This window comes from Brevibacterium sp. Marseille-P9724, from assembly GCF_902500275.1.
Lineage (GTDB): Bacteria > Actinomycetota > Actinomycetes > Actinomycetales > Brevibacteriaceae > Brevibacterium.
Window position 1 is genome coordinate 1 of sequence record NZ_LR722992.1, and the last position, 57,671, is coordinate 57,671.

Below are 57,671 nucleotides of genomic sequence, written 5' to 3' on the forward strand. Positions count from 1 at the left end.
GATGGTCATCGGGGCGTTACGGTGTGTCATGGAAGACCTCCGGGTCAGGGTGCGTGTCGTTACCCACCTCGATACCGGGGGTCTTCTCTGACCTCAAATCCCGTTCACAACCTCCCGAGGAACTACATTTAGCAACCACTGCTAACGGGAGTTTCTGCGGCTAAAGCGTGGGCGGGGTTGAAGGACGAGGTGCCGAGCCCTTGAACGCGCCCGGCACCTCGCGCTCCTGCCTCAGACCCCGGCGGGTGCGGGCTCTTTGGTGAGTGGCGTCTCGGCGGGTTCTTCGTGATCGAGCGCCTGCCCGCGGGTCTCCCGCAGCAGCCACGCGCAGACCAGCGAAATGACCCCCGTTGCGCTCAGCAGCAGACCGATTCCCGTACCGCCGTAGGAAGCGCTGATGGCGCTGGCGAGGATCGGCACGATGCCGCCGCCCATAATGCCGCCGATGTTGTAGCCCAGGCCAGCGCCGGTGTAGCGGTAGCGCGGCTTGAACAGCTCGGGCAGATAAGAACCCAGCGGCCCGTAGGCGCAGGCGTAGAACAGCAGCGTGAGGCACTGAGCCAGGGCGAAAGCCGCACCCGTGCCGATTGATATGACGGGGAAGATGAAAAGCGCCCACACCGTGCCCGTGGCAAAGCCGAAGATCAGCAGACGACGCCGTCCGAAGCGGTCGGACAGCCAGCCGGCCAGCACAACCGTCACACCGAGCACCACCGCGGCGAGCATGTTGATCGACAGGACCACGGTGCGCGGCAAGCCGATTCCCTCGGGGTCGGACGCGTAGGACGTGAGGAATGACGTCGACGTGTGGAAGAACGCGAACAGCATGACCAGGCAGCCGCTGGCCAGAAGAACTTCGCGGGCCTGGAAGCGGAACACGTCGATGAACGGCGAGCGCTCACGCGGCCTTGCTTCGTCAGCACTGTCAGCACCTTCTACACCCTGCGCACCCTTGCCACCGCCGGGCGCTGCAGCGATCTCGGCGTCGCGTCTGCGGGCTTCTTCCGCGGCCGCCTGCGCCTGCACAAAAGCCGGGGTTTCGGCAATGCTCAAACGCACCCACAGGCCAATGGCGATCAGCAGGGCCGAGGCCACAAACGGAATTCGCCAGCCGTAGCTCAGAAACGCCTCGGACGAATCCCCGGCAACCAATGCGGAAACGAGGAACGTTGCGTTGGCCAAGAACATCCCGGCGGGTGTGCCCAGCTGCGGAAACGCCCCGTAGAGGCCGCGTTTGTCCTTCGGCGCATACTCGGCGGTCAGCAGCGCGGCACCGGCCCATTCGCCGCCGACCGCGAAGCCCTGCAGGAACCGCAGGGTCACCAGAATGATCGGCGCGGCAATGCCGATCTGGTCCGACGGCGGAATGAGGCCCATGAGCACAGTGGCCACACCCATGATCAGCAGCGTGGAGATGAGCGATTGCTTGCGCCCGATCCTGTCTCCGAAGTGGCCGAAGAAGATCGACCCCACCGGGCGGGCCACAAATCCGACGCCGAAGGTGGCGAAAGACGCCACGAGTGCCGCACCGGAGCCCAGGGCCGGGAAGAACACGGTGGGGAAAACGAGGGCAGCGGCGGTGCCGTAGATGAAGAAGTCGTAGAACTCGATGGTGGTTCCGGCAAAGCTCGCCGCGCGCACGCGGCGCAGCTCACGGGGCGTTGGCTTTCTTGTGCTCCCCACTGCCGAGGTGCCGGTTGCCGAGGCGCCGGGCGGGCTGGCAGCACCGCCGGCGGGTGTCACTGTTGTCGTCATGGTGTCTCCTCTTTTGTTTGAGCCGCGGCTGTGCGGTGATTCGAAGACGACGCTAAAGACTCAGTGCGATAGGGACTGGCGCTGTTTGACACACTGCGACGCGGTTTGTCACATGCCTGTCCCCCGCTGTCACACAGGGCCCACCGGGCGTAATAGAGCTGTCCTGGAGCGTCACAGAACTGCAGTGCCGGAGTCATTGGCTCATCACGGCCGCAGCAAATGTGATCCGGGTCGCGTTTGACAGAAATTGAACACTGTTCAATAGTTGAACGGTGTTCAATTTCAGTGAAATCGCCGATCGCGCAGTCGCGGGAACCCCGGCTTCCTCTGACGAAGCGCTGAGCATCCTGCGCTCTGACGACTCCCAGCTGCTTGACCTCGTTGCCGCCGCCGGGCGCGTGCGCCGCCACCACTTCGGCATGAAGATCAAAGTCAACTACCTGGTCAACCTCAAATCAGGTCTGTGCCCCGAAGACTGCGGCTACTGTTCGCAGCGCTTGGGCTCGGACACTGAGATCCTCAAGTATTCGTGGCTCAAGGGCGACGAAGCCCGCCGCCAGGCCGAGTTCGGACTGGCCGGAGGTGCGTCACGAGTGTGCCTCGTGGCATCCGGCCGCGGACCGTCCAACCGCGACGTTGAGCGGGTTGCCGGCATGACCGAAGACATCAAGGCCAACAACCCAGACGTCGAAATCTGCGCCTGCCTGGGCATCCTCAAAGACGGTCAGGCGCAGCGCCTGCGCGATGCCGGCGTGGACGCCTACAACCACAACCTCAACACCGCCAAGTCACACTACGAGGACATCTGCTCCACACACACGTGGGACGAGCGTGCCGAAACAGTCAGCCGCGCACACGAAGCCGGCATGTCACCCTGTTCCGGGCTGATTGTGGGCATGAGGGAAACCGACGAGCAGATTATCGAAGCGGTCGAATCGCTGCGCGAACTCGGCTCAGACTCCATTCCCGTCAACTTCCTCATCCCGTTTGAGGGAACACCACTGGAAGGCGTCAACTACCTCACACCCACCCAGTGCCTGCGAATTCTGTGCGCCGTTCGACTCATGTGTCCCGACAAGGAGCTGCGCATGGCCGGCGGACGCGAAATGCACCTGAAATCGCTGCAGCCCATGGCCCTGCACGTGGTCAATTCGCTGTTCTTGGGCGACTACCTCACCTCTGAGGGCCAGGCAGCAGAGGACGACCTCAACATGATCGTCGACGGCGGGTTCGAAATCGTCGGCCAGGACGATGCTCGGGCACTGCGCGACCAGCTGCGCGCCCACCGCAGAGCACACGCTCAGGCAATGAACAGTGCCGAAGAAGCGGCACCCGCAGTCTCAGCCCCGGCAACCCTGCCTTGCGGCAAGAGCGCACCCCCTGCCGGCACCTCGGCCGGTGACGGAAGCGTGACCGTCCCCACCATCCGCAGGCGCGGAGCAGGAACGGCCCTGGCCCCGAACGCCTAAGGGACCGACAACAGAACAACCCCGGCAAAAACCGGGGTTGTTCTGCGTAAACGGAAAGTCTGGTCAGAAGCCGAGCGCCATGGCGTCGTTCTGGATGTCGCCGAGGGTGGTGACACTGCAGCTGCCGAAGCCAATGCCCACAACGAACATGACGGCAGTCACAATCCAAGCGAGCTTCTTGTGCTGCTCATAGCCTTCAAGCGGCTGGCCGTTCTTATCGCGGCCAGCACCCACCAGGTAGATGATCAAGTCGATGAGCGACCAAATGCCGAAGCCGCCGAGCGTGATCAGCTTGAGCACGCCAGTGCCGATTTTTCCAAGGTAGAAGCGGTCGATGCCCAGGCTTCCGAGGAACCAGGCCAACAGCCATGTAACAAGGAAGCTTTTCTGCGATGTGTGTGTATTTGTAGTCACAGGACAACAGTAGGCCCACGGGGCCATATGGGCCAAAAGCACCCTGCATAGGCCCGAGGGAATCACCGGACAGACCATCGAGAAACCGCCGCCTGCGGAGTTTCCTGTGGGATGCTGATGCTATGCGCGCTCTCATCGCTGTCGATAAGTTCAAGGGCACCCTGACCGCCGCCGAAGTCACTGACCACCTGCGCCCCGTCTTGGAATCAGCTGGCGTCACCGTCGACGCCACGCCGCTAGCCGACGGGGGCGACGGCACTCTCGAAGCAGCCCAGGCCGCGGGATTTTCCCTGCGCGCGGCAGAGGTCACCGGTCCGCTGGGAGGCACCGTGAGCGCTCGGTGGGCGCTGCGGGGTACGCGGGCGATCATCGAAATGGCCGAAGCCAGCGGCCTGGCGCTCCTTCAGTGTCAAGGCGGCTCTGTTGAACCGGCAACAGCGCGGAATGCCACAAGCATGGGCACGGGAGAGCTCATCGGCCACGCGGTTGCGGCAGGTGCCCGCTCAATTGTGCTGGGGCTTGGAGGTTCGGCCAACACTGACGGCGGGATTGGAATGCTCATGGGGCTTGGCGCCGTGGTTCACGATGCACGCGGCCAGCGTGTTCACGACCCGCGCGGCGCGCTTGCCCACGCTGCGACTGTTGACCTGTCGACCCCACTGCGTCTTCTGGACGGAGTCGAGCTGACAGTGGCGTGCGACGTCGACAATCCGCTGACCGGTCCGCGCGGTGCGGCTGCGGTGTTCGGACCGCAGAAGGGAGCGGACGCACAGGCGGTTGAAGACCTGGATTCTCAGCTGCGGGAATTCGCCCACAAGCTCGGGGACGCGGATACTGCTGCGCGGGCTGGCGCCGGGGCTGCCGGCGGAACGGGGTTTGCGGCTCTGCTGCTGGGCGCGCGCATGGAATCTGGGGCGGATCTCATTCTGGACCTCACCGGCTTCGATGCCGCACTGGCGCAGGCTGATGTCGTCATCACCGGCGAGGGCCGCTTTGATGTGCAGACGCTCAGCGGAAAAGGCCCCGCGGTTGTCATTGAACGCGCCCAGCGGGCAGACCTTCCCGTCTTTGTGGTCTGCGGCTCTGCCGACTCTGAAGTTTCGCACGCGGGCCTGGCGCGACTGCTCCAGCTGACGGACAAGGCCCCGGTCGAACAGGCGATGTCCGATCCAGGGCCCGTGCTCACAGCCGTCGCAGACGACCTGGCTGAAGCCGTCCTCAGCTTTCGCTATCGTCGATGACGTTCTTCTTGCGGGTGAACATCACGAACACCGCAACGAGAGCACCGAGACCGGCAACTGCCAGCAGAATCAGCACAACCGGAGAAACGCCAGAAGCGTCCTGGCTGGCCTCTTCCTGTCCGGAAGCATCCGACTGCTTGCCGTCTTCGGCGTTTTCTTCAGTCTTGTCGTCGCTGGCGCCTTCCTCAGTCTTGTCGCCGTCCTTGACTTCGCCGCCGCTGCCGGCGGAATCAAGCAGAGTGAATTCAACCTTGCCGGAAATGGGGTGTCCGTCCTGGCTCACAACCCGCCAGGCAATCGTGTAATCGCCGGGTTTAAGATCGTCGGGCAAAGCCGCCGTGACGGTCCGGCCCTCAACGGTGATCTCTCCGGCTGAGAAGTCTTCACCGTCTTTTTCCACGCGGATTTCGCTGCCGATGTCCTGGATTTCGCCCGAGTAGTTCAGTTCGATCCATTCGGGCTGCTTGTCCAGTTTGGCTCCCTGCTTGGGGTTCGAGCCGATCAGCTGGTCGTGCGCCTGGGCGGGAACCGAACCGAGTACCAGCGCCAAACTGGCAAAAAGGGCTGCGGCAAGAAACCGCGAAAGCGAAGATCGGGTGGTCATGGCTGCTTCTCCAGTCGATATGCGGGGTGCGGGCGAAAGTCCTTCGCTCAATTGTGTCCCATGCTGTCAGCCGCTGCGATGATTCCGTCCTGTGCACGAGCAAGCTCACGGTAGGTTGTTATGAAATCGTCAGCTGTGCCGTACCAGGGGTCTGCGACATCGGCTGCTGCCGCCGCCTCGGGCTCTTCATGCGCGTTCGCTCCGGGGTCGAACTGGTGAAGCATCCGCACAGGCGGCACATTTCCACCGGCTTGGCGTTCCAACCGGCGAATGCCAGCCACGTGCCGCGACGTCATGGCGACCGCCAGATCAATGTCGTCAAGGTCCTCTGCCCGCAGCTGACGAGGGCTGTGCTCGGTGACGGGAATACCGTTCTTCTCCAATTCTGCGCGCGCCCGATAGTCAATGGGGTTGCCGACTTCTTCGTCGCTTATGCCGAAGGACTCGACTTCGATATCGGTCCGCCCGCGGCCCGCGAGTTCGTGTTTGAGCATCATTTCGGCCATGGCGGAACGGCAGATATTGCCGGTGCAGACAAAGGCAATGCGGAAGGGCTTCATAGTCACTACGATGACACAGCCGGTAGCGTGGATGCCATGACTTCAGCTGATCTGCCCTACGGAGACCCTTCCGCTTCTTTCCGGGACGACCTTTTCCGCCGTGTGAACGGCACGTGGCTGGACACCCACGTCATTCCCGATGACCGCGCCGGCGATGGAGCTATGCGCGGGCTGTTCGACGCGGCCGAAGAAAATGTGCGCACCATCATCACCGAACTGCAGCAGGCGGACTCTGATGGCGACCCCGACACGCAGATGCCAGCGGACCTCTACGCATCGTTCATGGACGTCGACACAATCGAACAGCTCGGCGTGAGCCCCCTGGGCGAACAGTTCAAGGCGATTGCCGACGCCGGCAGCAAGGAAGAACTCGCCGCGGTCATGGGCCGGCTGGAACAGGAGGGCGTCGGCGGTCTGCTGGCCGGCTTCGTGTCTGCAGATGCCAAAAACTCCGAGCGGTACGCGCTGTACTTTGAGCAGGCGGGAATCAGCCTGCCCGATGAGTCCTACTACCGGACCGAAGAGTCCGCGCCGATTCGCGAGGCCTTCCTCGCCCACCTCGAAGCGATGTCTGCCCTCGGCGGGCTGAGTGAATTCTCAGGCCTGTCGGACGCCGACTTCGCCCGCACTGTCTTCGACTTCGAAACCGCCGTTGCCAAGCACCACTGGGACAATGTGCGCACGCGTGATGCCGAAGCCACCTACAATCCGACGACACCCGAACAGCTGCGTGAACTCGCAGCCGGGTTCGACCTCAACTCGTGGCTCGAAGCCCTCGGCATCCAGCCCGAACCCGAACAGTTCATTGTGCGCGAACCCGATTTCGTCACCGGAGCAGCCCAGCTGTGGGACAGCACCGAGCTTCCCACCCTTAAGGCGTGGCTGCTGTTCAGCGTTCTCAGCCGGTACGCAAACTACCTGAGCGCAGACATCGTCGAAGAGGACTTCGGCTTCTTCGGCCGGACCCTCTCAGGCACCCCCGAACTGCGCGAAAGGTGGAAGCGCGGCATCAGCACCGTCGAGGGCCACCTGGGTGAGCTCGTGGGCAAACTCTACGTGCAGAAACACTTCCCTCCGGCATCGAAGAAGGCCATTGCCGAACTGGTCGACAATCTGCTGAAGGCCTATGAGAGCTCGATCAAAGACCTCGACTGGATGACCCAGACAACAAAAGCGCGAGCCCTGGAGAAGCTGTCGAAGTTCTCCGTCAAGGTCGGCTACCCCGATGTGTGGCGGGAGTACAGCTTCACTGTCACAGCCGACGACCTCGTGGGCAATATCCGTCGTTCTTCCCAGGCTGAACACCGCCGTCAGCTCGACCGGATCGGCGGTCCTGTTGACCACACCGAATGGTTCATGACTCCGCAGACAGTCAACGCCTACTTCCACCCGGTGCTCAATGAAATCGTGTTCCCCGCAGCAATCCTGCAGCCGCCCATGTTCGACGCCGAAGCTTCCGCAGCGGCCAACTACGGGGCGATCGGAGCGGTCATCGGCCACGAAATCGGCCACGGCTTCGACGACCAGGGATCCCGCTACGACGGTGACGGCAACCTCGTCAACTGGTGGACCGACGAAGACCGAGCGGGCTTTGAGCAGCGCACCCGCAAGCTCATCGACCAGTATTCGGCTCTGTCCCCGTGGGAAGTCACGGACGGCAGCACCGTCAACGGCGAACTGACGATCGGCGAGAACATCGGCGACCTCGGCGGTTTGGGGATCAGCTGGAAGGCCCTGCAGCTTGCTGCCCACGACAGCGGCCAGCCGCTGACCCAGGCTGACCGCGAAGCATTCTTCTGCCAGTGGGCCGCCGCGTGGCGTTCGAAGTTCCGCGAAGAAGAGCGCAAACGCCGTCTGGCAATCGACCCCCATTCGCCGGAGGAGTTCCGCTGCAACCAGGTGGTGAAGAACATGGATGCCTTTGCCGAAACCTTCGGAACACAGCCCGGCGACGGCATGTACCTGGCTCCGGAAGAGCGCGTAACCATCTGGTGACGCACTTCACCGGCACTGACGAAACTCTCAGAAACATCTTTTTAGCGTGAGGTTATGAAGAAGAGCCCTCTGGTGTCCTCTGTCCGGGCCGCTGCCGTCATCGGCGGTTCACTCGCACTCGTCCTCAGCGGCTGTGCCATCAAGGACGGCGCATCGCGCGAATCTCCCACAGCGCAGCAGGAGGCCACACCTTCCGAGGAGCCGCCCGGCGGCATCGCCACGGTCGGCGGCCAGGATTCCGCACAGTCGGCCGAAGCGGCGCGTACTGCCGTTCTCACCGCCGTTGCGGACGTCGATGACAGCGGTCAGGCCGTTGGCCTGAAAGCAGAAGATGACGGCTGGCTGATCACCGTCTACAGCGACGGGAAGAACACGCCGGTTCACGTCAGCGCTGACGGCGCAGAGGTCACCGGCAAGGACAAGGTCGAAGACCCGCCATCCGGTGCCGCGGACCAGTACTCGTCGATGCGCCAGACGGTCGATCAGGCTGTCCAGTCTGCATCGCGCACTGTGCGCGGTGAGGTGGTCGAAGTCGGCCCGGGCAGAAAAGACGGCCAACTGGGCTGGAAGGTCAGCATCGAGCCCGACGGTGCTGACAAACCCAAGGACGTGTACGTCCACCACCGCTCCGGCGACGTCCTCTGACGCGACGTCCTCCGGCGTGCCGACCTCCGACAGTCCCAAAAGCGCACGTATTCACTGACCAACACTCAGAGAAAGGACAGTGACACACCACATGACTAAGCTTTCCACCCTCCTTGCCGCATCGGCTGCCGCCGGAGCACTCGCCCTGACCGGCTGTGGAAACTCCGAAGGAGACCAGCAGTCCAACGACGCCCAGCAGCAGTCGACCACACAGGCTGAGAGCCCCAGCACCGAGTCTGCAGGCGACTCGCAGAGCGAAAAGGGCGGTTCAGTCCAGACCGCGCAGTCGGCAATTGAGCTGGCTGAAAAGGAAATCGACGGCAAGGCCACCGAACTCGACTTCGATGACAGCCGGTGGGAAATCAATGTCATCAAGGGCTCGGAAAAGCACGAAGTCGTCGTCAGCCCCGAGGGCACCGAGGTCGTCAAGAAGGAAAAGGACGACGACCCCGCCGACCAGGAAGACGTCGACGCGCTGAAGAAGGTGAAGACTCCCCTCAAGGACGCTCTCGGCACAGCCGTTGACGAAAAGGGCGGCGGCACAGTCGACGAAGCCGACCTGACGACCGGTTCCTCCCCCGCGTGGGAGGTTGAGGTGTACCCCGAAGGCGAAACCGATTCGGTTGACGTCTACGTTTCGGCCGCTGACGGCAAGGTGACCGACAAGTGACGAACTCTGCTGTCTAGAGCAAAGATTGCGGCAGCAATCGCGATTGTTGCCGCAGTCTGCCCCTCGGCAGCAGAATCCCCAAGCACCAAAGACACGAGGTGCCGCCCGGCTGGAACCGGACGGCACCTCGACTGGTTACGGGACCTGAACCCGCTCAGCTGCGCTCGGTGTGGATCATGCGGATGAAGCGGTTGACCAGGTCGTTCCAGGAGCGGATGAGTGAATCGTCTTCGACTTCCGTGCTCGCGCGCAGACGGCCCAGTGGGGCATTGGGGTTTGTGACCAGGCTGCGGAACAGGGCGTCTTGGGCAACGTCGTCGCTGAGGCTGACTTCGACCGAATCGACCGCCCCGACTACCGACTGCGGCACCGGGAGGTCACCCCCGTCGATCTGCGCACCAGCGGCCACTTCCATCAGACGGCAGGCGTCTCCGACGGCAATTGTCGGGATGTGCGAGCTGATCGCGTCGTCGAGGAACCCGATGACGTCGTCACGTGAAACCGCCCACCCCTGCTCGTCGTCGGCAAAGCCGAAGACGATGACGCCCTGGTAGCCGATGGGGCTGGGCATCAGCTCGCCTTCGTGCAGGCGCACAAAGTCGCAGCGGATGCCGCCTTCGGACAGCTGGTCGAGTGTGCGTCCGTAGAACAGGTTCGCGCTGGTCTCGACGACGACGATCGGGGTGCGCAGTCCGTTTTCGCTCAGGGTCTGCCGAGGCGCCTGCTCGCCTGCCGTGATCGGCTCGCTGATCCTGTTCTCCGGCACGGGAGCGGGGCAGGTGGCGAAAGGGGTGAAGGCCATGGGGAAGTTGACCGCGCGGTTGAAGTCGACGATGACACGCCCCGATGAATCGGGGGTGCCCACCGACAGGCGCCGCCACTGCGATGTGGTTCCGCCGTTGGTTCCGTCGTAGAAGTCCAGGTGGAGCCCGGTTTCGGGGTGTCCCGTGGCCAGTAGGGTGTGGGCTGTGCCGTGCAGGTCGAATTCGACGGTTCCCACAACATAGGTGCTGATCTGCAAGCCCGGTGCGGCCGTGTCGATCCTCCGCAGCTCCGGTTCGGCATACGGGGTGAACTGCCCCTGGACTGCGAAGCTCGGGTCGATTTCGAAGGTGGGAATGTCGATGAAGCTGCTCAGAAGCTTCGAACGGGAATCGCGAATCCGCAGTCCCATGTAGCCGTCGCGGTTGAGGGCTTCGATGACCACCGTCCCGTCGGTCAACCACATAAGCGATGCACCCTGGGGCAGCCACACGGACTGCCTGCCGGTGTCCATGCTGCGCACAACCTGCACGCGCTCGGCCCTGGGGAAGGTGATGTCGTCTGCCATGACGTCAAGCGCCGCGGCGGTGGGGCCGATCGCACTGCCCGGTTCGGCGTCGAAGTGCAGCCAGTCATTGCTGCGGGTGAACCTGCCGGGGATTTCGCACACTGTGCGTTCGTCACCTTCGGCCAACCAGATGAGGCCCGTCAGCGAGAGCCAACCGTGCTGGGTGGCCAGACTGGCAACGCGGGAGTCGTGCCACTCCTCCCAATCTGCTCTGTACTCTTCCACTGATCACCTTCTGTTGAGCAGTTCCGTGCGAATCAGGAACAACAATAGCGCTGTTGGTTCTGTGAAAACAGGGTTCTACGCCTGCAGCGTGGCCGCCGAAACGTCAATGCGTCGACGGTACATGTTGAGGCAGCTGAGTGCGAAAAGCGCAGCGCAGGCACTCGTGGTCGCAAGGAAGCCAGCACCGGTGCCAAAAGCGTCGATGAGTGAGCCGACGAGCGCGCTGATGAGCGCCTGGCCGACAACGATGCCGGTGGTCATCATCGCCATCACGGTTGTCACTCGGCCCACCGGAGCGACCTCCGCGGCAATCGAAAACAGCGTGACGAGCGCCGGGCCGATGCCCACACCGCACAGCACGAGACCTACGAGAACCGCCGGGAATACCGGCAGGACCGTGAACACAAGGGTCCCCGTGAACGCCACTGCGGCGAACACCATCCAGCGCGCGGCAAAGGTGAAGCCCCGGGGCAGAAGCACAACGGCAAATGCGCACAGCGCTGAACCCACGCCCATCACGGCGTAGTACATACCCGCGGCGGCCGCCTTGTCGAACTGTTCAAGGAAGCTGGTGAGGCTGGCAAGCGTCGAACCGAAGAACATGCCGATGCAGGCCATGCCGGCCGGCGGCAGCAGAACGGACAGCCGGAAGATCTCGGAAGCCGGAGCAACAGCGGGAGTCTCCTGCGCCTCGTCAGCTGTGGACTGTTCCATCATGTTCCGGGCGTGGCCGCGCACAAAGCGGGACGACGGGTGCAAAGCGAAGCCGCTGATCCCGATGAGAGTGGTCAGGGCCGCAACATCGAGCGGCACCACGATGCCGAAGGCCACCGCAATGGCTCCGACAACAATCGGCCCGGCAACGAAAACAGCCTCGTCGGTAAAGGACTCATAGGGCAGAACAACCGATGTGGCCTTCTCGGCCTGCGTGCCGGAATAGGAGCCGCGGATTGCCTCGAGCCAGCGTGAGCGGACCATAGATGCTGCCTGCGGGCTCGTCGCGCCGATCGCGAAGGCCGCCGCGTAGACAGTCCACGTGGCAGCGTCGGCCCGCAGCGCCCAGCCCAAGCCCCACAGCGAAGCCGCGTTCGTGACAGCAAGGCACAGAAGCAGGCCCCGCTGGCCGAAGCGGTCGGCAAACCAGCCGAAGAAAGGGCCTGAAAAGGCTGTGGCTAAGCCCACGAGAGCCGAAGCCACACCGGCTTGCGTATAGGAGCCGCGCACGCCGACGACTGATGTCATGACGGCTACAACCGACATGGCATACGGTAGTTTTGCCAGTATTGCCAGGGGGAAGAAGCCCCAGCCAACCAGCCGCGCTAGACCAGAGAACACCGTGCAAGGCTAACAGGCGGCTCTGAGTCCAGCGCTGTGACGACAAGCTCAGGAGGAGCGCATGTCCACCGCCGCTGAAAAAACAGCCGCGCAGAAGACCGCAGCGCAGAAGACCGCATTGGAACTCGGCGAGTACACCGCGGCATCACCGTCGTCCTACCACGCTGCCGCAGAAGCTGCTCGGCGACTGCAGGCGGCGGGCTTTGAGCTGCTTGACGAAGCCCAGGCGTGGAACCTGGCCCCGGGTGGCCGCTACGTGCTGGTCCGCGATGGCGCCGTAACCGCTTTTGCTCTGCCTGCTGATGTTTCCGCTGGGGATCTGCGCTACCGGGTGTTCGGTGCCCACACGGACTCGCCGGGCTTCAAGCTCAAGCCCGGCTCGGCGCACACCGCGGCAGGCTTCACCCAGGTGGGCGTCGAAGTGTACGGCGGAGTGCTGCTCAATTCGTGGCTCGACCGCGAACTGTGCTTTGCCGGCAGGCTCGCACTGCGCGACGGCACGACCGTGCTGGCGCGCACACCGGGCATCGCACGGATCCCCCAGCTGGCCATTCACTTGGACCGGCAGGTCAACGACGGGCTCAGACTGGACCGTCAGCAGCACACCGTCCCGGTGATCGGCCTGGAGGTGTGCGGCGGCGACGTCATCGAGCTGCTGGCCGAATCCGCCGGTGTTTCCGCAGACCGGCTGGTCGGCCACGATGTCATCACCGCACCCGTGCAGGAAGCCAGCCTGTTCGGAGCCTCGCAGGAGCTTCTGGCTTGTTCGCGCATGGACAACCTGTCCTCCACATTCGCTGGCCTGCGGGCAATGGAAGAACTCGACGCGAACAACCTGACGGCCGTATCGGTATTCATCTCCAACGACCACGAGGAAGTCGGTTCGGAAACCCGCACCGGTGCATCGGGCCCAATGCTTGCAGACATTCTGGAGCGCATCTCGATCAGCGTGGGGGCTGACCGGGAAGAACATCTGAGGGCTGTAGCGGGCTCCATCTGCGTCTCCGCTGACGCGGGCCACGCTGTCCACCCCAACTACCCGGAGCGCCACGACCCGCAGGTGCGGCCGACCCTCGGTGACGGGCTGCTGCTGAAGCTCAACGCGGTTCAGCGCTATGCAACGGATGCTGCGGGCACCGCCGAATGGGCACGCCTGTGTAACGCGGCAGGTGCCCAGTTTCAGCCGTTCGTGTCGAACAACGCCCAGCCCTGCGGTTCCACCATCGGCCCGCTGACGGCCACCCGCCTGGGCATGACTGTCATCGACGCGGGCATTCCGCTTCTGTCGATGCACTCGGCAAGAGAAATGGCGGCCGTCAGCGATATCGAAGCGCTCGTCAGGCTCGCCCACGCGCACCTGGGATGAGGACAGCCGGATGAATGATGCGGAAAGCGCCGAACACGTGAACCGTTTGGCTCATGCGACCTCGCCGTATCTGCGCGCCCACGCCGACCAGCCGGTCGACTGGCACCCGTGGGGCGCGGAGGCCTTTGCCGAAGCCAAACGCCGCGATGCGCCCCTCATGGTGTCCATCGGCTATTCCACGTGTCACTGGTGTCACGTCATGGCGCGGGAGTCCTTCAGCGACACGGACGTCGCAGCGCAGATCAACAAGGACTTCGTTGCCGTCAAAGTGGATCGCGAAGAGCTTCCCGCTGTCGACGAGCAGTACATGAACGCGTTGCAGGCCATGCGCGGTCACGGCGGCTGGCCGCTGACGGCCTTCGCGGACGCTGACGGGGTGCCGTTCTTCCTGGGCACCTATTTTCCACCGCAGCCGCGGATGGGCCAACCGTCGTTTTCCATGGTCCTGCAGGCGGTTGCCAACACGTGGCAAGAGCGGCGAGCGCAGGTTACCGACATCACGGCGAAGATGCGCTCAACCCTGGAGCAGCTGGCGGCTGGCCCCGCCGACCCTGCCGCGCAATCCGAACAGCGACCCCTCGACCGTCCCTTCGAAAGCGCGGTGTCTTCGGACATTCTCAACGCCCAGCACTGGGCGCTTATGGACGAAGCCGACACGACGAACGGGGGTTTCGGCTCGGCGCAGAAGTTCCCGCCGCTCATGTCGCTCATGGCTCTCATCAAGGGTCACCACCGCGGTCCCGAGCGGCTGGGTTTCATCCGCCGCACGTTCTTGTCGATGGCTTCGCGCGGTCTGCGCGACCACGTTGCCGGTGGGATCTTCCGCTACTGCGTCGATCCGCACTGGTCGGTGCCGCACTTCGAGAAGATGCTGTACGACAATGCGCTGTACCTGCGGGCGAGTGCCGCGTGGTTCGGGCTTGAAGAGTCTTTGGCCCCGGGTTCGCGCTGGGCCAGGCTTGCTCGCCGCGAAGCCTATGACACGGCAGAGTTTCTGCTGCGGGACATGCGGTTGGACTCCGGCGGCTTTGCCACCGCGCTGGACGCCGATTCTCTCGACGCGCACGGCCAGCCTGCCGAGGGCGCTTTCTATCTGAAAGATCACGAGGTGGAGCTCACCGGATCTCCCTACGAACCTGTTTTGTCGCAAGGGCTGGGCTATGTGCTTCACGCTCCGGGAATTGAGCAGTGGGCGGAGAATGATGAGACTGACCAGAACAGGGACCGCAGCCAGGTTGAACCGTGGCTGACACAGACGGCGCTGGCTGTCCGCGCGGATCTTCTGCGAGCGCGCGAAAAGCGCACTGCCCCGCTGCGCGATGACAAGCTCATCACGGCGCACACCGCCATGACGGCTTCGGCATTTGCCTTTGCTTCATGCGTTTTTGACGAGCCCGAATGGTCCACTGCCGCTGAAGAGACCTTTGCGGCTGCGGCAGCTTTGCGCACGCAGACCGGTTTGGCTCGCTCTGCTTTTCACGGGGAGCCCGGCCCGGGTGCGGCGGGGCTTGTGGACTGGGCACAGCTGGCAGGGGCCGCGGCGGCACTGGGCCGTGTCAGCACCGCCCGGGAGCTTCTGACCGAACTCAGCAAGCGCTTCTTGGACGGGACAGTGCGGGACTACGAACACGATCCTCTTCTGGCTGCCGGTGGGATGAGCGCATTTGATGACACCGAACCGTCCGGTGTGGCCGCTGCCGCCCACGCGGCCCTGTGCCTGGGACTGCTTGATGAAACAGCCGACGGCACACAGTGGCTGCAGACGGCTGAGCGTCTGGTGCTTGCCGCATCGGACGTCATGTACCGTGCCCCGCGGGCTGCCGGATGGCTGCAGGTCACCGCGGAGGGGCTGCTCAATCCCGTGCGGGTTGAAAGCGCCAACCCACGGCTGCTGAGCATTGGGGCTTGCCACCCTGTGACAACCGTGCTCAGTCGGCAGGCACCGGGAAGTGCTGTCGGCCAGCCGCAGGCGGAGGCAGCAACAGTGTGCCTCGGCCACGAATGCAGCCTGCCCACAGCGGATCCGCAGCAGGTGCGGCGGCTGCTGGACGGCGCCTCGTCATAGAGAAGCGGGCGGGACAGGTCACCCCGCCCCGCCCGCACTGCGCTCCTCGGCTGTCAGACCGCGGCGGTTTCGGCTGATTCGTCGAACACGATCACCTGGCGGATGGCCCGCCCGTCAGCCAGCTGGTCCATCGCCTCGTTGATTTCCGACAGGCGGATGCGCGAGGAGATGAGCTCGTCTACCGGCAGTTTGCCTTCCAGGTAGAGCTGCGCGTAGGTGGGGATGTCGCGGGCGGGCACGGCGGAGCCCAGGTAGGAGCCCTTGACTTCGCGAGCACCGGCGGTCAGCGCCAGCGGGGCGATGGTCGAGGTGGCTGCCGGATTGGGCAGGCCTACCGTCACCATCGACCCGCCGAAGCCGATCGCGTTATAGGCGGTTTCGAAGGCCTTGGCGTTGCCGGCGGCTTCGATCACCCGGTCTGCTGTAATGCCCTGTTCGGCGACTTCCTGCGGTGTGAAAACACGATCAGCGCCGAGTTCCTTGGCGCGGTCGAGTTTTTCTGCAAGCGCGTCGACGGCAATGACCTCTTTGACGTCTTGGGCCAGGGCCACAATGAGGGCGGCCATGCCGACCCCGCCCAGGCCGACGATCATGACGGAGTCCTCCGGGCCGGGCTGGGCGGCGTTGAGCACCGCCCCTCCCCCGGTGAGCACGGCACAGCCGAGCACTGCCGCGATGTCTGCAGGCAATTCCGGCGGCACAACGACCGCGCTGGCCGCATCGACAACCGCGTGGGTGGAAAAGCCGCTGACGCCCAGGTGGTGGTAGACGTTCTCGCCGTCTCGGCTCAGATGCGCCGAACCGTGCAGCAGAACGCCGTCATTGTTGGTCTTCGAACCCACTGAGCACGGGAGCTTGCCGTCTGTGCGGCACTCGCGGCATTCCCCGCAGCGGGGCAGGAATGACATGCTGACCCGATCGCCTACGGAAATGCCTTCGACTTCACTGCCGATCTCTTCGACAATGCCCGCCGATTCATGCCCAAGCAGCATGGGCATGGGACGGGGACGGTTGCCGTCAACCACGGACAGGTCGGAGTGGCAGACTCCCGCCGCTTCGATGCGCACACGGATCTCGGTGGGACCCGGGTCTGCCAGTTCGACCTCGGAAATTCTGATGGGCTGCGACTGCGCATAGGGCCGTTCAGCATCCATGCGCTCAAGCACTGCACCTGTGATCTTCATCGGGAACCTCCTGAAGTTTTGGCGGTGGCCGCCGCACCCGCTTTGGGTGCAGGACGCGCGGGACCGAAAGCTGCGCGAGCCAGAGCGTCACTGCCAGCGTCACCGGCGCGAACTGGACTCGCCTCGAATTTTCCTTCGTGGGCGATGACCGGGCGGCGGTCACCTCCGAGTTCCGGATACTTCTCTTCGAGCTTTTCGCGTTTGCGCATTTCTTTGTGCCACCCGCGCACGAGGTCGCGGTTGCCGTTGCCAATGCCGCGCCACGTGTTCGGCATTTCGTCGCGAGAACGTCCGGCAGAGGCTGCGTTTCCCCTGTTGACGCGAGTAATCATACGCCGAGTCGGCTCGCCACAAGTGCAGTCTGGTGTTGGCGAGTCCATGGTTTTGAGCATCGCCTCAAAACGATGACCCGCACCGCACTTCACGTCGTAAACGATCATCCTCGCCCCTTAGGAGTAGTAGCCATTTGGCGAGATCTTCATGGTTTTCCGCTGTTCGGCATCGTGGCCGAAAATCATCTTGGCCCCGGTCTGTTCCTGGATCCTGCGGAGCTTGTCGACGGATTCGAGCCACTGAACCGAGTCCCACACGATAGCCGCGCCGATCGCCGGCGGCCCCCAGGAAGCCCCGAGGTACACCGCGTCGGACGTGAAGATGTGCGTCCCATCATTGGGCAGATCAACGCGGAGGCTCATGGTTCCCCACGTGTGACCCGGCGTGTGGATGACCGAAACTCCGGGCGCGATTTCGTCGTCACCGTGGATCGCTTCGAACGGCAGTCCGGCGAAGTCCGAAACCAGGTGCCCACCGGCGCCTTCGCCCTGAATTGACTTCACACCTTCGATTTCATCGGCGTGGCACAAGATTCGCGTCTTGCCGTTGTTGAAGTCCTGGGCGTTGGCGGCGTGGTCGAAGTGGAGGTGCGACAGCACAAGGACGTCAATGTCATCGGGGGTCAGTTCGAGATCAGCGAGGGCGCTGTCAAGATAGCCGGGACCTGCTGGGTCTTCTTGCACCGGGAAAAACTCCTGCATGCCAATAGGAGCCCACCGCTGCTCCCAGTCGCGAGCAACACCGGTGTCCCACAGGATCTTCTGGCCGTCCGTTTCGATGAGGACTGCGTGCGTAGGAGCTTCGCCCCATGGTGGCGGGTCATTTTTCTGGGATCGACTCTTGATGGTGTTCCCACCTTCCAGAAGAAGCCAGGTGAGGTCGCAGTCCATGACACCAGTGGAAAGGAAATGAAGTTTCATATCGCTCATGACAGTGCTCTTTCCGTGATTCGGGCAAATGTAACTGTTGTCGTCGCTGCCAGCAGTCACATTCACGCTATGGCACAGAACACACACGGCATATAGTGATGGCTACATAATTTCAGAGCTTCAATGGAGGTTCATACATGTCGACGCCCAAAGCTCTGACAGCTGGGCATGACCCTCACGTGGTCGATCTGGAGAAGAGCATTGCTTCACTCGTCGAACGCAGCGAACTTCTCAACGAAGTCGGCGAAATCGCCCGCATGATGACCTCCACGCAGGACATTTCACTGGTCATGCACGATATCCTCACCAGAACGCGGCGCCTGACCGGTTCGGATATGGCTTACATTTCACTCAACCGAGGCCGCGAAACCTTTATCCGCTACTCCGTGGGCATACGAACGCAGGGATACCGCGACATCCGCATGCCACTGGGCACGGGTGTCCTCGGGCGAGCCGCGACCGGACGCGAGCCGGTGCGAACCATTGACTACCTCGGCGACCCAAAGCTTCTGCATCTTCCGGACATCGACAAACGCGTTCGAGGCGAAGGCGTTCGCTCGATTCTTGGGATGCCGATGACTCTGCACGGCGTCACTCACGGCGCCCTCTTGATTGCAGACCGTCATCCCGTTGAATACAGCGCCGACGTCAAAGCTGTGCTTGAGACCTTGGCGCTGCACACGGCCGTCGCTTTGGAGTACTCGACTCGTCTTGACGAGGTCGAAGCCGCTCTAGACCGCCTGAACACTCGGCATGAACTCGAGGCTGAGCGCGTGATTGACCTCCAGGAGGTCCTTCAGCTGGAAAGCAGGTTACTGGAGTCGATTATGCGCGGTGACAGTCCTGAGTCAGCGGCAGAAACGGTGCAGAAGCTTCTTGGCGCTCCAGTCACTGTCCTACCTGGGACCGAGGAGCTTCCTTCGGACCTGCACGAGGCGATTCAAACCGCACGACATTCCGCACAGCCGATAACCGTTGATGGCGTGACAGCCGCCTGCGGCCTGGGCGGCGGTGAGCACCTGGCCACACTGATTGTCGAGGCGGAACTTCCGGAGGGATTGTTTCCTCGACTGCAGCGGATCGCCACATTCCTAGGCCTGGCAGTGCTTATGGAACGGGCGCAGAAGGACGAAACAGTCAGAAAAGATCGTGTCCTCCTCGACACGCTCCTGGGCACCATTCCCCACACCCCGGAAACCACCAAGACGGTAGATGAGCTCGGCATTTCTCCTGACAGACCGTTTCGTCTGCTGAGCATTTCCGTAGACAGCAGCCATGAACTCGAAGCCGAACATTCCACCGTTCTTCTGCAAACGCTAAGAGCCGAGCTGGCCCATACTGAACGCTCCGTGGTTGCCCGTCACCACGGCCATATCTGCGCCCTCATTCCAGAAGAGGCGTGGGTGAGGGGCATCCACGAGCGCTGCGAAGAGCTTGTGCGCGGCAAAGTTCCCCATGTTCCCCAGCTTCGTGTCACTGCGGGCATCAGCAGCGCTTTCACAGGCGCGGCAGATGCCCGCGAAGCGCATCGCAACGCTGAACGCGCGCGAAGCATGCTGAAAGTACTGGGGGCCTCAGGCCAGATCGCCGTCGGCGAAGACCTGGGAACCGTAGGGCTTCTTTCTGAAGCTCTCGCAAACCGGCCGGATGCAGAATCACCACTGAAGCATATTGAGCCGCTCCAGGCCTATGACCGCACCCATGGCACGGAGCTTCTGCAGACAGCGTGGGCCGTAGCAGAAACCGGTGCTCGAGTCTCCGAATGCGCCCGACGGCTTCACGTTCACCCGAATACGATCCGTCAGCGCATGGAGCGGATTTCCTCCCTGCTCGGAGCTGACTGGCGAGAACCCGCGCGCTTTCTGGACATCCACGTTGCACTGCGAATGTGGGCACTGGCCCACAACAGCTGAAGCGTTCCCTACAGCGCTCCTCCGGATTTCTCTTTCATGCGGGCGTCCAGACGGGCCGTGTGGTCCTGATCGTGACGGCCCAAAACAAAGTGCAGGACAACGCCGATCGCCACACCCACCAGAGCCGGCACCACCCAGCCGAGCCCATCAGCACCCCACGGCAGCGCGTTGAGTATGGAATCGATCGCATCCCCGCCCAGGCCGGCTTCCTTCAGGCCGCCCAGAACACTGATGACAGCCGTGAAGATGACGGCCAGGCGGTAGACCAGACGGTCACCTCGGAAGAGCTTCTCAAAGAAGTACAGGAGCACCAGCACCAGGGTGACGGGATACACCGCCATCAGCATCGGCAGGGCCAGCGCAATGAGGGCGTCCAGGCCGACATTGGCGAACAGAAAGCCGATCAGCGAAAACACGACCGCCCACACCCGGTAGGACACCTTCGGCACAAGCTCCGAGAAGAACTCCGCCATCGACGACACCAGACCAATCGAAGTGGTCAGGCAGGCCATGATGATGACAGCTGCCAGAAGAGCACCCCCGATGTCACCGAAAAGGGCGCGCGACACCTCGGCCAGCAGCGCTCCGCCGTTGTCCTGTTCGCCCACCGCACCACGGCTTGTGGCCCCGATGTAGCCCAGCGAAATGTAGACCAGCGACAAGCCGATCGACATGACCAGAACAACCCACGGCATCTTCCTGCGGATGACGGTCGGATTGGTCACCCCAACACCGGAAAAGCCCGACACCACGAGAATGCCCAGAACCAGGGCCGCAACAGCATCCACCGTCAGATAGCCCTGGACGAAGCCGGTCTGCAGAGCCGCGTTTGAATAGTCGCCGACCGGTTCGCCGAACCCGCCCAGAGGGCTGATGAGCGCCTTGATCGCAAACACCGCGATGACCAGCACCAGAACCGGGGCGAGCATTTTCCCGATCCAGTCGACAATCTTCGTGGGGTTGGCCGCAAGCACCAGAGTGATGATGAAGAACACCAGCGCGTACAACACCAGCGGCCACTGGGCATCGCCCGCGTTCGGCAGAAGCGGGGCAACCCCCACCTCGTAGGACACGGTTGCGGTGCGCGGAATCCCGAAAGACGGCCCGATGAGCAGGTAGGCGACCACTGTGAACACAACACCGAAAGCGTGACCGACCCGGGCCGATAGGCGGGCCAGTCCGCCCACTCGGGACACCGCCACGAGCGCAAGTGCGGGCAGGCCCACACCCGTCAGAAGAAAACCGAGAATCGCCCACGGGAAGGCGGTTCCCGCCTGCTGGCCCAAAAGCGGCGGGAAGATGATGTTCCCAGCACCCATGAACACTGCGAAGAACATCAGCCCAAGCGTGGTCACTGTTCTGAACGGCACGGTCTGGGTGGTCTGCTTCTGCACGGGATCTCCGTAGTTAGGGGAATGTGAGCACTTCGGGGCAGGAGGTGGGCGCCCGCGGCAGGAATTCACATAAGATTCGAGAACAGAACACTACCCTGCCGCACCCTCAGCACAGTTCAAGACGCCGCGCGTGTTCCCCCTCTCTCCCACAGTCTTCTCATGCCTGTTCTACAGTGGAACGAGTTCTTTCGTGGCCAAGGCGAGCGCTGCAAACAGACGCTTCGTGTGACCACAGCATCCCCATCAACACCCCAGGAGTCCCCTATGGAAGCCTTCAACGAACTATTGTCAACCGTCGATGGATGGTTGGGGTGGCTCCTGCTGTTCGCCCTGCTGCCGCTGGGCCTGTACTTCACGGTGCGCACCGGCGTTGTCCAGCTGCGCCTGCTGCCGGAGATGTTCCGCGTCATCAAAGAACCAGCCGGACGTGACGCTGAGGGCAACAAGAACATCTCACCCTTCCGTGCATTCTCAATCTCAGCGGCTTCGCGCGTGGGCACCGCCAACATCGCCGGTGTGGCCCTGGCAATCTCGGTGGGCGGACCGGGTGCCCTGTTCTGGATGTGGGTGACCGCAATCGTCGGCGGTGCCACCGCGTTCGTGGAGTCCACCCTCGGACAGCTGTACAAAGTGAAAGACGGTGCGGCTTTCCGGGGCGGACCGGCCTACTACATTGCCCGCGGGCTCAAGAGCCCGTGGCTGGGCTCTGTTTTCGCCGTCATTGTGATCGTCACCTACGGCATCGTGTTCAACACCGTGCAGTCGAACTCGATCGTGGATGCCCTGTCCACCTCGTTCGACATGGACGCCCCCACCTTCGGCTTCAAGGCGATCATCGGCATCGTCCTCGGTATCGCCGGCCTGGCGATCTTCCTCGGCGGCGTGCAGCGGATCTCCAACGTCACCGCCTTCATCGTGCCGGTAATGGCAATCCTGTACCTGTTCCTCGGCATTCTGGTGGTCATCGCCAACCTTTCGGCCGTACCGCCGATGCTCGCGCTCATCGTCCAGCAGGCCTTCACCATGGAATCGATCTCCGGTGCCGCATTCGGCGTCATCATCACGCAGGGAATCAAACGCGGGCTTTTCTCCAACGAGGCCGGCATCGGCTCCGTACCGAACGCGGCTGCCACCGCATCGGCTTCCCACCCTGCCAAGCAGGGCCTCGTGCAGGCGCTCGGCGTGTACTTCGACACGATCCTCGTGTGCTCCATCACCGGGTTCATCGTCCTGCTGTCGAACCCCGAATACGATGAAGCGGTCGGCGCTCAGCTGACCCAGACCGCGCTGGCTGCACAGCTTGGCCCGTGGGCGGTGCACTTCCTGACAATCGCGATCTTCTTCTTCGCGTTCTCATCGATCATCGGCAACTACTACTACGGCGAATCGAACCTCGAATTCATCACCAAGTCCAGGGGCGCCATGCTGACCTACCGCTTGGTGGTCATGGCCTCGGTGTTCATCGGCGCAGTCATTGCACTGGAGACCGTGTGGACGGCTGCGAACATCTTCATGGCGATCATGGCCATCATCAACCTGTTCGCCGTGGTCATGCTGTCTGAGAAGGCATTCAAGCTGCTCAAGCACTACACGGAGCAGCGCCGCAGCGGCAAAGCGCCCATTTTCAACCAGAAGGACTTCCCCGAGTTCGACGGGGTGACTGCCTGGGACGGCACCGACGAAGTCACCACCAGGGAATTCTGGGAGAACCAGCGCCAGAAGAAGGCCGACAAAAAGAACAGCTGACCCGTCCAACGCACAGCCGGAAGTGAGCGGCGCCTCGGGCCCTGTCAGTCTGCAATGTAGCCGCGGGCAAACCGGCGCAGCTGCCCCGCGGCTACATCGAAGGCCGCCCGGTCGGACAGGAAGACGTCGTGCACGGCCCGCGGCACCCGGGCCAATACGGTTTCGCGGCCCAGGCTTTCGGCGCGCCTGGCAATCCGATCGACGTTGAGCACAATGTCCGAGTGCGCCATCTTCGTTGTGTACGACGTGGCGCGAAAGCTCTCCATGGCGATCTGCACGAGCACCGGTTCGCGAATGTCCAGGCCCTGTGCAACCGCTTCCTGCCCGTCGAAGATCGCCCGCAGCCACTGCCCGTAGACGGGAAAGCCGTTCGGCGGTTTGAGCACCAGATCCCACGGCGGGGCGCCGTGGTTTTCGCTGGCCGCCTGCACGTAGAAGTTCGGGATGACCAGCGGAAGCGCACGAGGTGCCCTCTCCTTGCGCTTGCTGCCGCCGAGGAACGGAGTGGTGATCCTCCTGGCCGCGGTGGAGAACTGGAACTCCAGCCACGGCGCATTGAGGGCGAGGGCCGCCAGGCGGCCCGGATTGCGGTTGGCCCACAGGGCTGCAATCAGCCCGCCGGTCGAATGGGCGGCAAGCACTGTCCGCGCACCCGGGTTCTCTTCACTGATGACGGCGAGCGCCGCCTCGACTTCTTCGTCATAGGCTGCAAGGTCGTCTATGTAGCCGGGTTTCTGTTCAGGGTCCCCCGGCCGCAGATTCCGGCCGTAGTCGCGCAGGTCCAGCGCGTAGAACTGTGCTCCGAAATCTTTCCACAGGCGCGCCAATCGGCGGTTGAAGAAATAGTCAGACCAGCCGTGCAGGTAGAGAACAGCCGTGTCGCGCAGGAAGCTCTCGCCTCCCGGAGTGCGTTGCGGTTCCGGGACCGCATCGCACCGGACAAGGGTAGCCCGCTGCCCGCCGGCAAGCGGCAGAGCGAGCTGCTGAAAGCCGGGACCGAGGATGTCCCGATGCCATTCGCCCCATTCCATAGCTCAACCTTACTGGAGGGTTTTTTAACGGTTTTTTGAGACTTCAGGGGCAGGCCCGCATCATTTGCACTAATATCTAAGCCACTGATGTGCTTCACGTCACCCCGTCAGCGGGGCGGCAGAGAACATTGGGCGCCCCCTGTGAATGTCCCCGACACCAATGAGACCAGATGATCGCCTACATCCTCCGGCGCGTTGTCAACTACGTGATCCTCACGGCGCTGGCAACCACGTGCGCGTACATGCTGACCTCCAGCTTTATGGATCCGGCAAAGCGCTACCGAGGCAAGAATCCCCCGCTTCCCGAAAGCACCATCACCGCCAGGCTCGATGAACTGGGCGTCAACCCCGACACTCCGCTCATCACCCGCACGTGGAACTGGGCAACGAACATCCTCTTCCACGCGGACTTCGGTCTGACAGTCGGCGGACAGCCCGTGCTCACCGAAATGCTCAGCCGCTCCGTTGTCAGCCTGCGCCTGCTGATCGTCGGCAGCATTCTGGGTGCGATCCTGGGAGTGGCACTCGGCGTGTGGGGCGCAGTCCGACAGTACAAAGCCTCAGACAACATCATCACCGGTCTGACATACGTCATCAACGCAACCCCGACGTTCGTCTTGGGCATCATCCTCATGATCCTCGCAACCGGGTTCAACAATGCCGTGGGCACGCAGCTCATCAGATTCGTCGGGCCCGCCACCCCGGGGGTGCACGGCTTCTGGCCGCAAGTGGCCGACACAATATCCCACATGCTCCTGCCGACGATTGCGCTCGTGCTGTTCGGTGCCGCCATCTACTCCCGCTATCAGCGCTCAATGATGCTTGATGTCCTTGGCGCCGACTACATCCGCACAGCCCGCTCAAAAGGGCTCACCCGTAAGACCGCACTGTGGAAACACGGCGTGCGCGTAGCCATCATTCCCATGTCCACGTACTTCGCATACAGCTTCGGCACGATGCTCGCCGGTTCGACGTTCTTGGAAATCATCTTCTCCTGGAACGGCATGGGGAGGATGGCCCTTGACTCCATCACAGGCTCCGACATCAACGCGGCAGCCGGCACCACCTTCTTCGCGGCCATGCTCGTTCTGATCTCCTCCACGCTGTCAGAAGTGCTCTACGCCGCACTCGACCCCCGAGTGAGGTCATGATGAACGACAAGACCGCGCACAACGCAGACCCCTCCATCAATGCAGCACCCACCGCAGACATTGAACGCCCCGCGGGCAATATCGGCGAAGACGCACTGAAAACAGTTGCCGAAGCGCAGCCGGTGTCCCGGTCCCGTCTGATCTTCCGTCGGCTGTTCTCCTCCCCGCGCTTCTGGATCGGCGGTTCGATACTTGCGTTCATGGTCCTGTTCGCCCTGTTCGGCAACGTGATCAACATCTACGGGCCGAACGACCAGGACGCCTTCAACCTCAACAAGGGGCCTTCGGCCGAACACTGGTTCGGAACCGACACCGACGGCTACGACATCTACGCACAGGTTGTCATCGGTCTGCGCAAGTCGATCATCATCGGGCTTGCCGCCGGCATCATCGGCACCCTCATCGCCGCCGTCATGGGCTCACTCGCCGGGTATCTGGGCGGCAAGGTCGAAATGGCCATCAACTGGCTCATCAACTTCATGCTGGTGCTGCCTTCGTTCTTCGTCCTGCTGCTGTTCGCCCCGGCGCTGAAGGGCTTGTCGTGGGTGGCAATCATCATCATCGTGGCGCTGTTCGCGTGGATGGTGACCGCGCAGGTCGTCAAAGCGCAGACCAAGTCGCTGCGCAACGCAGAATTCGTCCAGGCTGCCCGCTACATGGGCCTGGGAACACCTACGATTCTGGTCCGCCACATCATTCCGAACATTTCGTCACTGCTCATCGTCGATGCGACCCTTGGCGTGGTCGGCGCTGTGTTGGCTGAAACATCGCTGTCGTTCTTCGGCCTCGGCGTGCAGTCACCGGACATCTCAATCGGCACTCTGCTCTCAGCTGGAACTTCCGGTGCGGTCACCCGCCCCTGGGTGTTCCTCTTCCCCGCCGCCGCTCTTGTACTGCTGCTGACAGCGGTGTCCGTTGTTGCCGACGCGCTGCGCGATGCCATCGACCCCACATCAGGAGTGAACCGTGGCTGACACCGAACTGCCCACACAGACCACCACCTCGGGCAATACCGCTGACGAGGCTCCCGTTCTCGAAGTCGAAAACCTGTCCGTCACCTTCCCGCAGCGGAAATCGGCTCCCGTTGAGGCCGTCCGCGGAGTCAGCTACTCCGTGAAGAAAGGCGAATTCCTCGCGATTGTGGGCGAATCCGGTTCCGGAAAGTCGGTGTCGTCGACCGCGGTCATGGGGCTGCTGCCGTCGACCGCGCAGATCAGCGGCGACATCCGCTACAAGGGCGAGTCTCTCATCGGCAAAACCGACCACCAGATGTCACAGCTGCGCGGATCGAGCATCGCCATGGTCTTCCAGGACCCGCTGTCAGCACTCAACCCGGTGCACCCGGTGGGCAAGCAGATCGTGGAAGCGCTCATCATCCACAATCCCAAACTCTCCAAGGACGATGCGTGGGAGCGCGCGGTCGAACTGCTGCGGGTGGTCGGCATTCCCGACCCGGAAAACCGGGCCAATGCCTTTCCCCACGAATACTCCGGCGGTATGCGCCAGCGAGCGATGATCGCAATTGCGATTGCCAACGACCCCGACCTCATCATCGCCGACGAACCCACAACGGCCCTCGACGTGACGATTCAGGCCCAGATCATGGAGCTGCTGCGCAAGGCCCAGGAACTCACGGGTGCGGCCATCGTCCTCATCACCCACGACCTCGGGGTCGTCGCCGGCTACGCCGACAAGGTGGCCGTCATGTACGCCGGGAAGCTCATTGAGACCGGCAGCATTGACGACATCTTCTACCGGCCCCGCATGCCCTACACCATCGGCCTGCTGCGCTCTGTGCCCAACGTCGTCACCGCCGGCAAAGAGCGCCTTGTCCCCCTTGAGGGCAGGCCGCCGCAGCTGAACGCTCTGCCGAAGGGCTGCCCGTTTGCGCAGCGCTGCCCCATTGCCGTGGAGGCCTGCCTTGAAACCGAACCGCACCTCGAAGAGGTCCACGGCGAGGTGCCGGCTGAGCAGGCCGTGGTCGATTCCGAAGGGCACTTCGCCGCCTGCATCCGGGCTGACGAAATCGAATCCGGTGCGCTTGAAGCCCACGAAATCTTCCCGCGGCCCGAACCAGTGGAAATCGTCGATCGCTCCGGTTCGGAGAAAGTCCTCGAGGTGACTGACCTCGTGAAGCACTTCCCGCTGACAAAGGGCGCTGTGTTCCGCCGACGCGTGGGCACCGTACGGGCCGTCGACGGAATCTCCTTCGAGCTGCACACCGGGCAAACACTCGGCCTGGTCGGCGAATCCGGCTGCGGCAAATCGACCGCCGTCACGCAGGTGATGGAAATGAAGAAGCCCCAATCGGGCACCATCACCATCAACGGCATCAACATCGAAAGCGCAAGCACCCAGCAGCGCCGGGAGATGCGCAAGGACGTGCAGATCGTCTTCCAGAACCCCTCGGCCGCTCTCGATCCGCGCCTGCCGGTGCTCGACATCGTCGGCGAACCGCTGACGGCTCACGGCGTGGCAAAAGGCGATCGCGAAAAGCGCGTCGGCGACATGCTGGAGCTGGTCGGGCTCGACCGAAGCATGGCATCGCGCTACCCGCACGAATTCTCCGGCGGGCAGAAGCAGCGCATCGGCATTGCACGAGCGCTCATCACCGACCCGAAGGTGCTCATACTCGACGAACCGGTTTCGGCTCTCGACGTGTCGATTCAGGCCGGTGTCATCAATCTGCTGGAAGACCTGCGCGACCGCCTGGGGCTGTCCTATGTCTTCGTGGCCCACGACCTCGCCGTCATCCGCCAGATTTCCGACATCATCGCCGTTATGTACTTGGGCCGCATCATCGAATACGGACCCGTGGGCGAAGTCTATGAAAACCCCAAGCACCCCTACACGCGTGCGCTCATTTCGTCAGTGCCCGTCCCAGACCCGAAGATCGAATCGCAGCGCTCCCAGGTGCTTCTGGAAGGCGATCTTCCTGCCCCCACGCAGGAATTCACGGGGTGCGCATTCGCAGCGCGCTGCCCCCTATACAAACTGCTCGACGCCGACGCCCAGGCTCAGTGTCGAGAGGTCAGCCCCGGACTGAACAAGGTCGGGCAATCGGCAGCCGCGTGCCACCACACGGACAACAGCGGACTGTTGGAGAAAAACCACCCTGCGGTCTGAACGACCCCCGGAGAAAGGAAAGACCATGGCAATCAAGAAAACGCGCCTGAGCGCGTTAGTCGCCGCAGCGGCGGCAGCAGCGATGGTGCTGTCGGCCTGCCAAAGCGGCGAAAGCGGCTCATCCGGCGGCGGTGACGGCGGTGACCAGCCTGAACTGCCGAATGTCGACATGACAAAAGCAGCGGCCGATGAAGTCAAAGACGGCGGCGACCTGACCCTCCCCCTGACGGAATGGCCTGGCAGCTTCAACTACAGCCACGCTGACGGCACCCTCACCGACGTCAAAGATATGTACGGGCCAAGCGTCAGTACTGGCCTCAAATATGACGCTGACGGCAAGGCTGAAGCCGACCCGAACTACATCGAATCGATGGAGCTCACCGGTGACGACCCGACGACAGTCAAGCTGAAGTACAACAAGGACGCTGTTTGGGAAGACGGCAAGCCGATCGACGGTGAAGACCTCAAGGCATTCTGGGAAGCCAACAACGGCAAGGACAAGGACTACCAGGTCAGTTCCACTCAGGGTTGGGAGAGCATCAAGTCCGTCGAGATCGGCTCAGACAAAAAGGAAGTCACCATCACCTACGACGGTGTGTTCGGTGACTGGCAGAACTACGTGTTCCCGCTGCTGCCGAAAGAAGTTTCGTCTGACGCCAAGAAGTTCAACGAGGACTTCAAAGACGAATTCGTGCCGTCTTCGGGCCCGTTCAAGGCAGTCAAACTCAACAAGAGCGCCAAGACCGTCACCATGGAGCAGAACGACAAGTGGTGGGGCGACAAGCCGAAGCTGGACAAGATCACCTTCCGCGTGGTCTCACAGCCCCAGCAGGGTCAGGCCTTTGCGAACAAGGAAATCGACCTCGTGGACATCGGCACCGACGGCGATGCCTACGAAACCGCTAAGAACCGCGGCGACGCCAAGATCTACAAGTCGACCGGTCTGATGTACACGCACCTGACCATGAACGCCACCCGTCCTGGCCTGAAGGATGAGAAGGTCCGCGAGGCAATCGGCTTGGCGGTCAACCGCGACGTCATCGGCCAGGCTGCTGTCGGCCCGGTTGAAGCTCCGGTCATCAACGTCAACAACTACACGTTCATGCCCGGTCAGGACGGCTACCAGGACAACACCGACGGCTGGGCACAGCACAAGCCCGAAGACGCCGAAAAGATTCTGCAGGACGCCGGCTACGAAAAGAACGGCGACGGAGTCTACGAAAAGGACGGCGAGAAGCTCGAGTTCTCCGTCGTCGTACCCGCCGACACCGAATCGAACGAAAAGCGCGCCAAGCAGGTCATGAACGACCTCAACAAGATCGGCATGAAGGTCAAGCTGGACACCGTGCCGTCAGACAAGTACTTCACCGACTACGTGACCCCGAAGAACTTCGACATGGTGACGTTCTCCTGGCAGGGCACCGAGTTCCCGATCACCACGACCGCGAACCTGTTCTACCCGGCTGAATCGCAGCAGAACTACTTCGGCATTTCCAACGAAGACATCGGCAAGGCCGTCAAGGCTTCCCAGAACGAAGCTGACCCGGACAAGCGCCTCGAACTCGCCAACGAAATGGACAAGCAGTTCTGGGCTGAGAAGGTCATGATCCCCTTCTACGCCACCCCGACCGTCCACGGTGTTTCCGAAGATATCGTGAACCTCGGTGCCACGCAGTTCGAAAGCAAGGACTGGACCATCATCGGCCACAAGAAGTGATCAGCTGAAACGCTGACGCCGAGGCGTTGATGCAGTCGCATTGGCGCTGAAGCTCAGGCAGTCGCGGGCAGCGGGGCTCGGGTGCATGCCCGGGCCCCGCTTCTGTGTGTCCCTGCGCCGGGTTGACGGTGGCTGGGTTGGCGCGCCTGGTGGGTGCCGCATTCACACGCCAGACTCACGCGCTAATGCAGAGTCACGCTTTAATGCGGCGCATTTGCGCGTGAGAACGCATTACGCCGCAAGTCTGCAACGAAAGTTGGGCTTACAGTACCTGGGCGACGACCGCGCTCACGGCGGCCAGCCCCGCGCATACAGCCCACGGCGCCCACAGGCAGCGCACCCGCACGCCGCCGGAGTCTTCCGGGGAAGCACCAACCCCATGCGAGGCGCCGTTCCCCTGCCCTCCAGGCGCACCAACCGCGCCATCGCCACTGCGAGCTTCAGCCGCACCGCCTCGGGCGTCGGCGGCTCGGCTGCGGATGAGAGTCGATGCGTCGTGCGCGGCATCCGGGCCGGCAAACCTGCGGTTGCGCTCCGGCCCCGCCCATGCTGAATAGGTGCGTTCATCCGTCGTCACTGTCACCACGGACCGAACCTGAACATCGCGAACCGCCGCGTAGGGCACGGTGATTTCCCGAATCGGCCCGCGCAGCACCAAGTGGTCATCCCGCAGGCGCAGGCACGGCTTGTAGATAAACGCCCATGCGGCTGTACACACGGCAAGCAGCGCCGAACCGGCAATGAGCCATAGGGCAGGTGTGCCCCGAAGAAGAGCATCGATCATGAAAATGCTCGCGACGGCAATGACCACTGCAGCCGTGAAGACGCTGAGCTTCGAGCGATAGACGCCGTCGCCCACAAGACCAGCCCTGCCAGGCATAACAGTCACCTTCCCACGCCAGTCGGCACCTCGACACCAAAAATCAACACCCTATTCTGCCCCGGCACCCGAGCCAGGCAGAATCACGCGCTAATGCAACTTCACGCTTTAATGCGCTGCAGCAGCGCGCAAAGGCGCATTAAAGCGCAAATCCGCGCCTCGCCAACTGGCAACCCCGCCAACTGGCAACCCCGCCAACCGGACGCACCAGCCACCCGGCACCAACCGAAAGCCAGCTGCCACCCAACACCCATCAGCATTCAACGACGTTGACGGCGAGACCTCCCATGGCGGTTTCTTTGTACTTGTCCATCATGTCTTCGCCGGTGGCTTTCATGGTGGCGATGACCTCATCGAGGGACACGCGGTGGGTCCCGTCGCCCCACATGGCCATTTTTGCGGCGTTGATTGCCTTGCCGGATGCTATGGCGTTTCGCTCAATGCAGGGAATCTGCACGAGCCCGTTGATCGGATCGCAGGTGAGTCCCAGGTTGTGCTCCATGGCGATTTCGGCGGCGTTCTCCACTTGCATGACCCCTCCGCCGAGAACTGCGGCAAGACCTGCCGCAGCCATTGAGGAAGCTGACCCCACCTCGCCCTGGCAGCCGACTTCGGCACCGGAAATCGAGGCGCGTTCCTTGTACAGAACACCGATTGCCCCTGCGGTCAGCATAAACCGAACGACGGCCTCATCCCGGCTCATGGGTGTTTCGGATGTGATGCCGCCGTGCCGGGCTCCGCCTTCGACACCGCGCACGTAGTTGAGCGCGTAGAACATGACCGCCGGAATGATGCCCGCAGCTCCGTTGGTCGGCGCGGTGACCACTCGCCCCGCACTGGCGTTCTCTTCGTTGACGGCAAGTGCTACGAGGTTGACCCATTCCTGGTAGTACTCCGGCCTGCGTTCGGGGTCTTCCTGCAGCAACCGCTGGTACCACTTGTGGGCGCGCCGGTGCACATTGAGGCCGCCGGGCAGAATGCCGTCGCGGGCCACCGAGTTCTTTTCGCACTCCTCCATGACGGAGTAGATGTGCAGCAGTCCCGCCCGGATTTCGTCTTCGCTGCGGTGGGCTTTTTCGTTTTCCAGCATCACCTGCCACACTTCGAGCCCGGATGCGCGGCACTGTTCCAGCAGCTGCGCTCCCGAGGTGAACGGATAGGGGGCTTCTGCCCTTTCCTCTTCCGCTTCCTGTTGAAGGCCGCCGTCGAGTTCGGACTGGCTGACGACGAACCCACCGCCGACGGAGTAGTAGGTTTCTTCGGCAATGACACCGCCGTCGGCGTCTTCTGCTTTGATTGTCAGCGCGTTGGTGTGGTGGTCGAGTACGGTCAGCGGACGTTTGACCATGTCCTTTTCACTGAATTCAATGTCCCACTTGTCGCCGAAGCGCAGCACGCCGGTCTGTTCGATCCGCTCGGTGCGTTCGCCGAAGTCCTCCGGCTGAATCTTTTCGGGTTCGCAGCCTTCGAGGCCTGCCAGGATCGCGTCGAATGTCCGGTGGCCGGCTCCCGTAGCTGCGAGCGATCCGAACACGTCAACTGCAAGCGATGCGGGCTGACGGTCGCCGACCAGCTGCACAAAGCGCGCGGCTGCCCGCATGGGCCCGACTGTGTGGGATGACGATGGGCCGACGCCCACTTTGAACAGATCAAAAACGCTGACGGTCATGTTTCCTCCCGTGTGCGACGCTGCACGACCAAGGTGGTGACGAGCTGGGGATGCCCGAGGTGGGGCGAGGGGGGACGGGGATGCGAGCCCGGACCGGGAGGGGGTCCGGTCCGGGCGGCCGGGTGTGCGCATCAGACGTGGTTTGCTTCTCCGTAGGCGGCGGCGTCCATGATGTCGCCGACTTCGGTGACGGAGACTTCGATGAGCCATCCCTCACCGTAGGGGTCGGAGTTCAGCAGCGACGGGTTGTCGTCGACGTCAGCGTTGACGGCGGTCACTTCGCCTGAAACGGGACAGTAGAGGTCGGAAACCGATTTGGTGGATTCGACTTCTCCGCAGACTTCGCCAGCGGTCACGGTGTCGCCGACCTCGGGAAGGTCTGCGAAGACGACTTCGCCGAGTGCGTCAGCGGCTACTGCGGTGATGCCGATGCGGACGGTGTTTCCGACGATGTCATCGCCTGTGGCGTTGATCCATTCGTGTTCTGCCGAGTACGAAAAGTTCTCTGGCAGCGGGGGCAGTTCAGCCATTGTGGGTTCCTTTCATTCAGAAGGTCTGGGGGTTGGGAGCCAGCCTGGATTCCGACGGTTCGTCATTCTGGTGTCAGCGGGCAGCCAACGGCGTCAGGGGCGCGCCGAACGGGCGTCAGTGGGCACCGCTGCTGTAGAAGGGCGTTTCGACGACGGTGAAGTCATAGGACTTTCCGCGGATGTCGACGGTCACGGCGGTGCCGGGTTCGGCGTGTGCCGTGTCGATGTAGGCCAGGGCGATGGGGTGGCCCAGGGTGGGTGACGGCTGGCCGGAGGTGATGACCCCGACTTCCGCTCCGTCAGCGAAAACGCCCGCTCCTGCGCGTGCGGCCCGGCGGCCCTCGGAGGACAGTCCGACGAGTTTGCGCGGCGTGCCTTCGGCCTGGTCGGCGTCGCCGAGCTTCTGCAGTGTTTCGCGGCCGTAGAAGTCGCCCTTGTTCTTGAGCGCTCCGCGGACCATACCGCCGAAGCCCGCGTCAAACGGCGTGGTTTCGCGCGTCAGTTCGTTGCCGTAGAGCGGCATGCCCGCCTCCAGCCGCAGGGAATCGCGCGAAGCCAGTCCGCACGGCAGCGCGGCACCGTCGAATTCGGCTTCGTTGATGCTCATCAGCCGGTTCCACAGGGCGGCGGCATCGGCGTTTTTGACATACAGTTCAAAGCCGTCTTCGCCGGTGTAGCCGGTGCGCGCCAAGAGGACCTCAACGCCGTCGACTGCGATATTCGTCCACGCGTAGTATTCGAGGTCTTTGATCCTGGTGCAGTCTTCGCGGTCAACGCACTCGGTGCTGCCGCACACGGCGGCCAGCAGAATGTCCTCCGACTTGGGACCCTGTACGGCGATGAGCGCAGTGTCATCGGATTCGTTGCGCACTTCGAAGTCCGCAGCTGCTCCGGCGGCTTTGGCCTTGTCGGCGCGGTCTTCGAGTGCGGCAACGACGGCCGGGGTGTTCCCGGCGTTGGGCACTATGAGGAATTCGCCGTCGCCCAGGCGGTAGGTGATGACGTCATCGAGGATGCCACCGGCCTCGTCGATGATGACGCCGTATTTGGCTTTGCCGTTCTTCATGATGGAGTAGCGCGACAGGAGCGCGTAGTCCATGAAGGCGGCGGCGTCCGCACCGGTGATGCGGACCTCGCCCATGTGGGACAGGTCGAAGATGCCCGCGAATTCGCGGACGGCACGGTGTTCGGCGAGTTCGGAGCCGTATTTCAGCGGCATGTCCCAGCCGCCGAAATCGGTGAAGTTCGCGCCGAGTTCGGCGTTGATCTGGTGCAGGGGCGTCTGCTTGGTCATGGGGTCTCCTCTGTCAGGCTTCGGCGTCGGCCGATTCGATGTCGAAGGCTTCTGGCGGCGGGCATTCGCAGACCAGGTTGCGGTCGCCGTAGGCGCCGTCGATGCGGCGCACCGGCGGGAAGTACTTGGTCAGTTCGAGGCCGGGCACGGGGAACACCGCGGTCTTGCGCGAGTATTTCTGGTCCCAGTCGTCCATGACGCAGGTTGCGGTGTGCGGCGCGTTCTTCAGCGGCGATTCTTCGTAGGTGTATTCGCTGCCGATTGCGCGGATTTCTTCGCGGATGGTCTTCATCGCCTGGATGAAGCGGTCGAGTTCGCCCTTGTCTTCCGATTCGGTCGGTTCGACCATGAGGGTGCCGGCGACCGGGAAGGCCAGGGTTGGGGCGTGGAAGCCGAAGTCGATGAGCCGCTTGGCTACGTCTTCTGCGGTTACCCCGGTTTCGGCGGTGATGGCGCGCAGGTCGAGGATGCACTCGTGTGCAACGAGGCCGTTTTCACCGGTGTAGAGGGTCGGGAAGTCTTCGTGGAGTGCCTTTGCGATGTAGTTGGCTCCCAGCAGTGCCGAGTAGGTGGCTTCGCGCAGACCGTCTGGGCCCATCATCTTCAGATAGGCGTACGAGATCGGCAGGACGCCGGCGGAACCGTACTTGGCCTGGGAGATCGGCAGCGAGGTGTAGTCCTCTGCCCCGCTGACGGCACGGCTGTCGCTGGAATCACCGGGCATGAAGGGGCGCAGGTGTTCGCGGGCAGCGACCGGGCCCACGCCGGGGCCGCCGCCGCCGTGGGGGATGGTGAAGGTCTTGTGCAGGTTGAGGTGGCTGACGTCGCCGCCGAAGTGGCCGGGTTTGGCCACGCCGACGAGCGCGTTCATGTTCGCACCGTCGATGTACACCTGGCCGCCTGCGTCGTGGATGGACGAGCACACGCGGCGCACATCGGATTCGTACACGCCGTGGGTCGACGGGTAGGTGATCATGATGCCCGAAAGCACATCGCGGTACTTCTCGATTTTGGCGTCGAGGTCGTCAAGGTCGATCGAACCGTCTTCTGCGGACTTCACAACGACCACTTTGAGACCTGCGAGGATGGCCGATGCGGCGTTGGTTCCGTGAGCGGAGCTGGGCACCAGCATGACGGTGCGCTCGGGCTGGCCCTTGGACACGTGGTAGCCGCGGATGGCCAGCAGGCCTGCCAGTTCGCCCTGTGAACCGGCGTTGGGCTGAATCGACACGACATCGTAGCCGGTGACTTCGGCCAGCAGCTCTTCGATGTTGTCGATCAGCTCACGCCAGCCGGCGGTCTGGTCTTCTGGTGCCAGCGGGTGGATCGATGCGAAGCCCGGCCAGGTGATGGCTTCCATTTCGGTTGCCGCGTTGAGCTTCATGGTGCACGAGCCCAGCGGAATCATGGTGCGGTCCAGCGCGAGGTCGCGGTCGGCCAGGGTGCGCAGGTAGCGCATCATGAGGGTTTCGGAACCGTAGGTGTTGAACACCGGGTGGGTGAGGTACTGGGTGTCGCGCTGCAGGGCCTGCGGCACGCGGGGTGCGGGGACACCTGCTGGGCCGAAGGTGCCGGTGCCTGCGGCTTCGAATTCTTCCGCGTCGATGCGGCCGGTCGCTCCGAGAGCTTCCAGCAGCGTGTTGGCGTCAGCGACCGTGTGCGGTTCGCCGAAGCTCACACCCACGTGGGTGTCGTCGATCCGCAGAATGTTGATGCCTGCCTCGCAGGCGGCGGCAACTGCGGCGTCAGCGTCGGGCACGCGCACCAACACGGTGTCGAAGAAGTTCTCGGACACGGACTGGGAATCGCCGTCGAGTCTGTCTGCGAACGCTGTGGCCAGGCGATGTATGCGGCTGGCGATCTTCGCCAGGCCGACGGGGCCGTGGTACACGGCGTACATGGAGGCGACATTGGCCAGCAGCGCCTGTGCGGTGCAGATGTTCGATGTGGCCTTTTCGCGGCGGATGTGCTGTTCGCGGGTCTGCAGGGCCAGACGGTAGGCGGGTTTTCCGTCGGCGTCCTTGGACACACCCACCAGGCGGCCGGGAATCTGCCGCTTGAGCTTTTCGGTCACCGCCATGAAGCCCGCGTGGGGACCGCCGAAGAACAGCGGAACGCCGAAGCGCTGCGCTGAGCCGACGGCAATGTCCGCACCCTGCTGGGCCGGGGTGCGCAGCAGGGTCAGAGCAAGGAGGTCACACGCGAAGGTGACCATGGCAGACCGCTCCTTGGCGCCTCGTACGGCGTCGGTGAAGTCGCGCACGGCCCCCGTGGTGCCCGGCTGTGCGCAGACGATGCCGAACACATCTTCGCCGACCAGCCCCTGGGACAGGTCGGCGATCTGCACCTGGAAGTCCATGGCCTTGGCGCGAGCGCGGACGATCGCAATGGTCTGCGGGTGCAGTTCGGAGTCCAGAACCACCGCTGAGCCCTTTTTGTTGGCCCGGCGCATGAGCAGAACAGCTTCTGCGACCGCGGTGGCCTCATCCAGAAGCGAGGCATTGGCGATGTCCAGGCCGGTGAGGTCCTGGACCATCTGCTGGAAGTTGAGCAGGCCCTCCAGGCGGCCCTGCGAGATCTCCGGCTGGTAGGGCGTGTAGGCGGTGTACCAGGCGGGGTTTTCGACCAGGTTGCGGCGGATGACGGTCGGGGTGATCGTGTCGTAGTAGCCGCGGCCGATCATCTGCGTTTTCTGCACGTTCTTCGCGGCGAGTTCGCGCAGGTGGGCGAGCATGTCGACTTCCGACAGCGCCGCCGGTGTCTGCACGCCGTCGTCCTGGATGTTCTCCGGTACGGCGGCACGGGCCAGAGTTTCAAGCGAATCGAAGCCGACCGCTTCGAGCATCGCGGCGGTTTCGTGGGCACGCGGGCCGATGTGGCGGTCGGCAAAGGGGCGCGCGGAATCACCGGTGAAAGCGGTGACGTGGGACAGAGCGGCAGTGGCGGCTTCCGGGGTGGCGGTGCGGTTCTCGAAAGTCACGGGCGTTCCTTGGGTTGGAGTCTTGCTGGCCAGCTGGCTCAGCTGCGGTCTCCTCCCCGCTCTGTTGCCGTGCGGTCGGCGGCGAAGCGCGTTCCGGCAACGGTTTCAGAGTCGCCTCCGCTCTTCAGTACTGGGCCTGAGAGTTTCCCGGGGAGGGGATTGCACCTACGGCGCCGACGCGATGGCTTCGCGCGGGCTCTCCCGAAGAGCGTGATGACGGCAGTTTGTGTGACCCATGATACTTAATCTGTGCGGTTGAGTCAGCCTCGCGCGTGTGGTCTTCCACAGCCCACCAGAGTGGCGTCAGCGGCTGAACCGCACCTGCCCGCCGACGATCGTGGTCTCCACCTGAGTGTCGCGGATGGCCTCAGCCTGTTCGAACAGGGCGTCCTCATCGGGGTAGGCAGTCGCAAAGGGCAGTGCGCCGTCGGCTCCTTCGCGCGCCAGCGGGTCAGTGTCGACGGCGATGAAATCGGCCTCCATGCCCGGAGCAATGCGACCGGACACGCTTTCTCTGCCGGCGGCATAGGCAGCACCAGAGGTGTGAGCGGCGATTGCGCGGTAGGCGCTCATCCGCCGCTGGGGCTGGTAGGTGCTCGACCGGTCGCCGCTGATGTCCGCCCTGGTCATTGCCGCGTACACGGCAGCCCACGGAGTACTCGGCTCCACCGGGGCGTCGGATCCGAAGGCGAGCGCAACACCGGCGTCTTCCAGTTGCGTCCAGGCGTAGCCGGCGAGTGCCGCGTCCAGCGGAATCTGCGCCAGCAGGTGCAGGTCGGAAATGCAGTGCCGCGGCTGCATCGAGGCGATGACGCCGAGGGCGGCAAAGCGCTGAATGTCACCGGGCTGGATGAACTGCGAATGTTCGATGCGACGCCGCAGGGCACGACCCAAGCGCTTTTCTGCGGCACGGTGTTCAGCATCTGTTCGCGCGTAGGCGCTGAGCACCTGGTGGACGGCCTGGTCGCCGATGGCGTGGACGATCGGCACAATGCCTGCCCGATACACCTCGACCATGGCCTGAGTCAGGGCGTCTTCCGAAATCACCTCGGCGCCGTAGTTGGGAGCCCCTTCGCCTTCGACCCGTGGGAAGGGCGAGGACATGTGGCAGGTGTGGGACCCGAGTGCTCCGTCGGCGAATAGCTTGAGCCCGCCGTGGTGGAACCAGGCGTCGCCCCCACCGGTGATCCAGCCGGAGGACTGTGCCCAGTCGAGCTCCCGCGGGCGGAGGTATTTGACCACCCGGATGTTCTGTTCGCCGCGCGCACCGAGTTCCTGCCAGGCCAGCCGCGACAGTTCGCCTTCGATTTCGTGCAGGCCCGTGAGCCCTTCGGAAAGCCACTTACGCTGCTGGATTTTCAGGGCGTCGGCAGCCGCCGAGGCGGAAGGGTCCGGGATTACGGCTTTGATGAGGTCCGCAGCACCTTCGCGGATGATGCCGGTGAGCCGCCCTCCGGGTTCGCGCACGAATTCACCGTCGTGCGGGTCGGGGGTGTGTGGGCCGACTCCCGCTTCTGCGAGGGCGCGTCCGTTGACCCACAGGGTGTGGTAGTCGATCGACCACAGGGCAACGGGGTTGTGCGGGGCGGCTTTTTCGAGGAAAGCGCGGTCTGGCTGTGCGTCGAGACCCCATTTGGTGAAGTCCCAGCCGGCGCCGATGACCCATTCGCCGTCGGGCACCTGCCCCGCATAGTCGGCCAGTGCGGCCATTGCCTGGTCAAGTGTTTCGGTGCCGAAAAGGCTAAGCTCTTCTGCCCCGAGTGCCTGTGACAGTCCGTGGATGTGGGCGTCGACGAAGCCGGGCACTGCGACGGTCCCGCCGAGGTCGACGGTTTCAGCGCCGACAGCGTGGGCACGCAGCTCAGGCGCCTCCCCCACAGCGACAATCTTTTCGTCCTCGACGAGGACAGCTGATGCTTGCGGCAGGGAGCGGTCGAAGGTGAGGAAACGGGCACCGAGAAACAGGCGACGGCGTGATGACATAGCCGCAAGTCTAGAGCCCACGGCGGTACGACAGGGGCCAGGGCATTAGGTTAGGCTTTCCTTTCGGAAATACTTCGCCTATGCTGTTCTCGGGCCCGTTAGGTAAGCCTCGCCTAACTTTCACTCTTCCGACACGGACATGAAAGAAACATCATGAAGACTGCACGACGCTTCGCCGCACTCATCGGTGCGAGCACCCTCGCACTGACCCTTGCTGCATGCGGCTCCGGCACCGCTGAGAACAGCCAATCCGGCAGCGCTGAAACCGTCAGCATCGAAACGAACGACGGCACCGTCGAGGTTCCGAAGAACCCAAAGAAGGTTGTTGCTCTGGACAACCGCTCTTTCCAGACGCTTGAAGACTGGGGCGTCAAGCCCGTTGCAGCTCCCCGCAAGATCGTTCCGAAGTCGCTGGAGCTGCGCGAAGACGAATCGGTTGTCGACCTGGGCAACCACCGCGAACCCGACCTCGAAGCGATCGTGGCCGCTGAACCTGACGTGATCATCACCGGTCAGCGCTTCACTCAGCACGAAGACAAGATCAAGGAGCTCGCCGGGGACACCCCGATCGTCGATCTCGAACCGCGCGACGGCAAGCCCCTGGACGAAGAGTTCAAGCGCCAGACCACTGCCCTGGGCGAAGTCTTCGGCAAAGAAAAAGAGGCTGACGAACTCGTCAAGAAGTTCGAGGACGCCGAAAAGGCAGCTAAGGACAGCTACAACAAGGACCAGACCGTCATGGGGCTCATCTCCACCGGCGGCAACCTCAACTACTCCGCTCCTTCCCAGGGCCGCGGCGCCGGCCCGCTGTTCGACATGGTCGGCCTGAAGCCCGCCCTTGACGTTCCGGAAGCCTCGGAAGACCACGAGGGCGATGACGTCAGCGTTGAAGCGATCGCCAAGTCCAACCCTGACTGGATCATCGTCATGGACCGTGATGCCGCCATCACCATGAAGGACGGCGAAAAATACCACCCGGCAAAGGACGTCGTTTCGAACTCCGCTGCTCTGAAGAACGTGACCGCCATCAAGGAAGGCCACGTGCTATACATGCCGGAGGACACCTACGTCAACGAATCTATCCAGACCTACACCGAGGCTCTTGAAAACCTCGCGGAGGAATTCAACAAGCAGTGACCCGTCCTGCCCTGCTCACGTGGCGATTCGGCGCCGCAGTCGCTGTGACTGCGGCGCTGGTCGTTGCATCCCTGTTCGTCGGCGTCTTCGACATCTTCGGCGAGGGCGGTGCCGAAATGTTCAGCATCACACGCGTTCCCCGCACCCTGGCCCTCGTGCTCTCCGGTGCGGCAATGGCCATGTGCGGACTCGTCATGCAGCTCATGACCCAGAACCGCTTTGTCGAGCCGACAACCACCGGCACCACCGAATGGGCGGGGCTGGGCCTTCTGCTGACGATGATCATCGCCCCCGATTCGGGCCTGCTGGTCCACATGGCCGGGGCAATCGTCATGAGCTTCATCGGCACACTCATCTTCTTTGCCTTCCTGCGCCAGGTGACGCTGCGCTCATCCGTGATCGTGCCGATCGTCGGACTCATGCTCGGCGCTGTCGTCGGTGCAGTCTCCACCTACATAGCCTTGGCCACCGACATGCTGCAAAGCCTCGGAATCTGGTTTGCCGGATCCTTCACCTCGGTGCTCAAAGGCCAGTACGAACCGCTGTGGGTCGTCGTTGCGATAGCCATTGCCATCTTCATCGCCGCTGACCGCTTCACCGTTGTCGGGCTGGGCGAAAGCGTGGCCGTCAACGTCGGCATCAACTACAACCGGGTCATTCTGCTGGGCACCGGCCTGGTCGCCCTGGCCACCGGTGTTGTCACCGTCGTCGTCGGCAATCTGCCTTTCCTCGGCCTGGTGGTCCCGAATATCGTGTCTATGTTCCGCGGTGACGACCTGCGCTCAAACCTGCCGTGGGTGGCCCTCATGGGCATTGCCGCGGTGACTGTGTCAGACCTCATCGGGCGGATTGTCATCGCCCCGTTTGAGATCCCGGTCAGCCTGATTCTGGGTGTTGTCGGCTCAGTCGTGTTCGTTGCCCTCCTGCTGAGGAAGAAGTCTCGTGCCTGATACTCCCCGCTCCCTGCCGCCGCGGGTTTCGGCCAATGAGCGCCTTCCCGCCGGCCACCCCATCCTGTTTGAGGAGTGCCTGGTCGCCGACTCGATGCGGGCGGCCCCCGAACGCTTCTCCGGTGCTCTTCCCACAAAGGCCAAGAAGCGCCGCTACTGGATCATGATGGGCGTCCTGGGTCTGCTTGCCCTAGCGGTTACGGCCGCCACGCTGGCCTGGAAGAGCCCTGTGCCCATCAGTCACCCGGGTTTTTGGGCCATCTCACAGCTGCGGGCCTCCACCCTGCTGGTCATCGCCGTCGTCGCATTTGCACAGGCCACCGCGACTATTGCCTTCCAGACTGTGACGAACAACCGAATCCTCACCCCGTCGATCATGGGCTTTGAATCCCTGTACCGGCTTGTGCAGACCGCGGCGGTGTTCTTCCTCGGCGCCGGCGGCACAGCCGCACTGACCGGCACCGTGCCGTTCTTGGTCCAGGCGGCCGTCATGACCGGTGCGGCGGGTCTGCTCTACGGGTGGCTGCTCGGCGGATTCGGCCGGGGGCGCGATGTTTCCGGACACGACCTGCAGATCACCCTGCTCATCGGTCTTGTCCTCGGCGGCGGGCTGGGCGCCCTGTCCACTTTCATGCAGCGGCTGCTGACCCCGAGCGAATTCGATGTTCTCACCGCCCGCCTGATCGGCTCGATCGCCAACGCCGATGTGCGCTACCTGCCGATCGCCATACCGCTTGTGTTGGCAGCCGGCGGCGGACTGTGGGCCATGGGCCGCAGGCTCAACCTCATGGGGCTGGGCCGTGAGACGGCCGTGAACCTGGGACTGAACCACAAACGGCTCCTGATCGGCTCGCTGCTGCTGATCGCTGTGCTCATGGCAGTTTCCACCGCACTGGTCGGGCCGATGACCTTCTTCGGCTTCCTCACCGCGATGATCACCTACCAGCTGGCAGACACCTTCGATCACCGTCTGCTGTTCCCCATGGGCGTGCTCGTCGGCTATGTGATTCTGGCCGGTTCGCACTTTGTGCTCAAGAACCTGTTCTACGCCGAAGGCAGCGTGGGGATCATCATGGAGATTGTCGGCGGCACGTTCTTCCTCGTCTACATTCTCCGAAAGGGGCGCCTGTGATCAACCTGTCCGACGTCGCGCGGAAGTACGCTGACGACGTCTGCATCGGTCCGGTCAACCTGGAGATCCCGGCGCACGGCATTACAGCGCTGGTGGGCCCCAACGGGGCGGGCAAGTCGACTCTGCTGACGATGATCGGCCGGCTCATGGCCATGGACTCCGGACACATTACAGTTGCCGGCCATGATGTGACGACCACCAAAAGCGACGAACTGGCGAAGATCGTGTCGATCCTTCGGCAGGAGAACCACTTCGTGACCCGGCTGACGGTGCGCCAGCTGGTGGGCTTCGGCCGTTTTCCCCACTCCAAGGGCCGTCTTACCTCAAAAGACGAAACCGCGATCAGCGAAGCGATTGACTTCTTGGGGCTGAGCCGCTTTGAGGGCCGCTACCTCGATGAGCTTTCCGGCGGCCAGCGCCAGCGGGCCTATGTGGCCATGGTCCTGGCGCAGGAAACCGACTACGTCCTGTTGGACGAACCGCTGAACAACCTCGACATGCAGCACTCGGTGATCATGATGCGCCACCTGCGCCGCGTGGCCAATGAACTGGGCCGCACGGTCGTGATCGTGCTGCACGACATCAACTTCGCCGCCGCCTACGCCGACAGCATCTGCGCTGTCAAAGAAGGTCAGGTGGTCGAGTTCGGCCCGCCGGAGGACATTATGCGCAGCGAGGTCCTCACCCGCGTGTTCAACACTCCCGTCCAGGTGGTTGACGGGCCGCGCGGACCGCTGGCCGTGTACTACTGACCCGACTGCGCGCAGGCCATTTCGGCGTTCACTCGCTTCAAGCGCTCAGGCGTGGCGCCGCAGAAACTCCATGCGTTCGGCTGTGTCTGCGACTATGACCGGCTCGCTGCGGTCGGTGGGCAGCTGCACGTGCAGGCCGGCTTCGCGGGCGATGACCGCTCCCCCGGCCCAGTCGTAGATGCCCAGGCCGCGCTCAAAATAGGCGTTGACTTTCCCTTCCGCCGCCAGGCACAGGTCGATTGCGGCTGAGCCCATGCGCCGCACATCGTCGAACTCCTGCAGCACCGGGCTGAGTCTGCTGACCTGTTCAGCGCGCCTCTGTGGGGCGTAGCCGAATCCGGTCGCGGCAACCGCTCCCGGCAGTCCCGCCGGGGTTCCGCTGATCCGGTCCGCCGAGGCGCCTGTTGCCAGTTCTGCAGCCTCCGGCAGTCCTGTGCGCACCCACGCGCCGGCACCGGCGCGGGCGTACCAGACAGTGTCCAGCACCGGCGCTGCGACGAGGCCGATCTCCCACCGGCCGTGTGCCGGATGACAGTCGTCGGGGCGGCGGGCGCCGAGGGAAATGCAGTAGGCGGGCAGTCCGCGGACAAAGTTGACGGTCCCGTCAATCGGGTCGACGTGCCACTCCAGTGGTTCGATTTCACGTAGACGCGCCGCGAACTGCGGGTCTTCTGCCAGGGTGGGAAGCACGAGACCGGACAGCACAGCGGAACCGTCTTCCACCTCGTGAGCCTCAAGAAGTTCCGCGGATTCTTCGCCGACGATCGTGTCCTCGGGGCGGAACCGCGCAAAGTAGCCGCGTACGAGCCCTTCGATTTCAGCATCGGCTTCCGTGACGAGATTGTTGGGGTTGTCTTTGGCTTCAACGTGTGCGCGGGACAGCTTCGAAGCCCACAGACTCATGCGCGACCACCCGAGAAACGCGGCGTCCCGGGCGAGCGCCAACAGCGGATCGATCATGCGCTCCACGTTACAGTGGTCCTATGACAGTCATCATCGGCTATCTCCCCTCGCCGGAAGGTCAGGCTGCTCTCGATGCGGGCTTTGCCGAGGCGAAGGCACGCGGCACTCGCGCACTCGTGGTGAACTCTCCCCGGCTGGGGGCGGCCAGCGAAGTCACAACCCTCAACGCTTCCGAAACCGCCGCACTGGAAGAACAAGCCCGCAGGGCAGGTGTTGATGCTGAGGTTCTGCAGCCGGAACACGAAGACAATCTGGTGGAAACGCTCAACCGGTGCGCCGGGGAGCACGGGGCCAGCATGATCGTCATCGGTCTGCGCAAGCGCAGCGCCATCGGCAAATTCATCCTGGGCTCCCAGGCTCAGCGCATTCTGCTGGAATCCGACGTTCCCGTGCTCACCGCAACACCGTAGTGTCAACTAAGTGCTCGGCGATTGCCAAGGACGAAGTCGCACCGGGTGAGGGAGCATTGCGGACGAGAGTCGCCTCCCCGATCCTTTCGATCACAAAGTCATCGACGAGGTTCCCGCTGCGATCCATTGCCTGAGCGCGGATGCCTCGGGTGATCGGGGTCGATTCAGCACCGCGAAGGCTCGGCACATACTGTTCTGCGCCCGCCAGGAATCTGCGGCGGGAGATCACACCGCCGAACTCACGGACGGCCGCCTTGACGTTTCGGCTGGCAAACCGCCAGAAGCCCGGGTCCGAAGCCACTGCGAAGCTGTCGGAGATTCCAATGTGCCGACCACTGTAGTTTTCGCGTCCGAACGAGAGAAATGCGTTCGGACCCACCAGCATCTCACCGTCGACCCGCTTAGTCAGGTGAACTCCGAGAAACGGGTACGCGGGATCGGGCACAGGGTAGACCAGCCCGTTGAGAACGGTTCTGTACTCCGGGGACAGCCGGGAGTACTGGCCGAAGAACGGCACGATCTTGGGGTGTTCAGCACCGCCTGCCAGCTTGGCGACCCTGTCGGACTGCAGGCCAGCGCACACGACCACGTGATCGAAGGTCAAACGCAGGGTTTCTTCACCGCGGCGCGCGCCGACCGCACAGCCGCCGCCGCGGTTGGCGATGTCCGTCACCTCTGCGCCGAAGATCAGCTGACCCCCGGCATGCTCTACATCAGAAAGAAGCTCTCGTGTCACCGCGCCGTAGTCGATGATGGCCGTCTGCGGTGAGCGCAGCGCCGAACGGCCGACCGCGTTGGGCTCCGCATCCCGAATTCCGTCGGGTCCGATCATCTCGACGCCTGGAACCCCGTTTGCGACGGCCTTTTCATAGATGGCACCGAGACGAGCCTCTTCGGCCTCATTCAATGCGACGACCAGTTTGCCGCACTCTTCGTACGGCAGACCGCGGTCGAGAGCGTACTCGCGCATGAGGCTCACACCCCGCCGACACAGGCGCGCTTTCAGGCTGCCGGGCTCGTAGTACAGCCCCGCGTGCACCACACCGGAATTGTGGCCCGTCTGGTGCTGCGCCGCGCGGGGCTCCTTATCGAGCACCGTGACCGAAGCGCCCGGGAAGCGCTTGGTCAGTTCCCGCGCGACTGCAGCCCCGATGATTCCCGCACCGATCACTCCGAAGTTCTGCTTGAGCATCGTCGGCTTCCCCTCTGAAGCTCTTCTCAGATATTGCGGATGCTCAGCCGCTGCTTCTTCGCGGCCACCACCAGCTGAACGGCAAAGCCTGCGGCCAGAACCCCAAAGGCGACGAAGTCGCTTATCGAGCCGGGCACAATGAGCAGGATTGCGCCTGCGGCAAGAACGATCCGCAGCGCAAGCGGAACGGGGGCCATGAACATTCCCTCCGCGGCAACCGCGAGCACCAAAACGCCGATGGCAGCGGTGACGGTGATCCACACGGCTTCCGGAATCGGCACGTTCTGCCACAGCAGGCCGGGGTTGTACACGAAGATAAACGGGACGATGTAGCCCGCCACTGCCAATTTCATGGCCGCAAAGCCGGTCTTCATCGGATCGCCCCCGGCCAAGCCCGCTCCGGCAAAGGCCGCCAGCGCCACCGGCGGTGTGATGTTGGCAAAGAGGCCGAAGTAGAACACGAACAGGTGCGCAACCAGCGGTTCGACGCCAAGCTCGCCCAGCGCCGGAGCCGCCATGGTCGCGGTGATGATGTAGGCCGGAATAGACGGAAGTCCCATGCCGAGGATGATGCAGGCAAGAGCCGTCATGATGAGCGTGGGAAGCAGAAGGCCTCCGCCGATGGCGACAATCGCTCCGGCGAGTTTGACGCCCAGCCCCGTCAGCGTTGCGATGCCGACGATGATCCCGACGCACGCACATGCAACAGCAACCGAGACAGCGGTGATCGCCCCGTCGCGGAGAGATTCGAGAATGTCCTTGACTGACATCCGCGTGGTCTTGCGCAGCTGAGCCACGATGATGGTGACGATGACCGTTGTGACAGCGGAGAAGAGAATCGTGCGGCCCGAAAAGAACAGCATGAACAGCAGATATGCCAGCGGAATCAGCAGGTGACCGCGCTCCTTCAGCACACTCAGAACAGCCGGGATGTTGTCTTTTGAGATTCCCTTCAGCCCGTCGCGCGTGGCGCGCAGGTGCACCTGGGCGATGATGCCCAGGTAGTACAGCAGCGCGGGCATGATCGCGACCAGCGCAATCTGCTGATACGGGATGCCCAGAGTCTCAGCCATGATGAACGCCGCCGCTCCCATAATCGGGGGAAGAAGCTGACCACCCACTGAAGCGGAGGCTTCAACCGCCCCGGCGAAGTTGGGTCGGTAGCCGATGCGCTTCATGAGCGGAATCGTAAAAGCACCCGTGGTCACAACATTGGCAATCGCCGAACCGTTGATTGACCCGAGGAAGCCAGAGGCGATCACCGACACTTTGGCCGGACCGCCGCGAGTCTGGCCGGCTACGGCCATGGCGAGGTTGTTGAAGAACTCTCCCATGCCGGACTTGGCAAGCACTGCGCCGAAGAGAATGAACAGGAATATATAGGTGGACGAAACGCCGATCGCCGTGGAGAAGACGCCTTCGTTCGTCGAGAGCATGAAGTTGAGAATGCGGTCGAGATCGTAGCCGCGGTGCTTAAATGCCCCCGGCATCATCCGACCGTAGATGCCGTACACGATGAACAGCACGGCCAGGATGGGCAGCGCCCACCCCGTGAGACGGCGGGCGGCTTCCAAGACCACGAACACCAAAAGCGCGCCGAATACCACGTCAATCGTGTCGAAGCGCCCACCAGCGGAGACGATCTGGCTGTACTGCTGCGCAATATAGACCGCGATTGAGGCTGATATGGCAACCAGAATCCAGTCGTACCAGGGAACGGTTGCTTTGCCCTGTTTGCGCGTTGGGCGGTAGAGGGCAAAGCACAGCACGAGGATGGCTGAGACGTGGATGGCGCGGTGCACCAGCTGCGGCGGGCCGGAGAACAGCGCGATGTACATGTGGTAGAGCGACAGGAGCACTCCGACTATGAGAACCGGGGTCTTCAGCCACGTGTCCTGATACGGCCGGGTGCGCGACTCCCGGTCCAGGTCTTCCAACAGCTCTTGGGCGTCTTCGCTGAGTTCGTCTGTGCTGCTGAAGCCATCAGACGTCGATTTCGGTGATGCAGTCGAATTCATGAAATCTCCAAATGTGAAGGGCGATGAACGCCGAACGCGAACTGCCCCGTAAGGACGTGACGTTCAGAGAACACGCAGGGTGATCGAAGCGCGATGGGGAAGATCTGTGGTCTCGATGAAGTCCGAAGACCACTCACTGCCCCGCTGTCGACGAATTGTCACTGTGTGTGCAACATCGTGGGAATGTATCCAGTTGAGAGATTGGTACGGCCGGTCATAGCCGCACATGTGCAGCGAGCTTCCAGACCGGTACACCCGGGGTGCGTTCGACGGGGTTCCCGCCCCCATTGTCCGAAGCTCTATGCAGTCCAAGCGGAGTTCACGTCCATACACCGCGTAGTGCTCCACCCAGGGGTTGTGATCCACCGAGTGGATCCATCGGAGTGTGATCCTGTCGCCGTCGCCGATCGGCGCACGGTAGAAAGTCTGCTTCTCGGGCCGGACAGAGCTGACTACGAGGCGCCGGTCGGGGACATCGGCGGCGAGCACCAGTGCTGCCGCCGGGCCGAGCCCCGCGCCCAGCAGCGCGCGGCGCGTCAGCGATCGCGCGCTGCTGGGCAGCGGATTACGGCCTGCCATGCGGGTTCTACAGAAGTCCCTTTTCTTCAAAGTACTTCTTAGCCCCGGGGTGCAGCTCGGCAACCTTGACGTCAGCCGCTTTGTCGATGTCGATGTCCGCAACCGAGCTGTGCGACTTCTCGAGCTTGTCCAGGTTGTCGTAGAAGACCTTTGTCATCTCATAGCCCGCCTCTTCTGTGAGGTCGGGGCTGGCTATCAGAAGGTTCGGAATGGTCAGGGTCTTGGCGTCCTCGGCAGACTTGTACGTATCAGCCGGAACAGTGGCTTCGCCGAGGTAGTCATACTCATCGAGCAGAGTCTTCGCACCCTCACCATCCAGGGGAAGCACAACCACCTTTTCGGTTGTCGCAAGGTCGCTGACGGCTGAGTTCGGGATGCCCGAAGTGAAGAAAGCGGCGTCAAGCTGGCCGTTCTTCATGGCGTCAATGGCATCTGCGTAGGACAGGTAGTCGACGTTGAAGTCGTCATAGGTGTACCCGTAGGCCTTGACAACAGCGCGCGCATTGAGCTCTACACCGGAGTTCGCGTCGCCGACTGAGATTTTCTTGCCCTTGAGGTCGTCAAAGGTCTTGATCCCGGACTTTTCTGTTGTGACCACCTGGATGTACTGGTCATACAGCGCACCGATGGCCTGAATATTGTCTGCGGATTTGTCTTCGAAGGGACCCTCGCCCTTGATTGCCTGGTCGACTGCGTCAGCCTGCGTGAACGCGATTTCGGCGTTGCCGTCGTGGACCAGCGTGACGTTTTCGACCGAAGCGCCAGTGGCCTGGACCGTTGCATCAGAACCCAGTGAGTCTTTGAGCAGGTTCGCATATCCAGCGCCCACCTGATAGTAGACACCAGAAGAACCGCCGGTCGCGATCGTGACTATATCTGTGCCTTTGTCTCCACCGCCGCCAGCGCAGCCAGAAGCGACCAGGGCTATTGAGGCGACTGCTGCAACAACAGCCGTAGAGCGCAAACGTTTGAGCATGATGTTCCTTTGTCTCCGTTGACACCAACTTGGCTTTCACACAGAACTCACGAGTGCCGGAACGCATCAACCCTGACAGTTCCGTCAACCAATCAGCCGCTTAGCTGAATGAACACTGAAAACCGTGCACCTGTACTTTATCGTCCTCAAGCCACGGGTCAACTCGAGCTGCGGCACGGATGTCCGCTCTGTCAACGGTCGCGGCTACCATGAACTTATGGTCCAAGCCCAGTCGCCCGTGCGGATTTTTCTCGACGTCGACGGCGTCCTCAACTCCTATCCCGTGCCGGAGCCTCGGTTCAGGCGGGAAAAGCGCAAAGCTGTGCGCGCTTGGAACTATGAACTTCACTACCGGCCGCACATCGTGCAGCTCATGGAGCGCTTTGTGCGGCGCCGTCACGCCCAGCTGGTCTGGCTGTCCACGTGGTCGCACCTGTGCACGGAAGAGATTGAACCGAAGCTCGGCTTCACCGGCTGCTACGCGGTCGAGCCCATGCCGGACTCGTCATTCAACTACTACGCGGACGATCCGCACACGTGGTGGAAGGCCAAAGCGGTCGAAAGGTTTCTGCGCGAGCACCCGGACGAACGGGCCATCTGGATTGACGACGACCTGGTCCAGCCTGCCACCCTGGAGCACTTCGCAATGCTCTTCGGCGAGCGCCTGCTCATGATCGCCCCCGAATACAGCAAGGGGCTGACCGAGGCGCACTTCAAGCAGATGCGCCGGTTCACCCCACCCGCCCCCAGAACTCCGCACCGGACAACGCCGGCGGAGATCGCCACCTCGGAAATGTCAGCTGACCGTGCCGGACCCAGCGGTTCGGCAGGTCCCAGCGGCCCGGCGGCTGTCCCACCCACCGAGACCCGCCCTGACCCCACCGGACCGGAACAGAACAACCCGTACTCGCTGACACCTCGACCCAGAAAGCTGCGGCTATGACCACCATCGGCGTCTTCGATTCCGGACTGGGACTGACGGCGTTTGCCCACGCCATCCACCGGGCAGCCCCGCAGGCGGACCTCGTGCTTGCCATGGACCCGGACTTCGCCCCCTACGGCAGACTCTCCGGTGCCGATGTCACCAAGCGGGCGCTGTTCTCAGCCCGCACCCTGGCCCAGCACAGCCCCGATGCGATCGTCGTGGCCTGCAACACCGCCTCGGTCAATGCGCTGCCCGCTCTGCGCAAAGAGTTCAGCATTCCGATCATCGGCACCGTGCCCGCCATCAAACCCGCAGCTGAAACCGGACGGCCCTTCGCCGTGTGGGCCACTCCGGCCACAACGAACAGCGACTACCAGAATGAGCTGATCGGGAAGTTTGCCGCCGGTCTCGACGTTCACCAGACAGCGGCCTTCGGACTGGCGCAGGCCATTGACGCAGCTGACCCCGTGAGCATTCGCGCGGCAGTCGCCCAAGCAATGGCCGACACCCCCGAAGGCATCACCGACATAGTGCTGGGCTGCACCCACTACGGACTAGTGGCCGACGTCATTCGCGCCGCCAGACCGGGTATCGGGCAGCTGTACGATTCGCACGGCGCCGTTGCCCAGCAGACACTGCACCGGCTGGGGCTGAACCCCAGTTCGGAAGCACAGCCCACCGGGCGGCTGCTGCAGGTGTACCTGTCGGGACGACCGGGGAAGCTCCCGGCCGCAGTCAGCGCCTACCCAGCCGGCCAGGCGCTTTTGGACATAGCTGTATGAGGAAGGGATCTACCGTGGCAGTCCGACCGATCAACCTCTTCTTAGTCCTGCAGGGTGTCTTTGCGCTCATCGCTTCGATTCTGCTGATTGTGTGGCCCGGCCACAGCGCGGTGGTGTTCTCCTACCTGGTCGGCACGTGGCTCTTGGTTGATGCCGTTCTTGCCCTTGTCGCCTCGGTGCGCCGCAAATCAGGCCTGGCCCTGGGTCACGCGCTGCTGTCAGGTCTGCTGGGCATTCTCATTCTGGCCGCACCCACTGCACTCCTGGGATTCCTCGTTGTGGTGATGAGCGTTGTCGCCGTTCTGTTCGGCACGGGCGTCATTCTCGTGTCTGTTCTCATGCGCAGCCTGGGCGTTCGGTCGTGGTGGCTGGGCCTGGTGCTCGGCATTGCCGCTGTGATCGCCGGGTTTGTCATGCCGATTTTCCCGGCAGACACCATCACCGTCGGCATGTACCTGGCTGCTTTCCTGCTGGGCGTCTACGGTGTCTTCAGCTTGATGCTGGCCCGCCGGATCACCACCACCTTCCGCGCTTTCCGCACGCAGGACGGGCGGGCTGGGGGCTGGAACGGCCGAGGCGAAGGCCCCCAGGTGATCGAAGGCGAGATCGTCGACGACGACTGACGGGCCTTCCTCACCACCAGCGGTCGGTTTCGACTTCAAGGAGTTCCAGCAGCTCGCCGGCGAAGGACTGGGTGCCCACGGCCAGCACATCGCAGCCGTCGGTTCGGGCGTCGTGTGCTGCTTTCTGAGTTGTCGTGCCTGCCTGTGAGCGGGTGTAGTTGAGGTATTCGCGGCCTGCGCCGACGAATGTCACCGGCAGTCCGTCGAGTTCAGCTATGCAGCCTTCGACGTCTTTGACATCGGGAAATGCTGCCAGCACGCGAAAGCCCGGGCGCAGAATGCGCTCGGCCCGGCCGCGGATGTCGGCAACACCCTCCGGGCTGATTGACGTATCAATGCACCACTGTGCCCCATCCACGGCGTGCAGGGACGCTCGGCCCGGCAGAATCAGCTTGTCGGCGAGCTCCCGGGCATTCGGCAGGGCTTGGTGCGGTCTGTCCGGGAAGCTGACGGCCAACAGGCTGCGGGCGGTTTCAGCACCAACGCGGATATTGCGCTCAAGCGTCGCCCCCGTTTCAATCGGCACCGTATTTGGCGGCAGGCGGGTCTGCGCTTGGGGCGGCTGCGGAGAGAAAGCAACAACCCGCTCAGTGGCTTCGTCGATGACTCCCAGCAGATCAGCTGCAACCGCATCGAGCGAACCGCCCAGAACATCCAGGTGCTCGCTGAAGATCTGCGTGACGCCGACGGCCGGGTACGAGAACAGCGAAACATCGTCACTGAGACCGCCCAGGCCCTCTTCGACAACCAGGACATCCACCTCGGCATCCAATAGCCAACGCAGGCCGACAAGAGTGAACATGCCCGAAGGCGGAAGATAGCCCGCATGCGGTGCGGGCAGGCAGTCAAGCGCACGGGCGGCCCGCCGAGAAACAGCCTCGTAGTCACTCTGAGAAGCAGCGGCGCCGTCGACGCGGATCCGTTCGCGATTATGCCGCAGGGGCGGGCTCGTGATGGTTCCCACGCGCAGGCCTGCAGCGTGCAGGGTCGCCGTTGCTGCCGCCACCGCTGTGCCCTTGCCCTTGGATCCGACGATAAGGCAGGCAGGGACTGGAAGATCCCGCGTGAGCCCCAAATGCTGCTGAAGCAGAGCTGAACGTGCGCGGGACCGGCTGATCGTCCGCACCCGCCCGGTTTCGCGACGCCGCGCGTTGTTCCATTCGCGGAAGAAGGGTTCGTCCGCCGGGTCGTGTCGGAGGGTCACGGATCAACCCTAACCGTCAGCTCAGGCGGTCGGAAAGCCTCTTGGCAGTAAGCTTGACGGCCTTGGAAGCGCGCAGTTCGCTGTCGTTATCCCATTGCTCGGCAGGCAGGACAACCGACAGCGCTGCAACCAGCGAACCGGACCTGGGCTGCACAGCAGCGCTGATGATCCACGTGTTGTCGTTTTTGCTGCGTTCGACCGCGTAGCCGCGCAGGCGAACCGCTCGGATTTCTTCGAATACTCGCTCGACCATGCTGTCGTCAACGAGTTCAGCAACCGCGTCCCTGGGCAGGCACGACAAGATCGCCCGGCCCGGAGCTGATGTTTCCACCGGCTGCATGTCGCCGGCCCAGTCTGAGCAGACGGGTGCGCCGGTGCCGCGGTCAACCGCGAGGATCTGAGCTTTTCTGCCGCGAAGCATGGACAGGTGAACACAGCCGTCCATAGCGTCAGCAAGCGCGCGAATAGCCGGAGCTGCCGCGTTGACCAGCGGCATTGACCGCAGATACGCAGCCCCGAAACCCGATGAAGCGGGCCCGGGAAGATAGCCGATCTTGCGTTTGATGACAACGTTGAGTTCTTCGAGAACCGTGAGGATGTCGTAGACCGTCGACCGCGGGATCTCAAGTTCGCGGGACAGCTGCCCGGCACTCATGGGCTCGCTGCTGACGGATATAGCGCGCAGCATAGAAACTGCTCGCCGAAGAGCAGGGACATCCGCCATTCGTGCTCCTTTCTGCACGTGCGCCTGCTGTGGCGTTGACGGTAACAGCGAACCGAAGATGATTATTTCGATTCTCAGCCTACCGAGAAATAGGGACACGAAGCCCTGAGCGCGATTACGTGAGATGCATCTGCGCGCTTCGTGAACCAACAGACGTTTTGGGGAAATTAACCTTTACTGTTTTCGTATATTAATACATTAGCTTTCAATCAAAACACAGGGGCGCTCTCACTGGCCCGATCGTCCGGGCTACTGGAATCCGCTCATCGCAGACGTGCTGAAACCCCCTCAGCAGCCTCGATCGCCAGTGCGCTGACCTCCCTTTCACGATCCGCCACGATGCCTTCTGGCGACACCGAAACGCCGAACGCTGCAATCGGCCGCCCGGCGGCATCGACTATGGGCGCGGCAACCGTCAAGACGGCATTGCCCATTGAAGGGTGCTCAAGCGCGCAGCCGCGAGATCGAACCTCCGCCAGTTCTGCATTGAATTCCCGCAACGACGGCAGCTCCTGCCCGGCGCTTTGGGCAAAGACGGGCTCTGAGGAATAGATCACCGCAACTTCCCGCCACTCCAGCCGCGACAGAATCGCCCGGCCCGCTGCGGTGAGATAGGCGGGCTTGCGGGCTTCACACTGCGCCCCGGTGCCGGGCAGCCACGTCGCAGTTTCCCTCAGCAGGCAGTGCGCTTCTCCACCGCGCAGAACGGATACGCACACTGAACCGCCAGCTGCTTCGGCAGCTTCAGCTGCAGCGGGCTGGACGATTCGCCGCAGAGAATCGTGACGCGAATGGGCCGCATCGAGCTCGCCCACACCTGAACCGAGGAGATAGCCGTTCTCAGACCTGCGCACCATGTCGAACTCTTCAAGAACCGAAAGCAGGTCGTACAGACTGGAGCGGGGAATGCTCAGGGTTCGGGCGAGAGCGCCGGCACTGACCGGCAGCAGCGAGGACCCCAGGTGCCGGAGAATCCCAATAGACCGCCTGAGTGCGGGAACTTCTGCCACGTCATTCCTCCTTGAAGACCGAGCGCAGAGCTCGCCCAGCGGAACCTATTCGGCACACCACTGGACGAGAGCTGCGAACTCGGTCGACAACGATGTTGACGCTTGCAGCGGGTGGCCGACACAGCCGCGCGCTCCGCGTGATGGCAGTGCGCACATGTGCATGCTGGGCGGTGACAATGTCTGTTCGGCAGACTACCGCAACCTGTGGCCGCGATTCAGCGCAACCGCCTGGACCCGCACGCTTCGGCCTGGAGCCCGGTCAGGCCTTCACTGCCTCAAGCTCGATCAGAATGTCGACACGGTTGCCCACCAGAAGGTCGCCGCCGGGCATGGCGGCGTCAAATGCGATCCCAAAGTCGCGGCGATCAACCTTTGCGCTTGCGTCAAAACCGGCGATCGTCTGTCCGTAGGGATCTTCGGCGGCGCCGTTAAAGCTTGCGGCGAACTCGACGCTCTTTGTCACACCGCGTATCGTGAGGTCGCCGACGAGGGTGAACTCACCGTCAGCCCCGAGCACAGCCGAAGTTGAAGCGAATGTCAGCCGAGGGTGCTCCTCGGCCAGGAAGAAGTCCGCCTGCTGCAGGTGCGCGTCACGGTCAGCATTGCCCGTATCAACGGACGCGGTATCAGCGTGGGCGCTGACAGACAGTTCTTCCAGGGACTCCCCCACCGTGAAGCTGCCGCCGATCACATCGAAGGAACCGCGCACGCGTGAAACCCCCGCGTGACGGACCCGAAAAGCGAACTCTGAGTGGCTGGGGTCGATATTCCAAGTGCCTGCGGTCAGGCCTGCCGGCAGTGCGGCCATGATGAAACTCCTAAGCTAAGTGAACTTTCAAGGAAAACACTAACAGCGCTTTATTGAAGTTTCAACCTTAGTGCGGCTCTTCTGCTTAGCGAGCGAATCGACACGCCCCAATTGGCCAACATGCCGGTGGGCCGGATTCACCCTCTGGGCCTGAAACACAACGAGGGGACTCCGACAGTTGTCGGAGTCCCCTCGTGGGTGCTCGCCGCAGCGCTAGACGCCGCGATCAGAGTTCAAGAACGTGAAGTTCGCAGTCTGCTGGATCAGGGCTTGCCTGCAGCAGCCTTGAGCTTCGAACCAGCCGAAAGCTTCACCGAGTAGCCGGCGGGAATCTGAATTTCCTCGCCGGTCTGCGGGTTGCGGCCCTTGCGAGCAGCACGCTCGGTGCGCTCAACGGACAGCCAGCCCGGGATTGTGAGCTTTTCGCCGTTGCTGACAACATCTGCGAAGGCATCGAAGACACCGTCGAGAACGTCAGAGACCTGCTTCTGCGTCAGGCCGGACTTGTCTGCAACTTCTGCGACAAGCTCGCTGCGGTTCTTAGCCATAAAAGCGTCCTCCTCTAGGACTCAGGTTTCGGTATAACCGAGACGAACAGGAAAAACCTTACCAGCTCGACTTGGTAACGCCAGGAAGTTCGCCCTTGTGGGCCATTTCCCGGAAGCGAACGCGTGAAACACCGAACTTGCGGAGGTAGCCGCGCGGGCGCCCGTCAACCTGGTCGCGGTTGCGCAGACGGACCGGCGAAGCGTCGCGGGGCAGCTTCTGCAGACCCAGGCGTGCTTCTTCGCGCTGCTCGTCTGTGGAGTCAGGGTGAACCAGCTGACGCTTGAGTTCGGCACGGCGCTCTGCGTAGCGCTCGACGATGACCTGGCGCTGCTTTTCGCGTGCGATCTTAGACTTCTTAGCCATTGACTATCAGCGCTCCTCGCGGAATTCGACATGCTTGCGGACCACGGGGTCGTACTTCTTCATGACGATGCGGTCGGGGGTGTTGCGGCGGTTCTTCTTGGTCACGTAGGTGTAACCGGTTCCTGCCGTTGACTTCAGCTTGATGATCGGGCGTACGTCCTGTGCTTTTGCCATCAGAGCTTCACTCCCTTGGCGATGAGCTCGTTGACCACAGCGTCAATGCCGCGGGCGTCAATGACCTTGATGCCGCGGGTCGAAACCGTCAGCGTGACCTTGCGGCGCAGCGACGGCACGTAGTAGCGCTTCTTCTGAATGTTGATGTCGAACCGACGACGGGTGCGGCGGTTCGAGTGGGAGACGTTGTTCCCAAAACCAGGGGTGGCCCCGGTTACCTGGCAGACTGCTGCCATGACTCTCCTCCAGTTGACTTCTGCCGGCGGCGCTGTCCTCGCGCCGTGTGCGTGAGGGCCGCCGAGACATCTTCACAGTTCCACCGGGCACGTTCCCATGTCGACAGTCGCGTCGACGTGAACACAGCGGTGGTTATGCTCTTTGCCCGGTGCAGGGCGTGTGCGAAACCTGCGGGGTGGATAGTCCCGTGTTCCGACGATGTCTCACCAGCGTGTGTCAGGCCTGTGAGAGAAGGGCCTGTGCTCAGCATCGCTGTGTGAGCGCGTTGAGGCGCAATTCGGCCACAACAGTCAATCATTCTAAGCCGCTGCGCGCCGATGCGCCAAATCGGACTGGCTCTCCGGCGCAGCCCGCGGCGCATCGGCGCTGCCGCTTAGGCCAGCATGATCGCGGGGTCTTCGAGCGCTCGGCCCACGTCAGCCAAGAACTTCGAGATGATCTCCCCGTCTACCAGCCTGTGGTCGGCGGACACTGCCAGCGTTGTGATGTCGCGCGGCACGATCTCACCGTCGACAACCCACGGGCGCTGGCGCACTTGGCCGAAGGCGAGGATGGCGGCTTCGCCGGAGTTGATGATGGGGGTTCCGGCGTCTACGCCGAACACTCCGACGTTGGTGATCGTGATGGTT

Annotated in this window: 52 protein-coding genes and 1 riboswitch (1 of these 53 running past the window's edge); of the genes, 21 read left to right on the forward strand and 31 right to left on the reverse strand. The window is 62.9% G+C overall.

Annotation, left to right across the window (positions count from 1 at the left end; translation table 11 throughout):
• Positions 1-231 precede the first annotated feature (231 nt).
• Entirely contained in the window at positions 232-1,755 is a 1,524-nt protein-coding gene (locus GC119_RS04810; protein WP_151952583.1) for an MFS transporter, read from the reverse strand.
• 272 nt (positions 1,756-2,027) lie between these two features.
• On the opposite strand from GC119_RS04810, the gene bioB reads away from it, so the two are divergent.
• On the forward strand, positions 2,028-3,224 hold the full coding sequence (bioB, locus tag GC119_RS04815) for a biotin synthase BioB (RefSeq protein WP_151952584.1): 1,197 nt from the start codon (positions 2,028-2,030) through the stop codon (positions 3,222-3,224).
• A 63-nt stretch (positions 3,225-3,287) separates the two neighbouring features.
• Here bioB and GC119_RS04820 read toward each other — a convergent pair whose 3' ends face one another.
• Complete coding sequence (locus GC119_RS04820; RefSeq protein ID WP_070575700.1) at positions 3,288-3,638, reverse strand: TM2 domain-containing protein; 351 nt, start codon at positions 3,636-3,638, stop codon at positions 3,288-3,290.
• Between the two features lie 122 nt (positions 3,639-3,760).
• On the opposite strand from GC119_RS04820, the gene GC119_RS04825 reads away from it, so the two are divergent.
• Positions 3,761-4,879, forward strand: coding sequence for a glycerate kinase (locus GC119_RS04825; protein ID WP_151952585.1), 1,119 nt, complete (start codon positions 3,761-3,763; stop codon positions 4,877-4,879).
• Here the strand turns inward: GC119_RS04825 and GC119_RS04830 are convergent.
• Entirely contained in the window at positions 4,857-5,483 is a 627-nt protein-coding gene (locus GC119_RS04830; protein WP_226829263.1) for a copper resistance protein CopC, read from the reverse strand. The two genes, GC119_RS04825 and GC119_RS04830, sit on opposite strands and share 23 nt — an antisense overlap.
• A gap of 47 nt (positions 5,484-5,530) precedes the next feature.
• Positions 5,531-6,043: a low molecular weight protein-tyrosine-phosphatase gene (locus GC119_RS04835; RefSeq protein ID WP_151952586.1), complete on the reverse strand. Its 513-nt coding sequence runs from the start codon at positions 6,041-6,043 to the stop codon at positions 5,531-5,533.
• Between the two features lie 36 nt (positions 6,044-6,079).
• On the opposite strand from GC119_RS04835, the gene GC119_RS04840 reads away from it, so the two are divergent.
• From GC119_RS04840 to GC119_RS04850, 3 genes are all read left to right on the forward strand, one after another.
• A complete protein-coding gene (locus tag GC119_RS04840) occupies positions 6,080-8,038 on the forward strand; it encodes a M13 family metallopeptidase (protein ID WP_151952587.1) in 1,959 nt (652 codons plus the stop codon).
• A gap of 54 nt (positions 8,039-8,092) precedes the next feature.
• Entirely contained in the window at positions 8,093-8,683 is a 591-nt protein-coding gene (locus GC119_RS04845) for a PepSY domain-containing protein (protein WP_070575715.1), read from the forward strand.
• Positions 8,684-8,774: 91 nt separating this feature from the next.
• On the forward strand, positions 8,775-9,353 hold the full coding sequence (locus GC119_RS04850; RefSeq protein WP_151952588.1) for a PepSY domain-containing protein: 579 nt from the start codon (positions 8,775-8,777) through the stop codon (positions 9,351-9,353).
• A 154-nt stretch (positions 9,354-9,507) separates the two neighbouring features.
• Here GC119_RS04850 and GC119_RS04855 read toward each other — a convergent pair whose 3' ends face one another.
• Both GC119_RS04855 and GC119_RS04860 read right to left on the reverse strand, forming a co-directional pair.
• Entirely contained in the window at positions 9,508-10,908 is a 1,401-nt protein-coding gene (locus tag GC119_RS04855; protein ID WP_151952589.1) for a DUF1684 domain-containing protein, read from the reverse strand.
• A 75-nt stretch (positions 10,909-10,983) separates the two neighbouring features.
• Entirely contained in the window at positions 10,984-12,168 is a 1,185-nt protein-coding gene (locus tag GC119_RS04860; protein ID WP_141750239.1) for an MFS transporter, read from the reverse strand.
• A 136-nt stretch (positions 12,169-12,304) separates the two neighbouring features.
• Here GC119_RS04860 and GC119_RS04865 point away from each other — a divergent pair, with 136 nt between their 5' ends.
• Both GC119_RS04865 and GC119_RS04870 read left to right on the forward strand, forming a co-directional pair.
• The gene (locus GC119_RS04865; RefSeq protein WP_151952590.1) at positions 12,305-13,609 is read left to right on the forward strand and encodes a M18 family aminopeptidase; all 1,305 of its coding nucleotides are present in this window, start codon (positions 12,305-12,307) and stop codon (positions 13,607-13,609) included.
• A gap of 10 nt (positions 13,610-13,619) precedes the next feature.
• Positions 13,620-15,674, forward strand: a complete 2,055-nt coding sequence (locus GC119_RS04870) for a thioredoxin domain-containing protein (RefSeq protein WP_151952591.1) — start codon at positions 13,620-13,622, stop codon at positions 15,672-15,674.
• A 53-nt stretch (positions 15,675-15,727) separates the two neighbouring features.
• Here the strand turns inward: GC119_RS04870 and GC119_RS04875 are convergent, their stop codons facing one another.
• From GC119_RS04875 to GC119_RS04885, 3 genes are all read right to left on the reverse strand, one after another.
• Positions 15,728-16,858, reverse strand: coding sequence for an alcohol dehydrogenase catalytic domain-containing protein (locus tag GC119_RS04875; RefSeq protein ID WP_151952592.1), 1,131 nt, complete (start codon positions 16,856-16,858; stop codon positions 15,728-15,730).
• A complete protein-coding gene (locus tag GC119_RS04880) occupies positions 16,855-17,190 on the reverse strand; it encodes a zinc ribbon domain-containing protein (RefSeq protein WP_193215622.1) in 336 nt (111 codons plus the stop codon). The genes GC119_RS04875 and GC119_RS04880 overlap by 4 nt, the downstream gene beginning before the upstream one ends.
• A 117-nt stretch (positions 17,191-17,307) precedes the next feature.
• Entirely contained in the window at positions 17,308-18,120 is an 813-nt protein-coding gene (locus tag GC119_RS04885; protein ID WP_070428802.1) for an N-acyl homoserine lactonase family protein, read from the reverse strand.
• Between the two features lie 137 nt (positions 18,121-18,257).
• Here GC119_RS04885 and GC119_RS04890 point away from each other — a divergent pair, with 137 nt between their 5' ends.
• Positions 18,258-20,033, forward strand: coding sequence for a helix-turn-helix domain-containing protein (locus GC119_RS04890; RefSeq protein WP_151952593.1), 1,776 nt, complete (start codon positions 18,258-18,260; stop codon positions 20,031-20,033).
• A gap of 8 nt (positions 20,034-20,041) precedes the next feature.
• Here the strand turns inward: GC119_RS04890 and brnQ are convergent, their stop codons facing one another.
• Positions 20,042-21,427, reverse strand: a complete 1,386-nt coding sequence (gene brnQ, locus GC119_RS04895) for a branched-chain amino acid transport system II carrier protein (RefSeq protein ID WP_151952594.1) — start codon at positions 21,425-21,427, stop codon at positions 20,042-20,044.
• 264 nt (positions 21,428-21,691) lie between these two features.
• Here brnQ and GC119_RS04900 point away from each other — a divergent pair, with 264 nt between their 5' ends.
• The gene (locus GC119_RS04900) at positions 21,692-23,173 is read left to right on the forward strand and encodes an alanine/glycine:cation symporter family protein (protein WP_151952595.1); all 1,482 of its coding nucleotides are present in this window, start codon (positions 21,692-21,694) and stop codon (positions 23,171-23,173) included.
• Between the two features lie 44 nt (positions 23,174-23,217).
• Here GC119_RS04900 and GC119_RS04905 read toward each other — a convergent pair whose 3' ends face one another.
• Positions 23,218-24,204 carry an alpha/beta hydrolase gene (locus GC119_RS04905; RefSeq protein ID WP_151952596.1) on the reverse strand — a complete coding sequence of 329 codons (987 nt, stop codon included), beginning with the start codon at positions 24,202-24,204 and terminating at the stop codon, positions 23,218-23,220.
• Between the two features lie 170 nt (positions 24,205-24,374).
• On the opposite strand from GC119_RS04905, the gene GC119_RS04910 reads away from it, so the two are divergent.
• From GC119_RS04910 to GC119_RS04925, 4 genes are read left to right on the forward strand one after another with little or no spacing between them, the layout of a single operon-like run.
• Positions 24,375-25,355 carry an ABC transporter permease gene (locus GC119_RS04910; RefSeq protein ID WP_151952597.1) on the forward strand — a complete coding sequence of 327 codons (981 nt, stop codon included), beginning with the start codon at positions 24,375-24,377 and terminating at the stop codon, positions 25,353-25,355.
• On the forward strand, positions 25,352-26,329 hold the full coding sequence (locus tag GC119_RS04915; protein WP_226829265.1) for an ABC transporter permease: 978 nt from the start codon (positions 25,352-25,354) through the stop codon (positions 26,327-26,329). The genes GC119_RS04910 and GC119_RS04915 overlap by 4 nt, the downstream gene beginning before the upstream one ends.
• Positions 26,322-28,481, forward strand: coding sequence for an ABC transporter ATP-binding protein (locus GC119_RS04920; protein ID WP_151952598.1), 2,160 nt, complete (start codon positions 26,322-26,324; stop codon positions 28,479-28,481). Before GC119_RS04915 ends, GC119_RS04920 begins: the two co-directional genes overlap by 8 nt.
• Positions 28,482-28,506: 25 nt before the next feature.
• On the forward strand, positions 28,507-30,198 hold the full coding sequence (locus GC119_RS04925) for an ABC transporter family substrate-binding protein (protein ID WP_151952599.1): 1,692 nt from the start codon (positions 28,507-28,509) through the stop codon (positions 30,196-30,198).
• A 262-nt stretch (positions 30,199-30,460) separates the two neighbouring features.
• Here the strand turns inward: GC119_RS04925 and GC119_RS04930 are convergent, their stop codons facing one another.
• The 6 genes from GC119_RS04930 to GC119_RS04955 form a co-directional block, all read right to left on the reverse strand.
• Positions 30,461-31,078 (reverse strand): hypothetical protein, encoded by a 618-nt coding sequence (locus GC119_RS04930; RefSeq protein ID WP_141759523.1) that lies wholly within the window; start codon positions 31,076-31,078, stop codon positions 30,461-30,463.
• Between the two features lie 253 nt (positions 31,079-31,331).
• Positions 31,332-32,747 carry an L-serine ammonia-lyase gene (locus GC119_RS04935; RefSeq protein WP_070575750.1) on the reverse strand — a complete coding sequence of 472 codons (1,416 nt, stop codon included), beginning with the start codon at positions 32,745-32,747 and terminating at the stop codon, positions 31,332-31,334.
• A 131-nt stretch (positions 32,748-32,878) separates the two neighbouring features.
• Positions 32,879-33,277, reverse strand: a complete 399-nt coding sequence (gene gcvH / locus GC119_RS04940; protein ID WP_070575753.1) for a glycine cleavage system protein GcvH — start codon at positions 33,275-33,277, stop codon at positions 32,879-32,881.
• Positions 33,278-33,392: 115 nt separating this feature from the next.
• Positions 33,393-34,571 (reverse strand): glycine cleavage system aminomethyltransferase GcvT, encoded by a 1,179-nt coding sequence (gene gcvT, locus GC119_RS04945; protein WP_151952600.1) that lies wholly within the window; start codon positions 34,569-34,571, stop codon positions 33,393-33,395.
• 13 nt (positions 34,572-34,584) lie between these two features.
• Positions 34,585-37,551 (reverse strand): aminomethyl-transferring glycine dehydrogenase, encoded by a 2,967-nt coding sequence (gene gcvP, locus GC119_RS04950; RefSeq protein ID WP_413462990.1) that lies wholly within the window; start codon positions 37,549-37,551, stop codon positions 34,585-34,587.
• Positions 37,552-37,666: 115 nt separating this feature from the next.
• A riboswitch (glycine riboswitch) is annotated at positions 37,667-37,765 on the reverse strand.
• A gap of 89 nt (positions 37,766-37,854) precedes the next feature.
• Positions 37,855-39,534 carry an amidohydrolase gene (locus tag GC119_RS04955; protein ID WP_070776759.1) on the reverse strand — a complete coding sequence of 560 codons (1,680 nt, stop codon included), beginning with the start codon at positions 39,532-39,534 and terminating at the stop codon, positions 37,855-37,857.
• 153 nt (positions 39,535-39,687) lie between these two features.
• On the opposite strand from GC119_RS04955, the gene GC119_RS04960 reads away from it, so the two are divergent.
• The 4 genes from GC119_RS04960 to GC119_RS04975 are packed head-to-tail and all read left to right on the forward strand — an operon-like array spanning position 39,688 to position 43,505.
• On the forward strand, positions 39,688-40,671 hold the full coding sequence (locus tag GC119_RS04960; protein WP_070776758.1) for a siderophore ABC transporter substrate-binding protein: 984 nt from the start codon (positions 39,688-39,690) through the stop codon (positions 40,669-40,671).
• Positions 40,668-41,621 carry an ABC transporter permease gene (locus GC119_RS04965; RefSeq protein WP_070575765.1) on the forward strand — a complete coding sequence of 318 codons (954 nt, stop codon included), beginning with the start codon at positions 40,668-40,670 and terminating at the stop codon, positions 41,619-41,621. Before GC119_RS04960 ends, GC119_RS04965 begins: the two co-directional genes overlap by 4 nt.
• Positions 41,614-42,753 (forward strand): iron chelate uptake ABC transporter family permease subunit, encoded by a 1,140-nt coding sequence (locus tag GC119_RS04970; protein WP_083318869.1) that lies wholly within the window; start codon positions 41,614-41,616, stop codon positions 42,751-42,753. The genes GC119_RS04965 and GC119_RS04970 overlap by 8 nt, the downstream gene beginning before the upstream one ends.
• The gene (locus tag GC119_RS04975; RefSeq protein ID WP_070575769.1) at positions 42,750-43,505 is read left to right on the forward strand and encodes an ABC transporter ATP-binding protein; all 756 of its coding nucleotides are present in this window, start codon (positions 42,750-42,752) and stop codon (positions 43,503-43,505) included. The genes GC119_RS04970 and GC119_RS04975 overlap by 4 nt, the downstream gene beginning before the upstream one ends.
• Before the next feature lie 45 nt (positions 43,506-43,550).
• Here GC119_RS04975 and GC119_RS04980 read toward each other — a convergent pair whose 3' ends face one another.
• Positions 43,551-44,465 (reverse strand): inositol monophosphatase family protein, encoded by a 915-nt coding sequence (locus GC119_RS04980; RefSeq protein WP_151952601.1) that lies wholly within the window; start codon positions 44,463-44,465, stop codon positions 43,551-43,553.
• A gap of 23 nt (positions 44,466-44,488) precedes the next feature.
• Here GC119_RS04980 and GC119_RS04985 point away from each other — a divergent pair, with 23 nt between their 5' ends.
• Entirely contained in the window at positions 44,489-44,878 is a 390-nt protein-coding gene (locus GC119_RS04985; RefSeq protein ID WP_070575772.1) for a universal stress protein, read from the forward strand.
• On the opposite strand, the gene lhgO is transcribed toward GC119_RS04985, so the two are convergent.
• The 4 genes from lhgO to GC119_RS05005 all read right to left on the reverse strand — a co-directional run bounded on the left by lhgO (position 44,862) and on the right by GC119_RS05005 (position 49,643).
• Positions 44,862-46,070, reverse strand: coding sequence for an L-2-hydroxyglutarate oxidase (gene lhgO, locus GC119_RS04990; RefSeq protein ID WP_151952602.1), 1,209 nt, complete (start codon positions 46,068-46,070; stop codon positions 44,862-44,864). The two genes, GC119_RS04985 and lhgO, sit on opposite strands and share 17 nt — an antisense overlap.
• A 26-nt stretch (positions 46,071-46,096) precedes the next feature.
• Positions 46,097-48,088 carry a TRAP transporter permease gene (locus GC119_RS04995; RefSeq protein ID WP_151952603.1) on the reverse strand — a complete coding sequence of 664 codons (1,992 nt, stop codon included), beginning with the start codon at positions 48,086-48,088 and terminating at the stop codon, positions 46,097-46,099.
• A gap of 63 nt (positions 48,089-48,151) precedes the next feature.
• A complete protein-coding gene (locus GC119_RS05000; protein ID WP_070776754.1) occupies positions 48,152-48,667 on the reverse strand; it encodes a DUF1850 domain-containing protein in 516 nt (171 codons plus the stop codon).
• A 7-nt stretch (positions 48,668-48,674) separates the two neighbouring features.
• A complete protein-coding gene (locus GC119_RS05005) occupies positions 48,675-49,643 on the reverse strand; it encodes a TAXI family TRAP transporter solute-binding subunit (RefSeq protein ID WP_070776753.1) in 969 nt (322 codons plus the stop codon).
• Between the two features lie 124 nt (positions 49,644-49,767).
• On the opposite strand from GC119_RS05005, the gene GC119_RS05010 reads away from it, so the two are divergent.
• The 3 genes from GC119_RS05010 to GC119_RS05020 are packed head-to-tail and all read left to right on the forward strand — an operon-like array spanning position 49,768 to position 51,973.
• Complete coding sequence (locus GC119_RS05010; RefSeq protein WP_226829267.1) at positions 49,768-50,586, forward strand: HAD domain-containing protein; 819 nt, start codon at positions 49,768-49,770, stop codon at positions 50,584-50,586.
• The gene (locus tag GC119_RS05015) at positions 50,583-51,350 is read left to right on the forward strand and encodes a glutamate racemase (RefSeq protein WP_070575793.1); all 768 of its coding nucleotides are present in this window, start codon (positions 50,583-50,585) and stop codon (positions 51,348-51,350) included. Before GC119_RS05010 ends, GC119_RS05015 begins: the two co-directional genes overlap by 4 nt.
• A complete protein-coding gene (locus GC119_RS05020) occupies positions 51,347-51,973 on the forward strand; it encodes a DUF308 domain-containing protein (protein ID WP_083318868.1) in 627 nt (208 codons plus the stop codon). Before GC119_RS05015 ends, GC119_RS05020 begins: the two co-directional genes overlap by 4 nt.
• 10 nt (positions 51,974-51,983) lie before the next feature.
• Here GC119_RS05020 and GC119_RS05025 read toward each other — a convergent pair whose 3' ends face one another.
• The 9 genes from GC119_RS05025 to GC119_RS05065 all read right to left on the reverse strand — a co-directional run.
• Positions 51,984-53,177 (reverse strand): hypothetical protein, encoded by a 1,194-nt coding sequence (locus GC119_RS05025; protein WP_151952604.1) that lies wholly within the window; start codon positions 53,175-53,177, stop codon positions 51,984-51,986.
• Between the two features lie 16 nt (positions 53,178-53,193).
• A complete protein-coding gene (locus GC119_RS05030) occupies positions 53,194-53,901 on the reverse strand; it encodes an IclR family transcriptional regulator (protein ID WP_070575803.1) in 708 nt (235 codons plus the stop codon).
• Positions 53,902-54,164: 263 nt separating this feature from the next.
• Complete coding sequence (locus GC119_RS05035) at positions 54,165-54,911, reverse strand: IclR family transcriptional regulator (RefSeq protein WP_151952605.1); 747 nt, start codon at positions 54,909-54,911, stop codon at positions 54,165-54,167.
• A gap of 259 nt (positions 54,912-55,170) precedes the next feature.
• Complete coding sequence (locus GC119_RS05040; RefSeq protein WP_070575809.1) at positions 55,171-55,719, reverse strand: YceI family protein; 549 nt, start codon at positions 55,717-55,719, stop codon at positions 55,171-55,173.
• A gap of 263 nt (positions 55,720-55,982) precedes the next feature.
• Positions 55,983-56,267, reverse strand: coding sequence for an HU family DNA-binding protein (locus GC119_RS05045; protein ID WP_070575812.1), 285 nt, complete (start codon positions 56,265-56,267; stop codon positions 55,983-55,985).
• 58 nt (positions 56,268-56,325) lie between these two features.
• Entirely contained in the window at positions 56,326-56,631 is a 306-nt protein-coding gene (rpsN, locus tag GC119_RS05050; protein WP_070575814.1) for a 30S ribosomal protein S14, read from the reverse strand.
• 6 nt (positions 56,632-56,637) lie between these two features.
• Positions 56,638-56,805, reverse strand: coding sequence for a 50S ribosomal protein L33 (gene rpmG / locus GC119_RS05055; protein ID WP_019174296.1), 168 nt, complete (start codon positions 56,803-56,805; stop codon positions 56,638-56,640).
• Positions 56,805-57,041, reverse strand: a complete 237-nt coding sequence (gene rpmB, locus GC119_RS05060) for a 50S ribosomal protein L28 (RefSeq protein ID WP_019174295.1) — start codon at positions 57,039-57,041, stop codon at positions 56,805-56,807. Before rpmB ends, rpmG begins: the two co-directional genes overlap by 1 nt.
• A 374-nt stretch (positions 57,042-57,415) precedes the next feature.
• Positions 57,416-57,671: the final stretch of a dihydrolipoamide acetyltransferase family protein gene (locus GC119_RS05065; protein ID WP_151952606.1), read on the reverse strand. The gene runs 1,100 nt beyond the window's last position; 256 of the gene's 1,356 nt are visible here — the last part of the coding sequence; the start codon falls outside the window, past its right edge; it ends in the stop codon at positions 57,416-57,418.

Coding starts and splice junctions, on each gene's coding strand:
- GC119_RS05030 (WP_070575803.1), bottom strand. CDS start 53,901: ATGGCGGATGTCCCTGCTCTTCGGCGAGCAGTTTCTATGCTGCGCGCT.
- gcvH (WP_070575753.1), bottom strand. CDS start 33,277: ATGGCTGAACTGCCCCCGCTGCCAGAGAACTTTTCGTACTCGGCAGAA.
- GC119_RS04980 (WP_151952601.1), bottom strand. CDS start 44,465: ATGATCGATCCGCTGTTGGCGCTCGCCCGGGACGCCGCGTTTCTCGGG.
- lhgO (WP_151952602.1), bottom strand. CDS start 46,070: ATGCTCAAGCAGAACTTCGGAGTGATCGGTGCGGGAATCATCGGGGCT.
- rpmG (WP_019174296.1), bottom strand. CDS start 56,805: ATGGCAAAAGCACAGGACGTACGCCCGATCATCAAGCTGAAGTCAACG.
- GC119_RS04885 (WP_070428802.1), bottom strand. CDS start 18,120: ATGAGCGATATGAAACTTCATTTCCTTTCCACTGGTGTCATGGACTGC.
- GC119_RS05015 (WP_070575793.1), top strand. CDS start 50,583: ATGACCACCATCGGCGTCTTCGATTCCGGACTGGGACTGACGGCGTTT.
- GC119_RS04930 (WP_141759523.1), bottom strand. CDS start 31,078: ATGCCTGGCAGGGCTGGTCTTGTGGGCGACGGCGTCTATCGCTCGAAG.
- GC119_RS04985 (WP_070575772.1), top strand. CDS start 44,489: ATGACAGTCATCATCGGCTATCTCCCCTCGCCGGAAGGTCAGGCTGCT.
- GC119_RS04865 (WP_151952590.1), top strand. CDS start 12,305: ATGTCCACCGCCGCTGAAAAAACAGCCGCGCAGAAGACCGCAGCGCAG.
- GC119_RS04845 (WP_070575715.1), top strand. CDS start 8,093: ATGAAGAAGAGCCCTCTGGTGTCCTCTGTCCGGGCCGCTGCCGTCATC.
- GC119_RS04995 (WP_151952603.1), bottom strand. CDS start 48,088: ATGAATTCGACTGCATCACCGAAATCGACGTCTGATGGCTTCAGCAGC.
- GC119_RS04850 (WP_151952588.1), top strand. CDS start 8,775: ATGACTAAGCTTTCCACCCTCCTTGCCGCATCGGCTGCCGCCGGAGCA.
- gcvT (WP_151952600.1), bottom strand. CDS start 34,571: ATGACCAAGCAGACGCCCCTGCACCAGATCAACGCCGAACTCGGCGCG.
- GC119_RS04835 (WP_151952586.1), bottom strand. CDS start 6,043: ATGAAGCCCTTCCGCATTGCCTTTGTCTGCACCGGCAATATCTGCCGT.
- GC119_RS04860 (WP_141750239.1), bottom strand. CDS start 12,168: ATGTCGGTTGTAGCCGTCATGACATCAGTCGTCGGCGTGCGCGGCTCC.
- GC119_RS05020 (WP_083318868.1), top strand. CDS start 51,347: ATGAGGAAGGGATCTACCGTGGCAGTCCGACCGATCAACCTCTTCTTA.
- GC119_RS04810 (WP_151952583.1), bottom strand. CDS start 1,755: ATGACGACAACAGTGACACCCGCCGGCGGTGCTGCCAGCCCGCCCGGC.
- GC119_RS04870 (WP_151952591.1), top strand. CDS start 13,620: ATGAATGATGCGGAAAGCGCCGAACACGTGAACCGTTTGGCTCATGCG.
- GC119_RS04960 (WP_070776758.1), top strand. CDS start 39,688: ATGAAGACTGCACGACGCTTCGCCGCACTCATCGGTGCGAGCACCCTC.
- GC119_RS04890 (WP_151952593.1), top strand. CDS start 18,258: ATGTCGACGCCCAAAGCTCTGACAGCTGGGCATGACCCTCACGTGGTC.
- GC119_RS04910 (WP_151952597.1), top strand. CDS start 24,375: ATGATCGCCTACATCCTCCGGCGCGTTGTCAACTACGTGATCCTCACG.
- GC119_RS04830 (WP_226829263.1), bottom strand. CDS start 5,483: ATGACCACCCGATCTTCGCTTTCGCGGTTTCTTGCCGCAGCCCTTTTT.
- GC119_RS04905 (WP_151952596.1), bottom strand. CDS start 24,204: ATGGAATGGGGCGAATGGCATCGGGACATCCTCGGTCCCGGCTTTCAG.
- GC119_RS05040 (WP_070575809.1), bottom strand. CDS start 55,719: ATGGCCGCACTGCCGGCAGGCCTGACCGCAGGCACTTGGAATATCGAC.
- GC119_RS04875 (WP_151952592.1), bottom strand. CDS start 16,858: ATGAAGATCACAGGTGCAGTGCTTGAGCGCATGGATGCTGAACGGCCC.
- GC119_RS04955 (WP_070776759.1), bottom strand. CDS start 39,534: ATGTCATCACGCCGTCGCCTGTTTCTCGGTGCCCGTTTCCTCACCTTC.
- GC119_RS04900 (WP_151952595.1), top strand. CDS start 21,692: ATGGAAGCCTTCAACGAACTATTGTCAACCGTCGATGGATGGTTGGGG.
- GC119_RS05005 (WP_070776753.1), bottom strand. CDS start 49,643: ATGCTCAAACGTTTGCGCTCTACGGCTGTTGTTGCAGCAGTCGCCTCA.
- rpmB (WP_019174295.1), bottom strand. CDS start 57,041: ATGGCAGCAGTCTGCCAGGTAACCGGGGCCACCCCTGGTTTTGGGAAC.
- GC119_RS04935 (WP_070575750.1), bottom strand. CDS start 32,747: ATGACCGTCAGCGTTTTTGATCTGTTCAAAGTGGGCGTCGGCCCATCG.
- GC119_RS04925 (WP_151952599.1), top strand. CDS start 28,507: ATGGCAATCAAGAAAACGCGCCTGAGCGCGTTAGTCGCCGCAGCGGCG.
- GC119_RS05000 (WP_070776754.1), bottom strand. CDS start 48,667: ATGGCAGGCCGTAATCCGCTGCCCAGCAGCGCGCGATCGCTGACGCGC.
- rpsN (WP_070575814.1), bottom strand. CDS start 56,631: ATGGCTAAGAAGTCTAAGATCGCACGCGAAAAGCAGCGCCAGGTCATC.
- GC119_RS04825 (WP_151952585.1), top strand. CDS start 3,761: ATGCGCGCTCTCATCGCTGTCGATAAGTTCAAGGGCACCCTGACCGCC.
- GC119_RS04915 (WP_226829265.1), top strand. CDS start 25,352: ATGATGAACGACAAGACCGCGCACAACGCAGACCCCTCCATCAATGCA.
- GC119_RS04840 (WP_151952587.1), top strand. CDS start 6,080: ATGACTTCAGCTGATCTGCCCTACGGAGACCCTTCCGCTTCTTTCCGG.
- GC119_RS05045 (WP_070575812.1), bottom strand. CDS start 56,267: ATGGCTAAGAACCGCAGCGAGCTTGTCGCAGAAGTTGCAGACAAGTCC.
- GC119_RS04880 (WP_193215622.1), bottom strand. CDS start 17,190: ATGATTACTCGCGTCAACAGGGGAAACGCAGCCTCTGCCGGACGTTCT.